The sequence below is a fragment of the Agrobacterium tumefaciens genome (genome assembly GCA_025559845.1).
Taxonomy (GTDB): domain Bacteria; phylum Pseudomonadota; class Alphaproteobacteria; order Rhizobiales; family Rhizobiaceae; genus Agrobacterium.
On record CP048469.1, the window covers coordinates 1,482,665 to 1,538,241 of the forward strand.

Annotated in this window: 61 protein-coding genes (1 of these 61 cut by a window edge); 34 read left to right on the top strand and 27 right to left on the bottom strand. The window is 59.0% G+C overall.

Going from position 1 to position 55,577, the window contains the following annotated elements; translation table 11 throughout:
• Positions 1-110: 110 nt before the first annotated feature.
• Positions 111-806, top strand: coding sequence for an alpha/beta hydrolase (locus tag FY156_07510; protein UXS01337.1), 696 nt, complete (start codon positions 111-113; stop codon positions 804-806).
• Between the two features lie 29 nt (positions 807-835).
• On the opposite strand, the gene FY156_07515 is transcribed toward FY156_07510, so the two are convergent.
• Positions 836-2,329: an MFS transporter gene (locus FY156_07515; GenBank protein ID UXS03069.1), complete on the bottom strand. Its 1,494-nt coding sequence runs from the start codon at positions 2,327-2,329 to the stop codon at positions 836-838.
• Positions 2,330-2,501: 172 nt separating this feature from the next.
• On the opposite strand from FY156_07515, the gene FY156_07520 reads away from it, so the two are divergent.
• A complete protein-coding gene (locus FY156_07520) occupies positions 2,502-3,392 on the top strand; it encodes a LysR family transcriptional regulator (protein ID UXS01338.1) in 891 nt (296 codons plus the stop codon).
• A gap of 20 nt (positions 3,393-3,412) precedes the next feature.
• Here FY156_07520 and FY156_07525 read toward each other — a convergent pair whose 3' ends face one another.
• The 5 genes from FY156_07525 to FY156_07545 form a co-directional block, all read right to left on the bottom strand.
• The gene (locus FY156_07525) at positions 3,413-3,598 is read right to left on the bottom strand and encodes a zinc-binding dehydrogenase (GenBank protein UXS01339.1); all 186 of its coding nucleotides are present in this window, start codon (positions 3,596-3,598) and stop codon (positions 3,413-3,415) included.
• Between the two features lie 27 nt (positions 3,599-3,625).
• Positions 3,626-3,901, bottom strand: a complete 276-nt coding sequence (locus FY156_07530; GenBank protein UXS01340.1) for a hypothetical protein — start codon at positions 3,899-3,901, stop codon at positions 3,626-3,628.
• Between the two features lie 49 nt (positions 3,902-3,950).
• Complete coding sequence (locus FY156_07535) at positions 3,951-5,111, bottom strand: amidohydrolase (protein ID UXS01341.1); 1,161 nt, start codon at positions 5,109-5,111, stop codon at positions 3,951-3,953.
• A gap of 19 nt (positions 5,112-5,130) precedes the next feature.
• Positions 5,131-5,775: an NAD-dependent dehydratase gene (locus FY156_07540; protein UXS03070.1), complete on the bottom strand. Its 645-nt coding sequence runs from the start codon at positions 5,773-5,775 to the stop codon at positions 5,131-5,133.
• Between the two features lie 129 nt (positions 5,776-5,904).
• Positions 5,905-6,888: an aldo/keto reductase gene (locus FY156_07545; protein UXS01342.1), complete on the bottom strand. Its 984-nt coding sequence runs from the start codon at positions 6,886-6,888 to the stop codon at positions 5,905-5,907.
• 70 nt (positions 6,889-6,958) lie between these two features.
• Between FY156_07545 and FY156_07550 the strand changes: the two genes are divergently transcribed.
• The gene (locus FY156_07550) at positions 6,959-7,354 is read left to right on the top strand and encodes a MerR family transcriptional regulator (protein UXS01343.1); all 396 of its coding nucleotides are present in this window, start codon (positions 6,959-6,961) and stop codon (positions 7,352-7,354) included.
• Here FY156_07550 and FY156_07555 read toward each other — a convergent pair.
• From FY156_07555 to FY156_07565, 3 genes are all read right to left on the bottom strand, one after another.
• Entirely contained in the window at positions 7,345-8,370 is a 1,026-nt protein-coding gene (locus tag FY156_07555) for an NAD-dependent epimerase/dehydratase family protein (GenBank protein ID UXS01344.1), read from the bottom strand. The two genes, FY156_07550 and FY156_07555, sit on opposite strands and share 10 nt — an antisense overlap.
• A gap of 25 nt (positions 8,371-8,395) precedes the next feature.
• Positions 8,396-8,980, bottom strand: a complete 585-nt coding sequence (locus FY156_07560) for a TetR/AcrR family transcriptional regulator (GenBank protein UXS03071.1) — start codon at positions 8,978-8,980, stop codon at positions 8,396-8,398.
• 123 nt (positions 8,981-9,103) lie between these two features.
• On the bottom strand, positions 9,104-9,808 hold the full coding sequence (locus FY156_07565) for an SDR family oxidoreductase (GenBank protein UXS01345.1): 705 nt from the start codon (positions 9,806-9,808) through the stop codon (positions 9,104-9,106).
• A gap of 118 nt (positions 9,809-9,926) precedes the next feature.
• Between FY156_07565 and FY156_07570 the strand changes: the two genes are divergently transcribed.
• Positions 9,927-10,832 (top strand): LysR family transcriptional regulator, encoded by a 906-nt coding sequence (locus FY156_07570; protein ID UXS01346.1) that lies wholly within the window; start codon positions 9,927-9,929, stop codon positions 10,830-10,832.
• Here FY156_07570 and FY156_07575 read toward each other — a convergent pair whose 3' ends face one another.
• The 3 genes from FY156_07575 to FY156_07585 are packed head-to-tail and all read right to left on the bottom strand — an operon-like array spanning position 10,833 to position 12,581.
• Positions 10,833-11,555, bottom strand: a complete 723-nt coding sequence (locus FY156_07575) for an amino acid racemase (GenBank protein ID UXS01347.1) — start codon at positions 11,553-11,555, stop codon at positions 10,833-10,835. It abuts the gene before it with no gap.
• A 29-nt stretch (positions 11,556-11,584) separates the two neighbouring features.
• Complete coding sequence (locus tag FY156_07580) at positions 11,585-11,809, bottom strand: 4-oxalocrotonate tautomerase family protein (protein ID UXS01348.1); 225 nt, start codon at positions 11,807-11,809, stop codon at positions 11,585-11,587.
• Positions 11,810-11,837: 28 nt separating this feature from the next.
• A complete protein-coding gene (locus FY156_07585) occupies positions 11,838-12,581 on the bottom strand; it encodes a glutamine amidotransferase (GenBank protein UXS01349.1) in 744 nt (247 codons plus the stop codon).
• A 131-nt stretch (positions 12,582-12,712) separates the two neighbouring features.
• Here FY156_07585 and FY156_07590 point away from each other — a divergent pair, with 131 nt between their 5' ends.
• The gene (locus FY156_07590) at positions 12,713-13,588 is read left to right on the top strand and encodes a LysR family transcriptional regulator (protein ID UXS01350.1); all 876 of its coding nucleotides are present in this window, start codon (positions 12,713-12,715) and stop codon (positions 13,586-13,588) included.
• Positions 13,589-13,679: 91 nt separating this feature from the next.
• Here the strand turns inward: FY156_07590 and FY156_07595 are convergent, their stop codons facing one another.
• Positions 13,680-14,069, bottom strand: coding sequence for a hypothetical protein (locus FY156_07595; GenBank protein UXS01351.1), 390 nt, complete (start codon positions 14,067-14,069; stop codon positions 13,680-13,682).
• A gap of 309 nt (positions 14,070-14,378) precedes the next feature.
• Complete coding sequence (locus tag FY156_07600) at positions 14,379-15,095, bottom strand: hypothetical protein (GenBank protein UXS01352.1); 717 nt, start codon at positions 15,093-15,095, stop codon at positions 14,379-14,381.
• A 61-nt stretch (positions 15,096-15,156) separates the two neighbouring features.
• Between FY156_07600 and FY156_07605 the strand changes: the two genes are divergently transcribed.
• From FY156_07605 to FY156_07620, 4 genes are all read left to right on the top strand, one after another.
• Complete coding sequence (locus FY156_07605) at positions 15,157-16,290, top strand: hypothetical protein (protein UXS01353.1); 1,134 nt, start codon at positions 15,157-15,159, stop codon at positions 16,288-16,290.
• Positions 16,280-16,420: a hypothetical protein gene (locus tag FY156_07610; GenBank protein UXS01354.1), complete on the top strand. Its 141-nt coding sequence runs from the start codon at positions 16,280-16,282 to the stop codon at positions 16,418-16,420. The genes FY156_07605 and FY156_07610 overlap by 11 nt, the downstream gene beginning before the upstream one ends.
• Positions 16,421-16,481: 61 nt before the next feature.
• Positions 16,482-16,685, top strand: a complete 204-nt coding sequence (locus FY156_07615) for a hypothetical protein (GenBank protein ID UXS01355.1) — start codon at positions 16,482-16,484, stop codon at positions 16,683-16,685.
• Complete coding sequence (locus tag FY156_07620; protein ID UXS01356.1) at positions 16,682-17,077, top strand: hypothetical protein; 396 nt, start codon at positions 16,682-16,684, stop codon at positions 17,075-17,077. The genes FY156_07615 and FY156_07620 overlap by 4 nt, the downstream gene beginning before the upstream one ends.
• A gap of 41 nt (positions 17,078-17,118) precedes the next feature.
• Here the strand turns inward: FY156_07620 and FY156_07625 are convergent, their stop codons facing one another.
• A complete protein-coding gene (locus FY156_07625) occupies positions 17,119-17,451 on the bottom strand; it encodes a helix-turn-helix transcriptional regulator (GenBank protein ID UXS01357.1) in 333 nt (110 codons plus the stop codon).
• A 150-nt stretch (positions 17,452-17,601) separates the two neighbouring features.
• On the opposite strand from FY156_07625, the gene gstA reads away from it, so the two are divergent.
• Positions 17,602-18,237 (top strand): glutathione transferase GstA, encoded by a 636-nt coding sequence (gene gstA, locus FY156_07630; protein ID UXS01358.1) that lies wholly within the window; start codon positions 17,602-17,604, stop codon positions 18,235-18,237.
• A gap of 44 nt (positions 18,238-18,281) precedes the next feature.
• Here the strand turns inward: gstA and FY156_07635 are convergent, their stop codons facing one another.
• A complete protein-coding gene (locus tag FY156_07635; GenBank protein ID UXS03072.1) occupies positions 18,282-19,172 on the bottom strand; it encodes a LysR family transcriptional regulator in 891 nt (296 codons plus the stop codon).
• 101 nt (positions 19,173-19,273) lie between these two features.
• Here FY156_07635 and FY156_07640 point away from each other — a divergent pair, with 101 nt between their 5' ends.
• On the top strand, positions 19,274-19,900 hold the full coding sequence (locus FY156_07640; protein UXS01359.1) for an NAD(P)-binding domain-containing protein: 627 nt from the start codon (positions 19,274-19,276) through the stop codon (positions 19,898-19,900).
• 88 nt (positions 19,901-19,988) lie between these two features.
• Here FY156_07640 and FY156_07645 read toward each other — a convergent pair whose 3' ends face one another.
• Entirely contained in the window at positions 19,989-20,867 is an 879-nt protein-coding gene (locus tag FY156_07645) for a LysR family transcriptional regulator (GenBank protein UXS03073.1), read from the bottom strand.
• A gap of 137 nt (positions 20,868-21,004) precedes the next feature.
• On the opposite strand from FY156_07645, the gene FY156_07650 reads away from it, so the two are divergent.
• The 6 genes from FY156_07650 to FY156_07675 all read left to right on the top strand — a co-directional run bounded on the left by FY156_07650 (position 21,005) and on the right by FY156_07675 (position 27,049).
• Positions 21,005-22,201 (top strand): MFS transporter, encoded by a 1,197-nt coding sequence (locus FY156_07650; protein ID UXS01360.1) that lies wholly within the window; start codon positions 21,005-21,007, stop codon positions 22,199-22,201.
• Entirely contained in the window at positions 22,198-22,668 is a 471-nt protein-coding gene (locus tag FY156_07655; GenBank protein ID UXS01361.1) for an MFS transporter, read from the top strand. The genes FY156_07650 and FY156_07655 overlap by 4 nt, the downstream gene beginning before the upstream one ends.
• 31 nt (positions 22,669-22,699) lie before the next feature.
• Entirely contained in the window at positions 22,700-23,779 is a 1,080-nt protein-coding gene (locus FY156_07660) for an alpha/beta hydrolase (GenBank protein UXS01362.1), read from the top strand.
• A 131-nt stretch (positions 23,780-23,910) separates the two neighbouring features.
• Complete coding sequence (locus tag FY156_07665; protein UXS01363.1) at positions 23,911-25,104, top strand: cupin domain-containing protein; 1,194 nt, start codon at positions 23,911-23,913, stop codon at positions 25,102-25,104.
• Between the two features lie 201 nt (positions 25,105-25,305).
• Positions 25,306-26,082 carry a polysaccharide deacetylase family protein gene (locus FY156_07670; GenBank protein UXS01364.1) on the top strand — a complete coding sequence of 259 codons (777 nt, stop codon included), beginning with the start codon at positions 25,306-25,308 and terminating at the stop codon, positions 26,080-26,082.
• Positions 26,083-26,290: 208 nt separating this feature from the next.
• Positions 26,291-27,049, top strand: a complete 759-nt coding sequence (locus FY156_07675) for a prephenate dehydrogenase (protein UXS01365.1) — start codon at positions 26,291-26,293, stop codon at positions 27,047-27,049.
• 13 nt (positions 27,050-27,062) lie between these two features.
• Here the strand turns inward: FY156_07675 and FY156_07680 are convergent, their stop codons facing one another.
• Positions 27,063-27,617: a GNAT family N-acetyltransferase gene (locus FY156_07680; protein ID UXS01366.1), complete on the bottom strand. Its 555-nt coding sequence runs from the start codon at positions 27,615-27,617 to the stop codon at positions 27,063-27,065.
• A 249-nt stretch (positions 27,618-27,866) separates the two neighbouring features.
• On the opposite strand from FY156_07680, the gene FY156_07685 reads away from it, so the two are divergent.
• The 3 genes from FY156_07685 (at position 27,867) to FY156_07695 (ending at position 31,744) form a co-directional block, all read left to right on the top strand.
• Positions 27,867-29,393 (top strand): GAF domain-containing protein, encoded by a 1,527-nt coding sequence (locus tag FY156_07685; protein UXS03074.1) that lies wholly within the window; start codon positions 27,867-27,869, stop codon positions 29,391-29,393.
• A 3-nt stretch (positions 29,394-29,396) separates the two neighbouring features.
• Positions 29,397-29,762: a response regulator gene (locus FY156_07690; GenBank protein ID UXS01367.1), complete on the top strand. Its 366-nt coding sequence runs from the start codon at positions 29,397-29,399 to the stop codon at positions 29,760-29,762.
• Between the two features lie 227 nt (positions 29,763-29,989).
• Positions 29,990-31,744, top strand: a complete 1,755-nt coding sequence (locus tag FY156_07695) for a penicillin-binding protein 2 (protein UXS01368.1) — start codon at positions 29,990-29,992, stop codon at positions 31,742-31,744.
• Here the strand turns inward: FY156_07695 and FY156_07700 are convergent.
• On the bottom strand, positions 31,738-32,355 hold the full coding sequence (locus tag FY156_07700; GenBank protein ID UXS01369.1) for a TetR/AcrR family transcriptional regulator: 618 nt from the start codon (positions 32,353-32,355) through the stop codon (positions 31,738-31,740). The two genes, FY156_07695 and FY156_07700, sit on opposite strands and share 7 nt — an antisense overlap.
• A gap of 261 nt (positions 32,356-32,616) precedes the next feature.
• Here FY156_07700 and FY156_07705 point away from each other — a divergent pair, with 261 nt between their 5' ends.
• From FY156_07705 to FY156_07715, 3 genes are all read left to right on the top strand, one after another.
• Positions 32,617-33,993, top strand: coding sequence for a hypothetical protein (locus tag FY156_07705; GenBank protein ID UXS01370.1), 1,377 nt, complete (start codon positions 32,617-32,619; stop codon positions 33,991-33,993).
• Positions 33,994-34,038: 45 nt separating this feature from the next.
• Positions 34,039-35,634 carry a hypothetical protein gene (locus FY156_07710; protein UXS01371.1) on the top strand — a complete coding sequence of 532 codons (1,596 nt, stop codon included), beginning with the start codon at positions 34,039-34,041 and terminating at the stop codon, positions 35,632-35,634.
• A gap of 93 nt (positions 35,635-35,727) precedes the next feature.
• Entirely contained in the window at positions 35,728-35,976 is a 249-nt protein-coding gene (locus FY156_07715; protein UXS01372.1) for a hypothetical protein, read from the top strand.
• A gap of 243 nt (positions 35,977-36,219) precedes the next feature.
• Here FY156_07715 and FY156_07720 read toward each other — a convergent pair whose 3' ends face one another.
• Positions 36,220-36,840, bottom strand: a complete 621-nt coding sequence (locus tag FY156_07720) for a helix-turn-helix transcriptional regulator (protein UXS01373.1) — start codon at positions 36,838-36,840, stop codon at positions 36,220-36,222.
• Between the two features lie 170 nt (positions 36,841-37,010).
• On the opposite strand from FY156_07720, the gene FY156_07725 reads away from it, so the two are divergent.
• The 7 genes from FY156_07725 (at position 37,011) to FY156_07755 (ending at position 43,666) form a co-directional block, all read left to right on the top strand.
• On the top strand, positions 37,011-37,427 hold the full coding sequence (locus tag FY156_07725; GenBank protein UXS01374.1) for a hypothetical protein: 417 nt from the start codon (positions 37,011-37,013) through the stop codon (positions 37,425-37,427).
• A 221-nt stretch (positions 37,428-37,648) separates the two neighbouring features.
• Positions 37,649-37,858 carry a hypothetical protein gene (locus FY156_07730; GenBank protein UXS01375.1) on the top strand — a complete coding sequence of 70 codons (210 nt, stop codon included), beginning with the start codon at positions 37,649-37,651 and terminating at the stop codon, positions 37,856-37,858.
• Between the two features lie 106 nt (positions 37,859-37,964).
• Positions 37,965-38,726, top strand: a complete 762-nt coding sequence (locus tag FY156_07735) for a helix-turn-helix domain-containing protein (GenBank protein ID UXS01376.1) — start codon at positions 37,965-37,967, stop codon at positions 38,724-38,726.
• Positions 38,727-38,882: 156 nt separating this feature from the next.
• A complete protein-coding gene (locus FY156_07740) occupies positions 38,883-41,369 on the top strand; it encodes a hypothetical protein (protein ID UXS01377.1) in 2,487 nt (828 codons plus the stop codon).
• 94 nt (positions 41,370-41,463) lie between these two features.
• Entirely contained in the window at positions 41,464-42,264 is an 801-nt protein-coding gene (locus FY156_07745; protein UXS01378.1) for a hypothetical protein, read from the top strand.
• Positions 42,265-42,421: 157 nt separating this feature from the next.
• Positions 42,422-43,111 carry a fumarylacetoacetate hydrolase family protein gene (locus FY156_07750; protein ID UXS01379.1) on the top strand — a complete coding sequence of 230 codons (690 nt, stop codon included), beginning with the start codon at positions 42,422-42,424 and terminating at the stop codon, positions 43,109-43,111.
• A gap of 21 nt (positions 43,112-43,132) precedes the next feature.
• Positions 43,133-43,666, top strand: a complete 534-nt coding sequence (locus tag FY156_07755; GenBank protein ID UXS01380.1) for a gamma carbonic anhydrase family protein — start codon at positions 43,133-43,135, stop codon at positions 43,664-43,666.
• Positions 43,667-43,693: 27 nt separating this feature from the next.
• Here the strand turns inward: FY156_07755 and FY156_07760 are convergent, their stop codons facing one another.
• Genes FY156_07760 through FY156_07770 form a run of 3 tightly spaced genes read right to left on the bottom strand, consistent with a single transcriptional unit; the run spans position 43,694 to position 45,862 of the window.
• Complete coding sequence (locus FY156_07760) at positions 43,694-44,098, bottom strand: transcriptional repressor (protein UXS01381.1); 405 nt, start codon at positions 44,096-44,098, stop codon at positions 43,694-43,696.
• Positions 44,095-44,913 (bottom strand): hypothetical protein, encoded by an 819-nt coding sequence (locus FY156_07765; protein ID UXS01382.1) that lies wholly within the window; start codon positions 44,911-44,913, stop codon positions 44,095-44,097. The genes FY156_07760 and FY156_07765 overlap by 4 nt, the downstream gene beginning before the upstream one ends.
• A complete protein-coding gene (locus tag FY156_07770; protein UXS01383.1) occupies positions 44,906-45,862 on the bottom strand; it encodes a metal ABC transporter ATP-binding protein in 957 nt (318 codons plus the stop codon). The genes FY156_07765 and FY156_07770 overlap by 8 nt, the downstream gene beginning before the upstream one ends.
• Positions 45,863-45,966: 104 nt before the next feature.
• Between FY156_07770 and znuA the strand changes: the two genes are divergently transcribed.
• Positions 45,967-46,992, top strand: coding sequence for a zinc ABC transporter substrate-binding protein ZnuA (gene znuA, locus FY156_07775; protein ID UXS01384.1), 1,026 nt, complete (start codon positions 45,967-45,969; stop codon positions 46,990-46,992).
• A gap of 29 nt (positions 46,993-47,021) precedes the next feature.
• On the opposite strand, the gene FY156_07780 is transcribed toward znuA, so the two are convergent.
• Positions 47,022-48,074, bottom strand: coding sequence for a LacI family DNA-binding transcriptional regulator (locus FY156_07780; GenBank protein UXS01385.1), 1,053 nt, complete (start codon positions 48,072-48,074; stop codon positions 47,022-47,024).
• Between the two features lie 505 nt (positions 48,075-48,579).
• Between FY156_07780 and FY156_07785 the strand changes: the two genes are divergently transcribed.
• The 3 genes from FY156_07785 to FY156_07795 all read left to right on the top strand — a co-directional run bounded on the left by FY156_07785 (position 48,580) and on the right by FY156_07795 (position 53,461).
• Positions 48,580-51,027: a glycoside hydrolase family 2 protein gene (locus FY156_07785; GenBank protein ID UXS01386.1), complete on the top strand. Its 2,448-nt coding sequence runs from the start codon at positions 48,580-48,582 to the stop codon at positions 51,025-51,027.
• 144 nt (positions 51,028-51,171) lie between these two features.
• Complete coding sequence (gene mgrA / locus FY156_07790; protein UXS01387.1) at positions 51,172-52,203, top strand: L-glyceraldehyde 3-phosphate reductase; 1,032 nt, start codon at positions 51,172-51,174, stop codon at positions 52,201-52,203.
• A 931-nt stretch (positions 52,204-53,134) separates the two neighbouring features.
• Complete coding sequence (locus FY156_07795; protein ID UXS01388.1) at positions 53,135-53,461, top strand: hypothetical protein; 327 nt, start codon at positions 53,135-53,137, stop codon at positions 53,459-53,461.
• A 67-nt stretch (positions 53,462-53,528) separates the two neighbouring features.
• Here FY156_07795 and gndA read toward each other — a convergent pair whose 3' ends face one another.
• The 3 genes from gndA to cadA form a co-directional block, all read right to left on the bottom strand.
• On the bottom strand, positions 53,529-54,959 hold the full coding sequence (gene gndA / locus FY156_07800; protein UXS01389.1) for an NADP-dependent phosphogluconate dehydrogenase: 1,431 nt from the start codon (positions 54,957-54,959) through the stop codon (positions 53,529-53,531).
• Between the two features lie 166 nt (positions 54,960-55,125).
• Entirely contained in the window at positions 55,126-55,284 is a 159-nt protein-coding gene (ccoS, locus tag FY156_07805; protein ID UXS01390.1) for a cbb3-type cytochrome oxidase assembly protein CcoS, read from the bottom strand.
• Positions 55,281-55,577: the 3' portion of a cadmium-translocating P-type ATPase gene (cadA, locus tag FY156_07810; protein UXS01391.1), read on the bottom strand. The gene runs 1,989 nt beyond the window's last position; 297 of the gene's 2,286 nt are visible here — the last part of the coding sequence; its start codon lies beyond the right edge, outside the window; it ends in the stop codon at positions 55,281-55,283. Before cadA ends, ccoS begins: the two co-directional genes overlap by 4 nt.

A 55,577-nucleotide genomic window follows, 5' to 3' on the forward strand; every position in this document is an offset into this window, starting at 1 on the left:
ATGGCGGGCAGCTCTCGATTCGTCAATCGAGCGCAATGGCACATGGTCATCGGATCGGCTCGGCGCTAACGTGGCGCAGATTGCAGATTCGATGTTCAAGGCGAAATTTCATGTCGATGCTTCTCGTTCCCGGCTTCATGCTCGATGCCGATCTCTGGCGCGATGTCCTGCCTGCCATCAGCGAATTCGGTCCTTTCGTGCATGCCGATCTGTCAAAGGACGGCTCGATCGAGGCGATGGCGCGACGCACCCTTGCCGACGCGCCGGAGCGCTTCATTCTCGTCGGTTTTTCCATGGGCGGATATGTGGCACGCGAAATCGTGCGGCAGGCGCCGGAGCGTGTAAGCGCCCTTGTTCTGATCGCCACATCGGCCAGGGGCGATACGGAGGTGCAGCGCCAGCGCAAGGCCTCCGTCGCAACGCAAAAGACCAATCTCGCCTTCAAGGGATTGAGCGCGCCTGCCGTTGCCTCATCACTCCACCCCGACAACGCCGGCCGCAGCGATCTCATCGAGCGCATCCAGGCGATGGGCCAAAGGCTGGGAGCCGAGGTATTTCGCCAGCAATCCCTGCTCGACCGCGTCGACGAACAGGAAACGCTTGTTAACATTCACTGTCCATGTCTCGTCGTGGCTGGCGAAAACGACAGGCTTCGCAGCCGCGCCGAGACCGAGGAGCTTTACCACGGTATCAGCGGATCAAGCTTCAAGGTGATAGACCAGACCGGACACATGATCCCGCTGGAGGCGCCGGACGCGCTGGCTGAGACCATCCGGCAATTTCTCGCCTCCGTTCCGGCAGGGTAAAGTCTCCCCGGCCCCCAGCATGCAATGGCTCAATCCGCCACGACGTCAGCGTCGATATCCTCCGGTTCGAGATCGGCGACCACAGCGGCCTTGGGAAGAAGCACGATGATGGTGATGGCGCAAAGCGCCGTCGCTGCCGCCAGCCACCAGCAAAGGGTGGAAAAGGCCGCCTGATAAGCCTGCTGCAGAAGATGGACATCGATATCAGGTGACAGCGCTGCAGCCGAGGCCAGATCGCCGACGGCAAGACGCTGCCCGGTATTGCCAAGCACGCTGCCCGATAGGTGTGTGAACTGGCCGAGCGACGCGGCGATCAATGCCGACAGGGCGGCGCTGACGATGGCAAGCGCGATCCCCTCGCCAGCCACACGCACCGTGCTGAAGATGCCGGTCGCCATGCCCGCCCGCTCCGCTGGCACGACGCTGATCGAAAGGCCGTCCATCAGCCCCCAGGGCAAACCCGCGCCGATACCGATCACCAGCATCGGCAGCACGATGAGGCTGCCATCCTGAGCCGTGAAACCCGAGAGCCAGACGAGACCGAGCGCGGCGACCATCAACCCGATGCCGGAGATCAGGCCCGGCGCGACATGCCGCGCCAGCACGGTTGCCAGAATGGGCACCACCAGCATCGGTGCAGACAGACCCAGCATGATGAAACCGGCCTCGATGGCGCCAAGCTGCGCGATGCCGATCAGCCGCAGCGGGATGATGACGAGAAGAACGACAAAGCAGGCGCAGGTGGCGACCGGCAGCAATTGTACACCGACAAAACGCGGATACCGGAAAAGCGAGAGATCGAGCATCGGCCTTTCCACGCGCATCTCCGTTACAATGAAGACGGCAAGCGACAAGAAAAATCCCGCAGCGAGCGCGATCAGGCCTGTGGTGCCGAGGGCCGACATTTCAATCATCGCCACGGTGAAGAGCGTCAGCATTACGGTGAAGCTTGCCGCTCCCAGCCAGTCGAGTTTCGCGGCGTCGGGATCACGCGTTTCGCGCATGCGCGGCGGACCGAGGATCAGGGCGACGAGACCGATGATACCGCTTGCCAGAAAGATCGCCCGCCAGCCGATGCTTTCAATCAGCAAACCCGTCAATAACGGTCCGAAGGCAAGACCGACGCCGAAGGTGGTGCCGAGCAGGCCGAAAGCACGCGTTCTGGCATGACCATCAAATTCCTGCGCAAGTGCTGCCGTTCCACCGGCCAGTGCCGCAGCGGCGCCCACGCCCTGACAGGCGCGCAGCAGATCGATCAGCCAGACCGAACCTGCCAGCCCAAGCGCCAATGAGAAACCGACGAACAGGGCAAGGCCGATCAGAAACACCCGCCGTCTGCCATAACGGTCGGCCAAAGCTCCGGCCGCCATCAAAAGGCTGCCGAAAGTCAGCATGAAGGCATTGGTGATCCAGGTGAGCGCCGCCGGTGATCCACCGAGATCCTGGCCGATGGCGGGCGTTGCCACGGCGCCCGCCGAAAAGCTTAAAGGCAGGGTCAACGCGGCAAGGCAAACGGCCGCCAGAACCGAATTGCGGCTGGCCGATGGGGTTTGAGGTGTGACGGTCATGAGAACTCCAGGCTTGGACATGCGGACGCGATCAACGCGCAAAGCCCATGTGCACCCGATGACAGGAATTCGATAATCAGCCTCTTCGTCCTTTCATTGCAGACCAGAATTCTATAATTTGCGAAGCATGGATAAACTCAGCGAGATAGAAGCCTTCGTTCGCGTTGCCGAAAGGCTGAACTTTGCCAAGGCGGGGCAGAGCCTTGGCCTGTCGCCCTCGGCCATCGGCAAAAGCGTGGCACGGCTGGAATCCTCGCTTGGCGTACGGCTCTTCAACCGCACGACGCGGCAGGTCACGTTGACAGACGAAGGCACGATGCTGTTTGAGCGCTACAGCGCCATTCTCACCGACCTGCGCGACACCCACGATGCCGTCAAGGATAACAAGGCCGCCCCAAGCGGCAGCCTGCGCGTGACGCTGCCGACCATCGGCTATCGTTTCCTCCTGCCTATCCTGCCGGAGTTTCGTCGGCTTTATCCTGACATCGATCTGGAATTCGATTTCAACGACCGGCGCGTCGACCTGATCGAAGGCGGTTTCGATGCCGCCATTCGCAGCGGCGCACTCGACGATTCCAGTCTGATGATGCGACGCCTCGGACCGTTTCGTTTCGTCGTCTGCGGCGCGCCTGACTATTTTGCCCGCATGGGCAGACCGCAGCAGCCCGGCCAGTTGCTGCACCATGACGCTTTGCGCTTTCGTTTCCCCTCATCCGGCAGGTTCCAGGACTGGCGGCTTGAAAATGGCGACAATGCGCTGGCCGGCATGCGTGTTGCGTTGACCTGCGGTAACATGGAAGCGATACGCGCCGCTGCAATCGATGGCCTCGGCCTTGGTTACATGCCGGAGTTTCTGGCAAAGGACGCCATTCGCGACGGCTTGCTGGAAAGTGTGCTGAATGAATATCTCGCAGCACCCGGCCACTTTTCGATCCTGTGGCCGGCAACGCGGTTCATGACCCCGCGCCTGCGCGCCTTCATCGATTTCGCCTCCGAAAACATGTTCAGGGACACCTGATCCGGAAGATAACCGGTGCTTCACGGCTCGACAAGCTGGACCACCACCTTGCCCTTGGCCCGGCCGGCTTCGAGATAGGCAAAGGCTTCGGAGACCGCATCGAAGGGAAAGACGCGATCGATAACCGGCTTGATCGTGCCGGCATCGATCAGGGCTGCGAGCGATCCGCAAGGAGTGGGCGGCCGGTGCCCCTTGGGAATAGGCACTTTCCGCGATAATCGCGATAACCGAGATCACCGCTTCGGAATGATCGTCACCCGGCATTCATCGTTGGTCTCCAGCCCGGCCTTGGTACATTGCGGTGCGGTCAGGTTGAAGAAGAAGACGTCCGAGCCCTTCCCCCAGGGCCTGATGTTGCGGGTGAACGGGCCTGTTTCATTGAGCAGGACATCCGCTGTAAAGGCACCGGTGCGACCGGCCACATGCTCGGGTTTCACCACGATGTAGCGCGGCAGAAACTCTTCCTTGCGCAAAATTCTCGTCGAGAACGTCACCCTGTCTTTGTCCATTACAGGCCCCTGTCGTCCAGACATCCCTGCACCCCCTTGGCCCCGGCCTCTAATCGAGCGGCATCCCGCGCTCGACCAAAGCCCGAAAATAGGCAATGCCATAGGGAATGGCGGCGTCGTTGAAATCGAAACCCGCATCGTGAACCGAAGGGCCGTCTCCGTTACCGATCAGCATGATGTTTCCGGGACGCGCTTCCAGCATGAAGGCAAAGTCTTCCGAGCCCATCAGCGGTTCCATGAAGCCATTGACCGCATTATCACCCACCAGTGACTGCGCTGCTTTTACCGCAAAAGCCGTTTCCAGCGGATGATTCACGGTGGGCGGATACATGCGTCTGTAAGTAACGGTTGCGCCAGCGCCGTAAGCGACCGCGACATGTTCGGCAATCTCCTTCACCCGTCTTTCGATGAGATCGCGGATCGCCGGGTCAAAGGTGCGCGTCGTGCCGCCCATCTCGGCCGATTGCGGAATGACATTTCCCGCCTTGCCGCCACCCATCCAGCCAACGGTCACAACGGCGCATTGGCGCGGATGGACGTTGCGGGACACGATGGTCTGCAACGCAAGCAGAATGTTTGCGCCAACGACAAGCGGATCGACACTGACATGCGGCGATGCGCCATGCGCGCCTTTGCCGTCGATCCTGATCCTGAAACCATCCGCAGATGCAGCAAGCGGCCCGCTGGCGGTCGAAAACTGGCCAATCGGCAGGCCGGGTTCGGTGTGCATGGCGTAAACTTCGCTGATGCCGAAACGGTCCATCAGCCCATCGTCGACCATCGCCTTGCCGCCGCCACCGCCTTCTTCCGCCGGCTGGAAGATCACCACTGCCCTACCGTTGAAGGCGCGGCTACGGGTAAGCTCGCGCGCCGCCCCCAGCAACATGGCTGTGTGGCCATCATGCCCGCAGGCATGCATCACACCGTCAACGGTCGAGGCCCATGCGGCGCCGGTTTCCTCCTGAATTGGCAAGGCATCCATATCGGCCCGCAAGCCGATGACCTTTCCGCTGCTCTTTTCCTGACCATGAATAACGCCGACCACACCCGTCTTGCCGATGCCTGTCACCACCTCGTCACAGCCAAATTCAGCGAGTTTTTCAGCGACAAACGCAGCCGTTCTGTGAACGTCGAACTGCAATTCGGGATGGGCGTGAAGATCCCGCCGCCACGCCACCACATCGGCAAAATCGCCGTCAGGTCCAACCATGCCGCCTCCCGCGATTATCTTACGCCAACTGGCTTGCCGGTACGATGTGAACGCCGCCCGCCGGGCGCAGCGCGGCATCGAGTATGGCACGCGCAATCTTGTCGGCCGGATTGATGCGCCACTTTTTCGGCAACAGCGGGCCGAGAGCTTTCAACACCACCGTCATGGCACGCTCACCGAACCGGAACTCGTCACGTTGCCCGCCGATCAGACCCGGCCGAACCAGAGTGAGCGATCGAAAGCCGATTGTCTTGAGGCCATCTTCCACCTCGCCTTTCACCCGGTTGTAGAAAATCGATGAACGGCGGTCCGCGCCGATAGCCGAATTGAGAACATAGGTCTGCGTGCCGTAGGCATGGGCAAGACGCGCCACCGCCAGCGGATAGTCATGATCCACCCGCCGGAACGCGTCCTGCGAACCCGCCGTCCTGATGGTCGTTCCCAGCGTGCAGATGACCGCATTTGCCCGCCACCAGTCGGCCGTCTCGGGCAACTGATCGAAATCCACCTGCGGCGAAATGAGTTTCGGGTGCGGCGGCAAAGGGCGGCGCGTGGGCGCGACAACGCGGGCAACAGCCGGATCTGCCAAAGCCAGCCTGAGAACATGACCTCCGACCATCCCCGAAGCCCCGACAAGCAGAAGCGTCGCACCCTCACCCGCCATATCCGCCATGCCGCCTCTCCCCGTCAACTGCCTTCAGATACGAGACAGGCTACCCGGTACGCGCTGCGGCGTCGATCCCTTGGCGGTGATCAGATGGAAGCGCGGCCATGAGACCGCGCATCCGAGGCATCAGACCGCGACACCCTGCACCGCAGCCGCCAATGGTTCCAGCCGATCCATTTCTTTATCGGTCAGGTGAATGGTGGCGGCGGCGACGTTTTCCACCAGCCGTTCGGGCTTGCGTGTGCCGGGAATGGGAACGGTTTTCGCTTTCAATCTGTCGGACTGGGCATAGAGCCAGGCGAGCGCCAGTTGCGCAGGCGTGACGCCCTTGGAAGAAGCGATGTCTTCGATACCGGCGACCAGCTTCATATTGGCTTCCAGGTTTTCAGCCGAGAAACGCGGGAAGTTCTGGCGCGCATCATCACCACTTAGTGACGCGGAAAACCCCTGCCCCGTCAGCAGGCCGCGCCCCAAGGGGGAATAAGGCACGATGGTCACCCCAAGCTCTGCCGCCGCCGGCACGATTTCCCGCTCGATATCGCGGGTGAAGATCGACCATTCCGATTGCAGGGCGGCGATGGGATGAATGGCATGGGCGACGCGCAGCTCAGCGGCGCTGACGGCCGACAGACCAAGCCACTTCACCTTGCCCGCCTTGACCAGATCGGCCATCGCGCCGATCGACTCTTCCAGTGGCACGGTCTCGATGCGCCGGTGCATGTAATAGAGGTCGATCACCTCCACACCCAGTCGCTTCAGGGAGCGATCCACCGCCGCCCTGATGAATTCAGGGCGGTTATCGATGCTCCAGTCATCAGGGTTATCGGGCGTGCGCGTGTAACCGAACTTGGTGGCGATGATGACTTTGTCGCGGTTGGCCGTAACGAAAGGCGCCAGAAACTCCTCATTGGTGCCGACACCATACATGTCTGCCGTGTCGAACATGGTTACGCCGAGGTCCAGCGCCCGTTCCAGCGTTGCACGCGACTGGGCCACATCGGTAGCGCCATAAAATTCGCTCATGCCCATGCAGCCCAGTCCCTGAACGCCGATCATCGGGCCATTTGGACCAAGCTGAAGCTGAGGCATGGGGGTATTTTCGCTTGTCATTTTTGGGTCTCCACTTTCTGACAAGCACCTCTTATAAGTATGGAGTATAGTCTATAGTCAAGGGTTTATGATGCTGATTTCGGAATTTTCCAGAGCCACCGATCTGCCGGTCGATACGATCCGTTTCTACATCGCCAAGGGACTGTTGAAACCGGAGCGCAGCGCCAAGGGCGGCTCCAATCCTTACCAGATGTTCCGCGCGGAAGACGTGACGGCGGCACGCATGATCCGCCTGCAGCAGACGCTGGGTTATTCTCTCGGTGAAATCCTGGCGCTGAACGAGGAATATCGCGCCGGCGAAAATTCGTCAGAACGCACGATCGAGGTGCTGCAATCGCAGATAGCCAGGCTGGAAGAGCGCAAGGCCGCGCTGGATGCGGCCCTGTCGTTTCTGCGTGGCAAGGTGGACTGGATCAAGGCCGGCAAGCCCGATGACGCGCCGCGCCTTGAAGACTATCAGTGTTGAGCGGCGCTGAGTTCCGCCAGCCCTTCTTCCCGTGAGATCACCGGCTCGTATCCAAGTTCCCGCCGCGCCTTGCCGATATCGAACGAGACCTCCACAGCCGAGGTTGCATAAGCCTGCCTTGTCAGCGGCGGAACAATCCTGCCGCCAGATATGCCCGCCAGAATATCGCCAATGGTCGCCACGGTGCGAACGACGGCACGCGGCACCACCTTTTCAGGAACCGCAAGCCCCTGTGTTTCCACCAGCGCTGAAACGATGCTGCGGAACGGCACGGGCGCGCCGTCCGAAATGAAATAGACCTGGCCACCGCGACCACGGCCAAGCGCCAGTTCCACGGCGGTGCAAAGATTGGCGATGTGGGTGGTCGAGGTCAGATAGGTTCCGCCGCTGATCCAGGCGAACTTGCCGGATTTTACCGCCTGCGTCAGCGCTGGAAGGGCAGTCGTATCGTCCCTGCCCCAGACAAAACGCGGGCGCAGCACCACGACAGAAAAGTCCGGCCCGTCAGCAGCGAGAGCGAGGCGCTCTGCCGCCGCCTTCGTACGGGAGTAACCGCCTGCCGGTCTTTGCGGCAATGGCATCGTCTCATCCACATTGACGAGCGGCTTGCCGGTGGCGAGCACGGATTCCGTGCTGAGATGAATAACCTTGCGAATGCCGGCGGCACGGGCCGCATCGAGAACCGCACGCGTGCCGTCCTCATTCACACGTCGCTGTTTTTCGCTGGCAGGCCCATGGTCGGTATCGGCGGCGGCGTGGATCAGCGCATCGCAGCCCGCCATGCCGGCAGACAAAGCGGGATCGAAAAGTTCGCCGATGACCGGTTTCGCTCCCAGCGATCGAACCAGTTCTGCCGCGCCTTCACTGCGCACCAGCGCGGAGATTTCCACACCGCGCGCAACAAAATGGCGGATCAGGTTACGGCCGACATAGCCGCTAGCGCCCGTTACAAAGATCCGTTGAAACGGAACGAGTTTATCCGTGGCCGCGTCCTGTGCGGCAATGCTGTCAATCATGTCATTCACCTGTGTCCTGGGAGGGTCAGCTCGTGGCGATTTCGGGAAGATCGCTCTCACCCGGTTGCGCTGTTACAAGCCAGTTGATCTCGCGAAGAAGCCTGTCGCGCTCTTCACGCGGGAAATGGTGGAAATCGAGATGTTCGAGGAATTTCAGCCCCTCCAGCGCCAGATAGGCAAGAAGCGCACCACGCGGCGATGGTGATGTGGCCTCAATGCGGGAAATGGTGCGGGCCTGATTATCCTGCATCTTGGTACGCAGCCCGGCATCCAGCGCAAGCGCGGCACTGAGGTTCAGCGCAACCGCCCTGAACTCCTCCGGCGGCGGGGCAGCAGCGGCAAGAATACGCCCACGGATGGCCTTGTCCTCGACTGCAGCGATCTGCGCTTCAATCCCGGCATGATGGTCATTGTCGCGTTCAAACGCGCGGTCCACCACGGCTTCGACCAGGGCCTGCTTGGACTTGTGGTCGTAAAGCACGCTCGCCTTGTTGATACCCGCCTCCCTGGCGACAGCATCAACCGTCAGATTCGCCGCCCCGTCCCGACCGACAACCCTTTCCGCCGCATCAAGAACCGCCTGCTGATCGATAACCCGCTTCCTGCCCATCATCTCATCCAATTTATTTCCAGCCAGATGGTTATAAATAATTGGCGATGACCATGTCAAGCGTAGGAAGGGATATGGCGCAGCCCCTGCCCGCCACGGAACAGGAGCCGCTTTTGCCTGATGTCAGACCGAACGGGTCAGACCGCCATCGACCTTGAGGTTCTGGCCGGTGATGTAGCCGGCGCCATCCGACACGAGGAATGAGATGGTAGCGGCGATTTCGTCGCTGGTGCCGTAACGCTTCATCGGCACCATGTCGCGGCGCTCTTCGGTGGCCGGCAGGCTGTCGATCCAGCCGGGCAGCACGTTGTTGATGCGGATATTGTCGGCCGCGTAGGTGTCGGCATAGATCTTGGTGTAGGACGCGAGACCGGAGCGGAACACCGCAGAGGTCGGGAACATTGCAGCCGGTTCAAACGCCCAGGCAGTCGAAATGTTGACGATGGCGCCGGATTTCTGCGCCTGCATGATCGGCGTGACCAGCCTGACCGGGCGAATGACGTTCATCAGATAGACGTCCAGACCGGTGTGCCATTGCTCATCGGTGATCTCGGTAATAGCGGCGCGCGGACCGTGACCGGCGCTGTTGACCAGCGCGTCGATACGTCCCCATTTGTCCACCGCAGCATCGACCAGACGCTTCAGATCATCATTGGACTGGTTCGAACCGGTAATGCCGATGCCGCCGAGGTCTGCGGCCAGCGCCTCGCCCTTGCCGGAGGAAGACAGGATCGCAACCTTGAAGCCATCGGCCGCCAGGCGCCTGGCTGCCGCTGCCCCCATGCCGCTTCCGCCCGCGGTGACAATTGCTACTTTTTCTACTGCCATATCCTCATCCTTTTCACATCGACGCGCACATTGATTATGCCTGAAACCATGATTATCATCTTACATGCCCGGTCAGCCAATCAGTTCTCCTGAATTTTGACTGTAGAAAATCTATCGTATGAGCGACACACTCGGAAAAATTCCCTCCCTCAATGGGCTGAAAGCCTTTGAGGCAGCCGCACGCCACCTGAACTTTCGCCTGGCGGCGGAAGAGCTTGGCGTGACACAGGGTGCGGTGGCACAACAGGTGCGCGGACTGGAGGCCGAACTGGGTCTGCAGCTCTTCGAGCGCCTGCCCAGAACGCTGGCGCTGACAGGCGAAGGCCGCGCCTATATTGCCGATGTCAGGCGTGCCTTCGAAATCATTGCCCGCGCAACCGGCGACCTGCGGCCGCAGCCCGTGCGGCTCGCCATCAGCACCACGCCGACCTTCGCATCCAAATGGCTTATTCCGAGATTGCCGGATTTGACCGCCCGCCACCCCGATCTCGATATCCATATCGTTGCGACCGATCGCATCTCGCATTTTCAGGCGGATGGCGTCGACCTTGCCGTGCGTTATGGTCGAGCGCCGTTCGGACCGGGCTTGTCCTGGCAATTGCTGTTCGAACAGGAAATTGTCGCCGCCTGCAGTCCCATGCTGCTGAGGGACCGAGAACCGCCGAAAACCATGGCAGAACTGGCGGGTTTTCCGCTTCTGCTGGACGCCCACAATTTCTGGCCGGAATATATCGAACAGCAATTCGGCGTGCCGGATGCACCACAGGAAGCGCCGGCCTTTCGCCGCATCAGCTTCAACCAGACCTCACACGCCATCGACGCGGCCATTGCCGGCCAGGGCATCGTACTCGCCACCCGCAACTTCATTGCCAGCGATCTGGCTGAACAGCGGCTCGTACAGATCGGCCAGCACACGCTGCGCGGCCCCTCCGATTTCTACCTCGTCTGGCCCCGCCACAGAAAATCGGCAGCTCTGGAGGCGATCAAAAGCTGGATGGTGTCAGCGACGACAGGGGCCGATTGATCAGCGAGCCGTTCCGTTACCGCCAGCTGATGTTTCAAGCGCCGCCGCGAGCAGCGCTTCCACATGAATTTCCATGGTGTCCAGCGTCGTTACCGGTAAGTCGGCATCGCTGAACAACAATGGCAGTTCCGTGCAGCCCAACACCAGCGTGTCGATAGCGTGATCGCGCTGCATGCGCCGAACGATGGCGAGAAAACCTTCACGCGTCTCGTGACGGACAATTCCCCGTTCGAGTTCGTCCGCGATCTTTGCCGCTATGTAGTCGATTTCCGGCACGGACGGTGCGATCACCTCAATGCCGCTTTCGCGAAACGGCGCCTTGAAGAAATCGGCTTCCATCGTGAACCGTGTCCCGAACAGGCCAAGACGACGAAGCTTTCTCCTGGCAGCCTCCTCGCGGGTCGCCTCGACGATGCTGATGAGCGGTACTCTCGACCGTGCCTGTAGCGCATCGAAAACGATGTGCGGTGTGTTGCCTGTGAGCGCAACGATTTCCGCCCCGGCCGCGATCAGCCTGTCGATGCCCGCCATCAGATAGGTCGTCAGCCCGTCATAATCCCGCGCCTGACAAAACCGGAAGACATCAAAGACATTCAGGCTTTCAATCGTCATGTTTGGAAAGAAATGCTCTCCAACCCGCGCATGCGCCGCATAGACCAGCCTGCGATAATAGAGCAGCGTCGATTCCGGCCCGATACCGCCGATAAGGCCCAGCTTTCTCATGCTTGTCCCTCTTGAGCGCCGTGCTGGTGTTAAGCCGACTTTTGCGATTTGCTTTTCTGCCGGCGAACGGTCGTGCTTTCGCCACCGACACCCCAATTGTCCAGGGAGACCTCATCGATGATGACCACGGTTGTTTCCGGGTTCTTGTTCAGGACGCGGGCCAAAAGCTGCGTAACCTCACGGATGAGTTCCGCTTTCTGCTCAGCGGTTGGTGCCTCCGAGCCGCCGGTAACCTTGATGTTGACGTAGGGCATATGATCTCCTCCATGTTGTTACGTGAAACTAGGCAGTGGTCTCGAGCTGCTGACGGCTCAGCGCCTGCACCGCAAAGCGGCGAAGCAGTCCAACCGGCTCTGGTGCATCAGTAACCCCCGCAAGCAGGCTGTCCGGGTCTCGTCCCTCATTGCGCAATGCATCGGCGCGCAGGTGAATGATTGCTGCACCGATCTCCGGCGTGAACTCGGGGTGAAACTGTGTGGATATGGCATTGCGTCCATAACGGACGATCTGATGAGGATCGTGACTGGACGCGGCAAGTGCCTTGGCGCCAGGTGGAAGCCTTATGATGGTCTGCATGTGGGTCAGATGCGCAGGAAATAGCGGCGGCATGGCCTGAAGCAGTGGATCATGCTCTGCACCCTCCAGAAGGCGGATCGTCTGCGTTCCGATCTCGCGCCCATCTGGATGATAGTCAACGTGACCGCCCAGAGCATGCGCCATGAGCTGGTGACCGTAACAAACGCCGAACAGCGGCAGGTCGATTGCCATCGCCTGACCGATCCATTGCGCTGTCGCTTCGCTCCACGGCAAACGTTCCGTCACCATGTCCCACGAACCGGTGATGATTGCGCCGCAAATGCTTTCCGGCGCGGGCAACACCTCTCCATCGAAAACACGGACCACTTGCAGCGTTTCAGCCAACGGCCCCAGCGCATGCCGGAACCACTGCGGCAGATCGCCATGCCGGGTGCGAATGGCTTCAGGCGGCGTACCGACCTGTATGAGCAGCAAGGGAGAAAAATCCAAGGTGGTCCTCGCGATAATGGGTTGGAGTTGGCAAGGCGCTGCGAGCAGCAACAGCTCCGATCCGTCCGCGACATTTCTAGCTTGCCTTCCCCATCTTGAAAAATGAATAATAGAGATAGGGAGTTCTTGAATTGAGAAACATAGACATAGACTCGCTTGAAATCTTCAAGGCTGTCGTGGACTGCGGCGGCATAACGAAAGCAGCGATGCGGCTGAACAGGGTCCAGTCGAACATCACAACACGGGTCAAAAACCTCGAAGAGCGGTTACAGGTCTCGCTGTTTCACCGCGAAGGCGGCAAGCTGGTTCTCACCGCCGAGGGACAACTGCTTCTGACCTATGCAGAAAGGTTGTTGCGCCTGTCCAACGAGGCGGAAGCGGCGCTGCGCTCGCGTGCTCCAAGCGGAACACTGAGAATTGGCACACTGGAAAGCACGGCAGCCGCCCGCCTGCCGCCCCTGCTGGCATCTTACCATCAACGTTATCCGGACGTTCGCCTGGAACTGGTGACAGGCGACACAACCTCGATGATCGAGCGTGTCCGCAACTACGATGTGGAAGCCGCCTTTGTGTCGGAGCCATTTCAGGCCGACGATCTGGACACCTGCCCGGCCTTTACGGAGGAACTGGTGCTGATCGGCGCCAAAGAGGTGGCGTCTATTGAGGCCGCACGGCAACTGGCAAAACGCACCGTCATTGCCTTTGCCACCGGCTGCTCCTATCGGCGCATTTTCGAGGACTGGCTCTCCAGCTCAAACATCATGCCGGAAAGGGTTCTCGAACTCGGTTCCTACCATGCGATCACCGCCTGCGTGGCGGCCGGTTCAGGCATCGGCATCATGCCGCGTTCCGTGCTTCGCGCCGTCCACACCGAGGCTGAGGTACAGGCCATTCCCCTTCCGCCACGGTTTGGAAAGACCCGCACACACCTCATAACCCGCCGCGGCTATTCCTCAGTGGCACTGGAGGCACTGCGTGCCGAACTGAAGCGCAGCCAGGATAAATAACATGGGTGCCATAGGCGACCCGATTGTGGCATCCGGCCTGCCGGTGTCCAGACGCCGCAGAATTGCCGCCACGCGGACACCCCTCACCACATCAGTTCAAATTGGCTGAGGAGTCTGCGCCGGCAACACTCTGCTCAGGCGAAGCTGCTTTGGGCCGGAAGAACAGAAAAAAGATGATGCTGAGAGGGGAGCCCACGCTGATCGGAAATCCCGTCTCCAGAAAATAGGCGAGTGAGCCGAGCGGGTTACTCGTCACCGTCGCAAGTGTGGATGGCAAATAGTTGAAAAGCGCCAGAACGAAAACCGTGACCGTGCCGACCAACAAACCCAGAACCGGCCCCATCAGGCATATTAGCAGCGTCGTGGCGATGCTGCGCTTGAACCATCTGGAGATTTTCAGCATGCAGCCAAATGTGACAAAGGCAACAAGGAGAATGAGCAGGAAAAAGTTTCCCCCGATCATCATGTCAAATTCATTCATCGCATAATCCTTATCCTAAAAATTTCTAGTTATTCATCTGTAGCGTTCGTCGAAGCTCAACCGCCTTACGGCTTCGTCGAGAACCTGCAATTGTCCGCAGACCATTCGGAAACATCGTTCTGTCGCCCAGAGAGAGAACCGATCAACCTCAAAAAACAGGTCACAACGTATCGACGCAATCATTGCCCAACGCACCCGCAACAGGAAGCAAGAACGACACATTACAATACAATTTAAAGATGAAAATCCACGCACAATGAAAAAAATTCGGAATGCGGTAGACCCTCGCTCGTTTCGAACGCGAATGCCTCAGTTTCCCTCGGGCATTCTCCATGACTTGCATTGATCGACGCAATACTCGGGAAACACAATCTTTTTGTCGGCCAGGTTCAATTCGAACATGATGACTGCAATATTGACCTCGCGCAGCGGATTTCTCTGAGCCGTCAAAACAAGTGCACCGGGAGGCAAGGCCTCCAAATACTCATCAGCATTCCGATAGTGAGCGCCCTCTTCCAAACGGCGTGGAACGAATTGAAGTTCTAAAAGTGCCTCTACGTTTTTCGGATCGATGAGCGGCAAGGCTTTCAAAACCGCGTTCTTGACCCCCAGCTCATGCATATCCTTGAAAAGATCGACATCGACAAATAACGTTTTGATCCGAATGGTTGTCGTGTTTCCCGACCCGGAAAGCTGAAAACGCCTGTAGAGCGGCAGGAAATTCTCGGCACCTGCCATGCCGAACGTACCCGAAAACGCCCTTTCACCCAAGAACTTCAGTACGAATGCCTCTGTATCGCCCTTCGGCCCTGGATCGTGGTGGCACAACCGTGTTCGAGGCGCACCGCCGCATTCAGTCCAGCCGGGCTGCGCTTTCACCCGGTCGTAACTGTCTCCCGCCCTGACGCCCTGCCAGAATTCCGGCGGCGCGTAATTTCCGGGCGGTGCTGCATGAGCGGGCATGACCAGCCCACACAACAACAAGCCCACCCAGCCGACAAGACGGCTTACGGCTTCTGCGCGCATCATTCACCCCCACAACCATTGCCCCCGTAACCATGCCTCAATCAAACAGGAGAGGCATGCCTTGGACACTCAACCCGACCGCGAAACTCAAGGAAAAGAGAACCACCGTCGGGATGCTGTCTCACCCGATATCGATATGCAATCTGGGGATGAAAAACCAGACGTTTTTTCGAAAACAGCCGGGCTTGGCCAGGCATATTCAGAGGCGACCGGCCACCCTGCCCCACCGCATTCCATCATCATGGGGAACGAGGCTGAGTTTCAGAGAACGATTGACAAAATCCGTCGGGCAAAACTGCTCAAAGAACACCCACGCCTCGCCGCCTGGCTGGCGGAAAACCGGACCAATGGCGACATCGCCGAACGTGACCTCGAAAATCTCGCAACATTTGACCGGATCGCCAAAGATGCAACGGAGCGTGAGAAAGACCGGCGCAACAGCGTGTTTTACCAGCCGGCTGCAGCGAGCAAAACGGACGACGAACGCGCGACAGGCCAGCCCAACAGCCTGATGTACCAAACGGCTGGTCCGACTTCCCTTCAATCCGGGTCACCCTTCACTCCGGTCACGACGCCGGTAGCCGGAAGCAATACGGACGGTGACGTTGGACGCACTACAAACCCCGCCGTCTCTGCTACTCCCCCAGACCCGGCACCGTCGGATTCAATTACGCCGATGGCCACGGCCCCCGAGACCGCAAGCGAGGCTGGTAAGAGGGCTGACACTGCGGCAATCCAACCTGTGGGACCTTCAGTCTCAGAGCAAAAAGTCGATCTGATTCTAAGGATCGCTGACTCAGGAAGCCTCGACGAAGCCGGAGTTCACCAGCTTCGTACGGACATTCAGGCTCAGAGCGACATCAACTCCTACTTTGCATTAGGGCTTGCGACTGAGCAACTCGCCGGAATGCCGCGCGAGAAGGTCCTCTTTCAGATAAAGCCGTACTTGACGCCTGAAGACAGGCGACACTTTGCGAGCGAAGACTTGGAACTCGTAAAGCGTCATGATGTGCAACTCATGACGGTTGAGGATCTGGAGTGGTCTGGACAAAGCATCGTAGAAACTGGGAAGGGGATCACCCGCGGTTTAGTTAAGGTCGGAGGCAGCCTTGTGGAACTCGCCAGCTCAGTTTTGGAGGCTTGTCACGCTGGAAGCCCAGCAACCCCATATCAACGCCGCACTGATGCGCATTGAAGGCAGTGTCGGCAAGATCGCCGACAGGATACGCAATGCGCTTTGGGCCCTGTTGCTGCTCGTTCTGGGGCCAATGATCGCCCTGTTGTTCAAGGCCTTTGCCGCCGGCGCGCTCTCCACCCATCTCTAGATTTGCGCGAACAACCTTTCCCCAACAATCCTGCCTCCGTCATCAAAGGAGGGCACCACACATGACGCTCGTCTTCATTCGCATTCTGTTGCGGTATATCGCGGCGGTCCTTGTTACCCAGGGGTTTATCGCGCCTGAACTCGGAGACCTGATGTCCGCAGATCCCGATATTGCCATGGCGCTGCAGATCCTCATCGGTGCGCTCATCGCCGCCCTGGCGGAAGGCTGGTATATGCTTGCCCATAGATACGGTTGGGCAAGATGACGTGGCTCACCAATCTCCTGCTTGGCGGACTGGTCGAAAAATTCACCGCGCCATTGCTTGCCGCCTATCAGGCGAAACTGGCTGCAGAAACGGACAGGGATCGTCTCGCCGCCGACCAAACGATCAAGCGCCTTGAGGCAGCCCGCGATATTGCCATAGCCGAAACCGCCGATCGCTGGAGCGCCACCCGCGTCGGACGCTGGCTGATCGTCGTTCCCTTTGGCCTCTGGTGGGCGGCAATCTACCTGGTGCAGATCGTCAACCCGTGGTTTGGGCTAAATCTCGTTGTTGTGGATGTACCCAAGCACATCAACGAGATGGCGCTGATCCTGATACCGGCAATCGTCATCGGGGACGCCGGAGCGCTGCTGGCTCGCCGCATCCGCCGGTAGCGAACGCCACTTTAATTCGCGCAACGGCCAAAGAGCCGCACTCATCCACTTTGAACGTCGTCGCGCGCCTTCAGCCAAAGGCCGAATTCCTTTACCACCGCAACGAGCTTCTCCAGACGCTGACCATCGCTGGTCAGCGAATACTCCACCTTGACGGGAATGGTGGGATAGACGGTGCGCATCACCAGTCCCGCCTCTTCCAGGGCACGAAGATCAAGCGTCAACATCCGCTGCGAAATACTCGGCACAAGCCTGCGCAATTCATTGAACCGCTTCGGACCATCCACCAGATAGGAAGCAATCAGCAATCGCCATCGCCCGCCCAGCAAACGCATTGTTTCCTCAACCGAACAGCCGGTCACGCTATCCTTCATAACGGGCGCCTTTCGCGAAGACAGGTATAATTTATGTACCTAGATGACAATATTTTGCGTTCTTACGTTTTTATACCGCCTCCATTAAGTGGGTTTCCTGCCGCGAGCAATACGACACGGGTTCGCGCAGAGACACATTCGGAGACAGCAATGAAACTCTATTATATGCCGGCGGCATGCTCGCTCGCATCGCATATCGTCGCCAACGAACTTGAACTGGCGGTCGAGTTTATCAAGGTCAACGTCAGCGATCGAAAAGACGAAACAGGTGAGGATTTTTACCGGATCAACCCCAATGGTTACATTCCGGCCCTGCAGTTGAATGATGGCCGCGTACTGTTCGAAGGCGCCGCCATTCTGCAGTATCTGGCCGATCTGAAACCGGAACGCTGCCTGGCGCCAGCCAACGGAACATTCGAGCGCTACAAGCTGCAGGAAATGCTGGGCTTCCTGGCGACGGAAATCCACAAGGGGTTCATCCCGCTGCTCTACGCGGACCTCGCCGGTCGTTATCTGGAGACGGCACGGCCGAAACTGCTAAAACGCTTCGCCTGGATTGATGAGCAACTGGTTAAAGCCCCCTATCTGATGGGAGACCGCTTCACCGTTGCCGATGCCTATCTGTTCGCGCTGACCGGCTGGGGTCAGGCATCCTGGCTGAAATCCTACTATAACGCCGATATTCGTTTCGATGCCTTCCTCAACCTGCAGGCATGGTACATACGCATGCGGCAAAGAGAGGCAGTGAAACAGTCACTCCAGGAAGAAGGTCTGGCCTTTCATTGACCTCTCACCTCCCGGCGACATCATGCGGCATGGCGCCGGGAATTTCATTCGCCGAACTCCTCCAAGACCGCCTGCACGAAGCTTTGCACCTTCACGGTCGGTCGGCGCCCCGCCGGATAGATCACATGCATCGGCCGAACCGGTCCTTCATAATCCGGCAATACCCGCACAAGCCGACCGGCGGCGATTTCGGCGTCTAATACGCTCTCAGGCCCCAGGGTAACACCGAAACCCTCTTTAGCGGCATGCAACAGTGCTTTCCAGTCGTTGCTGCGGATGCGTCCCGTCGCCTGCACCTCTTCGGTCCTGCCGTTGCGGCTGAACTGCCATCGGCAGGGAACGGAGGGGGACCAGTAGGCATAGGCCAGGCAATCATGTTTTGCGAGTTCGGCTGGCGTCCTGGGCACGCCGCGTCGCGCCAGATAATCCGGAGACGCGCAGGCAATCAGCCGATATGGCGCAAGAGGATGGGCAACAAGGGCCGCATCATTGACCTCGCCGACACGCACCATCACCTCGAACCCCTCTTCCAGCGGGTCGACAAAACGGTCGTTCAGCGTCAGGTCGATCTGCATATCCGGGTAGCGGCTGAGATAGCGGGTGACAAATGGCGCGAGGCTGAAGGCGCCAAAGGTCATGGGTGCGTTGACGCGCAGCACGCCTTTCGGACGCGAGCGCATCTCCTTCGCCACGGATTCCGCCGCCTCGACCTCCGAAAGCAGTTGCTTGCAGCGATCATAATAGGCGCGGCCCACATCCGTCAGGCTCTGGCGCCGCGTTGTCCGGTGCAGCAGCGCAGTGCCCAGCCGGTCTTCCAGAAACACGACGTGCTTGGCGACCATCTGCGGCGAGATGCCCATGGCCTCGGCGGCACCGGCAAAAGAACCCAGATCCGCGGATTTGACGAAAACCGCCATGCTGGTAAGCCTGTCCACGATTAACCCCTGACAGTGTTGAATGTCGTTCAATATGGAGAATTTATCCGGTTTTGGCATCAAATTAAACCTCCGTCATCCCATCAACACGGAGATACGACATGAACATCGGAATTATCGGCGCAGGTTTTGTCGGCCGCGCCATCGGCAAGCTTGCCGTCGCTGCGGGCCATAAGGTCATGCTCAGCAATTCACGCGGACCGCAAACCCTGTTCAGCCTCAGATACGGCGTTGGCTGCGAGGTCGGCACGGTGGAAGAAGCCGCCGCCTTTGGCGATATCGTGGTCGTTGCCATTCCGCTTGCCGCCTATCGTTCCATTCCGGTGGCGCCTCTAGCGGGCAAGGTGGTGATCGACACCAACAACTACTACCGGGAACGCGATGGTGGCATAGCCGAACTGGATGCCGGCACGACCACGACAAGCGAACTTCTGGCAAAACACCTTCCGCAATCGCGTATCGTCAAAGCCTTCAACGCCGTTACCATGAATGATCTCGAAACGGATGGCCGCCCCGCAGGCTCGACTGAGCGCCGCGCCTTGCCTCTTGCCGGTGACAGCAAGGAAGACAAGGCCATAGCCATCAGGCTCTATGATGAATTCGGCTTTGACGCGGTGGATGTCGGCCCTCTGTCTGAAGGCTGGCGTTTCGAGCGTGACCGGCCAGTCTATTGCGTACCGATGAACACCGACCGCCTCAGACAGACGCTGGCAGAAACCCAACGCTGAAGACGAGAGAACAGCGATCGTGTAAAATCGAAGGGGCATCCCACCCCTTCCTTTCAGTCAACCGGAATATCGCGACGTAAATCCAGCGTCATCCGTGATAGCGCAGCGCCTCAAGCACAACCTTCATCGCCGGCGACATCTGCCGTCTGCTGGCATAATAGAGATGATAGCCCGTAAACGGTTCACACCAGTCGTCGAGTACGCCCTGCAATCTGCCGGAGGCAATGTGCTCCTCGACGAGATCCTCGGGTATATAGGCAATTCCATATCCTTTCATGGCGGCGTCGATCTGCGCGATCGATGAGTTGAAACTCAGTTGCCCATCCACCCTGACCCGAAGCTCGCGGCCGTCCTTTTCAAATTCCCAGGCATAAAATCCGCCCCAGGTAGCCTGGCGCGTGTTGATGCAGACATGCCCGACCAGATCCTGCGGCACCCGTGGAATGCCGTGGCTGGCAAAATAGTCGGGTGAACCCACCGCCCGCAAACGCCAGTCCGGACCGATACGCACGGCAATCATGTCCTTGTCGACGCTCTCACCGAGCCGCACACCCGCATCGAAACGTTCCTCGACAATATTGCGCATGCCGTTGTCGCTATAGAGTTCGACGCGGATGTCGGGATAACCCGAAAGCACCCGGCTCAATTTTGGCCAGACGGTCATCTGCAAGGCGTGATCGGAGAGCGTCAGACGCACGGTGCCCGAGGGCTTTTCACGAAAGGCAACGAGGTCGGCGAGATCAGCCTCAATTCCCTCAAAACGCGGCGAAAGCGACTGGAACAGGCGCTCACCAGCCTCGGTCGTCGCAACGCTGCGCGTGGTCCTCGTCAGCAGACGCACGCCAAGCCGTGCCTCCAACTGTTTGATCGTATAGCTGAGCGTCGATTGCGACGTACCAAGTGTCGCTGCCGCCTTCGTGAAGCTCTGCGCCTTCGCAACCTCGAGAAACCACAGCAGATCCTTCATGTCCTCACGCTGCATGGCTGCTCCTATTAATATTGGATTTCGATAAGTCCATGCGGATTAGCACGGATTGTCCGCAAAGTAGAGCGACAATATCCTGGCGCCACAGAGAGAAACCCGGTTTCGACAGGCGGCGCCATATGACACTCACCTACAACGAAAACGTTCAAGCGAAGGAGACGGTGCCTGCTGCCTGGAGCGCGGTGCTATCCATGACACTGTGCGTTTTCGTTCTGATCGCCTCGGAATTCATGCCGGTCAGCCTGCTCACGCCCATTGCCACTGATCTCGGTGTTTCCGAAGGAAATACCGGTCAGGCCATATCGGTTTCCGGCATCTTTGCCGTGCTGACCAGTCTGTGCATTGCCTCCGTCATCCGCAGGCTGGACCGCCGAACCGTCGTTCTCGGCCTGACGGCGCTGCTGATGGTATCGGGCGCCATTGTCACCTTCGCCCCCTCCTACTCCGTTCTGATGCTGGGACGCGCCCTGCTGGGCGTATCGATCGGCGGTTTCTGGTCGATGTCGACATCCATCGTCATGCGGCTTGTCCCCAATGAAGAGATACCGAAAGCGCTCGCTCTGCTGAATGCCGGCAATGCCATCGCGGCAACCGTCTCAGCCCCGCTTGGCAGTCTTCTCGGTGCCTATATCGGCTGGCGTGGCGCCTTCTTTCTGGTTGTACCGGTGGATCTGCTTGCGCTTGTCTGGCAATGGGTCAGCCTGCCATCCCTTCCCCCTCGTCGGGAACGCGCATCGCTCAACGTATTCAGGCTTCTGGCGCGGTTGCCGGTGGCAATGGGCATGGCGGCGATCCTGACGCTGTTCATGGGGCAGTTTGCGCTTTTCACCTATCTCCGCCCGTTTCTGGAACAGGTCACACGGGTCCACATCGAAACGCTGTCGGTGTTCCTGCTTGTCATGGGTCTGGCGGGAGCGGTCGGAACCTGGGTCGTCGGAAGACTGCTGCAACACCGCCTGTTCGGCATTCTGGTCACCATCCCGCTGCTGATGGCCGTTGTCGCCCTGTTCATGATCGCCTTCGGGGGTATGAAAATCCCGGTCTTCGTCGCCTTGATCGGCTGGGGCTTCCTCGGCACGGCAGCACCGGTCGGTTGGGGCACGTGGCTGAGCCGCACGCTTCCCGATGATGCCGAGGCCGGCGGCGGGCTTCAGGTCGCCGTCATTCAGCTCGCCATCACGGCGGGGGCATCGGCCGGCGGGCTGGTCTTCGATGCGTTGGGCTGGCAGTCGACATTCTCGATGAGCGCGCTTCTCCTGTTCTGCTCCTCGCTTCTTTCCGTCGCCGCATGGCGGGCAGCACGGGACCGGCCATGAAGAGATCAAATGCGCCGGAACCGCAGCGGAGAACACTTCTGGCAACGGCGCTGACAGCCTTCGTCCTGCCTGCACACGTCTTCGGAAAAAGCGCCCCCAACAATCAGGACATGACCGACATGAAGATCAGGCTGACATTCGCCGGCAGAAGCATGAGCGCATCGCTCTACGACAATGCATCCGCCCGCGACTTTTTCACGATGCTTCCGCTCGACCTGACAATCGATGACTTCAGCTCCAACGAGAAGATCGCCTATCTGCCGCGCAAGCTCACGACGGAAGGCCACGGTCAATTCGACAATGAGAGCCCATACGACCTCTGCTACTACATGCCCTGGGGCAATCTGGCGATGTTTTACGCCGATTACAAACACCCCGGCCTGATCCGGCTTGGGCGTTTTGATGAAGGCCAGGATGCCCTTCATCTCGCCGGGAAATTTCCACTTCGCATCGAACCCCTCCCATGACCGAAACCTCAAACACGCAGGAGATGTCTCCATGACCAGACACGTCGAAACAATTGAAACCCTCAACACCAGCAGACGAAATCTGATGAAGACAACCGGCCTGACGGTCGCCGCATTGAGCATGGTAACCGTGGGTGGTCAGTCGGCGGCGGTGGCGCAGGACGCCACATGGGACAAGGTCTTTGCCAAGAGCGACCGTGTCGACCATCAGAAGGTTTCGTTCAGGAACCGCTACGGCATCACGCTCGCCGGTGACCTCTATTTGCCGAAAGACCGCGGCAGCGCACCGCTCGCAGGTCTCGTCATCAGTGGTCCGTTCGGCGCGGTCAAGGAACAGTCGTCCGGGCTCTATGCCCAGACAATGGCCGAGCGTGGCTTTGCGGCACTGGCCTTCGATCCGTCCTATACGGGCGAAAGCGGTGGTGAACCCCGCAACGTTGCCTCACCCGATATCAACACCGAGGATTTCAGTGCTGCGGTCGATTATCTTGGACTGCAGTCTTTCGTTGACCGCGAGCGTCTCGGTGTCATCGGCATCTGCGGCTGGGGCGGCATGGCGCTGAATGCGGTGGCCGTGGACAAGCGCGTCAAGGCCGTGGTGGCCAGCACGATGTACGACATGACCCGCGTCATGTCGAAAGGCTACAATGACAGCGTTACCCTTGAGCAGCGCACTCAGGCGCTTGAACAGATGAGCCGGCAGCGCTGGCAGGATGCGCAAAATGGCACGCCCGCCTACCAGCCACCCTATAACGAGCTGAAGGGTGGCGAGGCTCAGTTTCTCGTCGACTACCACGATTATTACATGACGCCGCGCGGCTACCATGCCCGAGCCGTCAACTCCGGAAACGCCTGGAGCCAGACGACGCCGCTGTCATTCATGAACATGCCGATCCTGACCTATATCGCCGAGATTTCACCGCGCCCGGTTCTCTTCGTCCACGGCGAAAAGGCGCATTCCCGCTATTTCAGCGAAACGGCCTTTGCCGCAGCGGCAGAACCGAAAGAGTTGCTGATCGTTCCCGGCGCCAATCACACCGATCTTTATGACCGGATGGACAAGATCCCGTTCGACCGGATCGCCGATTTCTTCGGCCAGCATCTGGCTTGAGACGGACAAAACAAATCACCGCTGAAACTCTGCGTCGCCGATGAACGGCGACGTCAATCCACACGTCACAGGCCCCGTTCGGCAGACGTTTCCTGCCGACCGCGCCTGTCTGCACGACAAAGGATACCGACATGAAAAACATTGCTGCAAGTTTCGCCATCTCCGCCCTCGCCGCCACTGGCGCCGAAGCACAGGAAGAACGCCGGCGGATTGCCCCACCGGCCGTCTATGACGTCGCACCCGGTCTCGGGCATTTCACCGACAACGTTCTCTTCGGTGAGGTCTGGGAACGGGCCGACCTCTCGCCGCGCGACCGCAGCCTGGTCACCGTTTCAGCACTGGTTTCGACAGGCAAGACCGCGCAGATTGCCGCCCATGTTGGCCGCGCGCTGGACAATGGCGTGAAGCCGGAAGAAATCGGCGAGATCATCACCCATCTCGGATTTTATTCCGGTTGGCCGAACGCCATCTCCGCAGTCACGGAAACCAAGAAGGTGTTCGATGAGCGCAGCATCGCGCCGGTGGAAAACAGCACCGGTCCGCGCATCGCACTGGAAGCCGCCGCAGAGGCAGCCCGCGCAAACACCGTCAACACCGCTGTGGCGCCGACAGCCGCAACGCTCGCAGACCTCACCAACCGCGTCCTCTTCGGCGATCTCTGGCAACGGCCCGATCTCTCCGCCCGCGACCGCAGTCTCATCACGGTTGCCGCGCTGATTGCACTCGGTCAGCCCGAACAATTGCCGTTCCACGCCAACCGGGCCATGGATAATGGCCTGTCACAGGCCGAAGCCTCGGAAGTGTTGAGCCATGTGGCTTTCTACGCCGGCTGGCCTCGCGCCATGTCGGCTGTGCCAGTGCTGAAGCAGGTGCTGGAAGGCAGGAACGCTACCCCGGCAAACGCTGAGAATGCCGATATCGAGATCACCCGCGCAGGAACCGGCATGATTGCGGCACCGGAGCAGTATTTCACCGGCAAGGTGGAAATCTCGAGCTTCTATCAGGCCGCGCAGCCGGCGCGTGTCGGCGGCGCAACCGTTTCCTTCACAGCGGGCGCACGCACCGCATGGCACACGCACCCTCTCGGTCAGACACTTTACATCCTGAGCGGCCGGGGCTGGGTGCAGAAGGAAGGTGAAGACGTCCAGGAAGTCACCACCGGTGACATTGTCTGGATACCGCCACTTGTCCGGCATTGGCACGGTGCCTCGGCAGGCGAAGCCATGAGCCATTTCGCCGTGGCGGAAGCACTGAACGGAAGCTCGGTAACCTGGATGGAGAAGGTGACGGACAGCGACTATGCATCCGGTGCGGCAACGGAGTGAACGTGCCCGCGGCGGTCGGACAAGGCATTGTCTGACCGCAGCACACGGCAGCATTCGCAGAACCGGAAAAGAGAAGGGGTAGCTCCCTGCCCTTTCTTCTCGACACGACCAATCCGTATCGTAGAAGTTTGTCGATGACATTGCGTCTCGCCGTCTGATTGTGGCACTCTCCACGCCATGGCGGCCTGGGAGATCGTGCGGATGCGGTTTGGTGACAGATTTCGAGCCCTTGTTGCTGCCGTGGCCTTTGCCGCGTTTTGCGCTCCATCGGCCAAGGCCGCCGAGCGAACCATCTATCTGACCTTCGATGACGGCCCGCTTCCCGGCACGGAAAATGTTCTGCAGGTGCTGTTCGAAGAAAACGTGCCGGCAACGATGTTCATGGTCGGCCTTCACGTTGAAACGCAAGACGGCGGCCGCGCTGTTCTGAAGGAAGCAAAATCGCTGGATGCCGTCGTCGTCGGCAATCACAGCTACAGCCACGCCCATAACCGTTACAGACAGTTCTATTCGAACAGCGATGGCGTCATTGCCGATTTCGAGAAGGCCAACGGCGTTCTCGGTCTGGCAAAGCCCACGCCTGCGAGATTACCGGGACGAAACGTGTTTCGGTTGCAGAACATCCATTCCGAAGACCTTTCGCTCGATGTGCGCGAATGGGGACAGGAATGGCTGGACTTCGAGCTGGTCAGCGAGGCCGGTTTCCGCCTGTTTGGCTGGGATCATGAATGGGTCCACTACAACGACGGCAAGCCTGTTCAATCCGCGAAGACACTGGTGAACGAGATCGACGCGCTCTTCGCGCATAACCGCTTCGTCACGCGCGGAAAGATGATCCTGCTGATGCACGACCAGATGTTTCAGGACAAGTTCGACGGAGAAAACAATCTTCGCACGGTGATCCGCGAATTGAAGAAACGCGGCTACAAGTTCGAAGATCTGACGACCTACGAACCGCAGGTCGTCGCAAGCGACTGAAAGGCCGGCATCACCACCCCCACAAAGCTTCGTTGACTTGCAGAATGCGGCTTGCTATTCGGCTCTCATGATGACCGTTACGACCTTTGCCGGCCTGTATTATGCGATGCTGAAATAGCGGCGGGTTCATCATATTGTTCAACCGCTGCCTGGCCAGCGGTTTGATTTAGACGGACGCCTCTGGCCGTGTGGCCTTTTCGAGGATGTCATGTCTGACGTTTCCCAAGAACTGCCCCTGATATCGCTGGGGATCATTGGCTTCGGTGCCTTCGGTCAACTGATTGCCGAACACCTTGGCCCGCATTTCGATATCCGCGTCTTTGACATCGCGCCGGATATCGCCCGCGCCGAAAGGCTCGGCGTATCGGTTGTTTCGCTTGAGGCAGCGGCGCAATGCGCCATCGTGGTGCTGGCCATGCCGGTCAGCAGAATGCGCGATGTGCTGATCGAAATTGCCCCGCATCTGAAGCCCGCAACGCTCGTGCTCGATGTCGGCAGTGTCAAGACCGGGCCCGCCGCCATGATGAAGGAACTGCTTCCCGACACCGTGGAGATTGTCGCGACGCATCCGCTGTTTGGACCGCAGAGTGCGAGAGGCGGCATTCGCGGGCTGCGGATCGCTGTCTGCCTGGTGCGTGGGCCTCACCTGCGCGTTGCCGCCTTCTTCCGCAGGCTTGGCCTTGATGTCATCATCACCACACCTGACGATCATGACCGCGATGCCGCGCAGGTTCAGGGGCTGACCCACCTTGTTGCCAACCTGCTTCTGCAGATGGACCTGAGACAGACACGCCTAACGACAAAAAGCTTCGATGCGCTGATGTCCGCTGTGGACATGGTTCGCCACGATGCACCGGAAGTGTTTCAGGCGATCCTCGGCGCAAATCCCTATGCCGGTGACATGATCAGGCAGTTCAAATCGGTCACCTCTGCTCTGGACATGCCATCGGCCCTGTCGCGACCGTGATGCGTACGCAATGCTACCGGCTGGTCGGGGTCGGACGGAAATCGACGGGAACCGTCCAGACCAGACCGTGCCACGGCTTTGACAGGTGCGTGATGGTGAAATCACGCGCTGCGTCGCGAACAAGGCCAAGCTTTCGCATCACGCTCTGCGAGCGCAGATTGGCTGCGCCGGTATAGGAGACAATGCCGGTCAGGCCGAGATCGGTGACGGCATGTGTCAGCGCCGCACCCGCACTTTCCGCCGCATACCCATTGCCCCATGCCGCGCGGTTGAACCGCCAGCCGACTTCGAAATGCGGACCGAGGGGATGCTCCCTCGCCATGCGCGGCATCACGCCACAATATCCGAGGAAATCGCCTTTACTGTCTTCGACCGCCCAGCGGGCAACGCCATGTTCAGCCAGTGCGGCCAGATAGCGGTCGAACTTGGCCTCGCTTTCCGCGTGATCGGCAGGCCCACCAAGGTCCTCCATCACCTCCCGGTCGGCATGCATCATCGCGAATGCGTGACGATGGCGATCTTCCAAACGGCATAATTGAAGGCGTTTCGTCACGATCATGTCTGCCATTCCCAGTTTATTCCTGCCTGAACCATCGCCCCTAACCAAGTTTCAAGACAGAGACATGAACAGGTCAGCCCGATATCAAGCAAAACAGCATTTCCTGGCAGTCAAAGACACGTTCTGTTGAGTACATCTTATGCCCGTCGCCAAGCCAAAACTGGCGGAGCACGGCCAATGCTGCGACCTCTTTAAATTCGCCACCAGAAGTGCCATTGTCCCATTTTCGCGACGTCCGACAATAGGCTTACAGTGTCGATTCCAGAATATGTTCAGAACAAAACGCGACTTGCTGCTCTCGACGACTTCGCCGTTCTCGACTCCCCGCCAGAACAGGGCTTTGACGACATCGTATCGCTTGCCTGTCTGATCTGCGAAACACCGGTTGCCCTAGTCAGTCTGGTTAGCGGCACACGGCAATGGTTCAAGGCCAAGGTCGGCTTCGAACCCTGCGAGACGGATCTGGACAGTTCAGTCTGCGCTTATGCCCTGGTCGAGAACGACTTGCTGGTCATTCCCGATCTCACGCAAGACCCGCGCACGAATAAAAACCCGCTAGTCACCGGTTCGCCGCATATTCGTTTCTACGCCGGCGCGCCGCTTCGCGACGAAGCGGGCAACGCGCTTGGCAGCCTTTGTGTCATCGACAACAAGCCGCGCCCGGAAGGGCTGAATGAGCAACAGGCCGAAGGTCTGCGCAATCTTGCCCGCCAGGTCATGACGCAACTGGAACTGAAACGTGCGATCAATGCCCGCAACGAGGCAATCACGCGGCAAAACGATCTCGATATTCAGAAGCGACTGACTGAAAACCAGTACAGAACGCTCTTCGACGCCATCGAGGACGGCTTCTGCATCGTCGAAATGAAATTCGATGGCGAACGGGCCGTGGATTATCGTTTTATCGAAATCAATCCCGCTTTTGCAGACCAGACGGGACTGGTGGACGCCCATGGCAAATGGATGCGCGATCTGGCACCCAACCACGAGGAACACTGGTTCGAGATTTACGGCCGCGTTGCGCTCACGGGTGAAACTGCACGCTTCGAACATTTCGCCAACGAACTTGAGGAACGCTGGTTCGACGTGCACGCCTTTCGCGTTGGCGATCCTTCGGAACTGCGCGTCGGCATTCTTTTTACCGACAACAGTGAGCGCAAGGCCGTAGCGCAGCTCAAGGCCAATGCCGACGAAGCCCAGAAGGTTCTCAACCACGAACTCAGCCATCGCATGAAAAATACCTTTGCGATGATACAGGCGATCGCAGCACAGACGCTTCGGCCCATTCCAGATCGTGAACCTGTCGATGCCTTCATGCAGAGACTGCACGCGCTGTCGACTGCCCACGACGTTCTCCTGCAACAGAATTGGGCCGAAGCCAAAATCGGCGATGTGGTTTCTGCCGTCCTCGGCGCGCTGGTCGATCCAAGCCGTTTTCGCCTTGATGGGCCAAGCGTCGACCTTGGAGCCCGCGCCACACTCTCCATCTCGCTGCTGTTGCACGAACTTGCCACCAATGCCCTGAAATATGGTGCTCTTTCCGTTGTGGAAGGCAGCGTATGCGTTCGCTGGGGTGTAGAGCGGCAGGAAGACGGCGCAGACGAGCTCGTTCTGTCATGGGACGAAGAAAACGGCCCTCCCGCCGTGGAACCGACCAGAAAGGGTTTTGGCTCGAAACTGATAAAAATGGGCCTCGTGGGAACCGGACAGGTTCGGCTGAGTTACGCTCCATCAGGCTTCAGTGCCGAATTCAAGGCACCGCTTGTTCAGGTACAGGCGGCGTAAGGTATGCCAATGTCAGCGCCCAAGATACTCGTCGTCGAGGACGAACCGCTGTTGCGAATGGCGGCCGTCGACATGATCGAGGCCGAGGGTTTCGAAGCGATCGAGGCTGCCGACGCGACGGAAGCGATTGCTATTCTCGAAACGCGACCGGATATCACCATCGTCTTTACCGATATCGACATGCCGCGTGGCATGGACGGCATGAAACTGGCGGCCCTTATCCGTGACCGCTGGCCGCCAATTCACCTGATTATCACCTCCGGTCACATGACCCCGGCACGGACAAGCCTGCCGGAAAACAGTGTCTTCTTTTCAAAGCCCTACAGGGAAAGAGACGTGATCGCCCAGATGCGGCGAATGGCGGCCTAGCGCTCCCAACCAGAAGTCCCCTTAGTCGATGATGGTTTCGGCCGATGCCTGGGAGGCAACGGACAGGCTCGTTGCGGCCTGCGACAAACAGCCATCTCGATCTAATGCAATTAAATTCGCATTAACGAGTGACTCGCATTATTAATGCTAATTGATTCGCATTAATAATGCCGGTGGTACCGAGTGATCGGATTTTGACTGCCCCGGAACACGGTCTCTGGAACTCAATGTCCCTGTCATCTCGCATCCTCTCCGCCCGCAGCCGATTTCATTTTGCCCAGCACAAACGCGGCGGCAGTTTTCGCCTTCCCGGCGCGGCGGTTTCAAGACGTAAGGAAACGCGCAAACGTCTTCTGGTGCTCATCAGCAGTTTCATCGCCATGTATGGCGTCATTGGGGCGCGGCTGGCGCAGTACGGTTTTGCGTCGTCGCAGACCACGGTGTCCATCGGCGGCCGGGGCACCTCCATGGCCTCCCGCCCCGACATTGTCGACCGCAACGGCGAACTGCTGGCGACCGACCTGAACATGGTATCGCTTTACGCCGAACCGCGACGGATCGTCGATGCCGACGAAGCCGTGGAAAAGCTTGCCTCAGTGCTGCCGGATATCGACTGGAGCGACATCCATAGACGGCTGCAATCGAAAACTGCTTTCCAGTGGCTGAAGCGCCAGCTCACGCCACGCCAGCAGGCCGACATTCTGGCGCTCGGCATTCCCGGCATCGGATTTCGCCCGGAAAAGCGCCGTTTTTACCCTGGCGGGCGCACGGCTGCGCACATTCTCGGCCACGTCAACGTGGACAATCAGGGGCTGGCAGGCATGGAGCGTTACATCGACCGCCAGGGATGGGCAGATCTGCGCGCGCTTGGAATGACATCAGACACCCCGCTAGCGCCGGTCAGGCTCTCCATAGACCTGCGCGTCCAGAACATCGTTCATGAGGTCGTGACCCGCTCGATGAGCGCCTATCAGGCGCAGGCCGCAGGCGCCATCGTTCTCGACGTCAACACGGGCGAAGTGCTGGCGATGGCATCCGTTCCCGATTACGACCCGAACGAACCCTCGCGCACCCTGGCGGATGGCACAATCGACAAGGAATACGAAAACGGCTGGCTGAACCGCATGAGCAATGCGACCTACGAGATGGGATCGACCTTCAAGAGCTTCACGCTGGCGATGGGACTGGATATGGGCAAGATCACCCTCAATTCCGTGCTCGATGCGACGAAACCACTGCGCATTGCCGGTTTCACCATTCATGATGACCATGGCCAGGGCAGACCTTTGACCGTGCCGGAAGTGTTTCAGTATTCATCGAACATCGGCACGGCAGCCATCGCCGCGATGGTCGACATGGACGATCACCGCGCATTTCTGACCCGCCTCGGCCTCCTGTCGAAAATGGACACGGAACTGCCCGAGGTTGCCACACCAAGCCAGCCGCGTGTCTGGAGAAAGGTCAATCAGGCGACAATTTCCTTCGGCCACGGCGTTGCGACAACGCCGATGCAGACAGCCATTGCCGGAGCGGCGCTGATCAACGGCGGCAAGCTCATTTCACCGACCTTCCTTGTTCGCCCACCGGCGGATATCGCCTCGAAGACGACTCAGGTGATCTCGCCGAAAACCAGCGCCGACATGCGTTTCCTGTTTCACTGGAACGGCGTGAAAGGCTCTGGCCGCAGCGCTCAGGTGCCGGGCTTCAATGTTGGAGGCAAGACCGGAACCGCCGACAAGGTCATCAACGGGCGTTATGCCGCCCACCTGAACTTCAACGCCTTTCTGGCCGGTTTCCCGATGGACAAGCCGCAATATGTCGTTCTGACCACGATTGACGCGCCGCTGACTGGCGAGAAAGGCGGCCGTCTCGCCGCTTATACCGCAGCTCCCATGGCCAAGGAGATCATCACCAGATCGGCAGCGCTTCTGGGCGTCAAACCTTCGTTCGGCGACGGCGACACCGCACTACTCAATTACTGAGGATCGTTCTCATAGAGGACGTAATCGCGGATCGACGGCTGGTTGGTGAAAGGATGCGTCATGGCCTGCGATGACAGGGCATTGCTGACCAGTTCGACCTGATAGGCCTTCGAGATCTGCTGGCCGGTAAAGAAGATTCGGTAGATGATCGGCGCCACGATCATGTCCATCAGGCGATCTGGGTCAGGCATCACCTCGCCGCGTCCCGCGCATCGATCGCAAAGGCAGACGAGGTTTTGAAAGGCATAACCGGCCGCCGTCTGCGCCACGCGCACATTGGTCAGCCGCTCCCGCAGGAGAACATGCCCCGGGCCGGAAGAAATATCGTCGACCAGTTGCTCCAGCCACAGCTCCAGATCGCTGCGGAAAGCCCCGGTGTCGCGCGGCACGCTATCCGGCAGGAAACGTTCGCTCGCCACGTCCTCAAGCAGCTTGGGCAGACTTTCCCATCTGCGATAGATCGTCGATGGCGGAACTTCGGCGCGCTCGGCGACAAGCGGTATCGTCAGCTCACGCTCCGGATTTTCAGCCATCAAGGCTCTCACAGCCTGATGGACAGCAATCTGTATACGTTCGCTGCGCCCGCCGGGCCGGATGAGTGTGCGCGCCATGTTCCAATTCCAGTGTCTGAACCGAAGTACCATAGGGTGCCGGAGCCGGAAACCCCTGCGCTGCAAAACCGCCGGGAGCTTCGGCCCGTGCTTTTCCTCCGCCACGTCACGGGCCAGAATGCCGGTCTTTCGGAACAGCATCGATATTGGCTACACCCTCCACAATCAGAAAATACACGTAAAACACGTATCAAGTTGTATATTTACAAGTCTTGGTGCTTGGCCTTAGATCGGATTCTCATCATCGCGCTGGGGAGCCAGATGAAATTTTCGATTCTTTTTGCAGCCTTTTTTTTCTCGTCCATCTCTGCGGCTCTGGCGGACTGTCCCGCCCCCGTCGACAGCAGCTTCGCGGCTGCAGCCCAGGCGAAGTTCGACTGTTCCAGTTCTCTGCCGCTGAAGGGGCATGAGACGGATCGGAAATTTCAGGTCCATTACGACTTCCCCAAGACCCTGCCAGATAATACCAAGCTGCCGTGGCTGAGCATCGATCCGCAGAAGGAACCGGCCGCCTATATGAAGGCGATCCTTGGTTATGTGACCAAGGTGAATGCCCGCCCGGATATCGACTGGCGCATCGAGGACAACAAGGAAGAGCAATGGTGCGATGCGCCGTGGTTCTTCATGTTGCGTGAACCGCTGCGCGGCATGACGACCGAGCGCTGGTCGCGTCCCAAAGAACTGCACGCACTACAGAAAGGCTGGGAGCGCAATTTCGCCGTCGGCATCTATAACGATGTCGCCTGTTACGGTTTCGGCCAGATCTGGGGCGATCCGGCCTTCCCGAAGACACGCGGTTTTGCCTTCGCGGAAGGTGCCGTTGCCGCCAAGATGCTGTTCACTACGGCCACGCCGCAGGACGTGCCCTATCTGGCAAATTCGAAGGAGTGGGAGGTTGCCGGCAAGAAGGACGGCGGTACCATGACGATGCGTCTTCTGCAACTCGACCTTTCGGTGAAAGACAAGCGCTCGCCGAACGGCTGGTTTTTCGGCACCTTCGTCTACAACGCCCTGCAACCCGGTGCGACGCCCTATGACCGGCTGGTGCCGGTGGGTCTGATCTGGGGCAGCGACCCAGCCCTGACTGCCAACGCCTATATGACCAAGGGTGCAACACCGACCGAAAGCTGGGTTAACCCGTTGATTGCGGAGCAATTTTACGCCCTTCCCCGCCAGCATCTCGGCCTTTTCGGCCGCGCCAACGGCCCGGTCGACAACCCCAAATCCGCCTGCATTACCTGCCATCAGGGCTCGCTGGATTGGGGTACGGCCGTTTTGCCAAAAAGCTGGCAGGCGAGCGAAGCGGCAAAACTGATGCCGGGCGCACCTTACGACCCTTATGATGATGCGGCTGTCACGGCCTATTTCCGCAATATCGGCACGAATTCGGCGGTGGCCGACACACAGGCCCTGGACTACGTGCTGCAGGTTTCAAAGGGCATTGCCGCGTTCCGCAACTGGGTTGCAACCGACTTTCCGGACCAGGCGGCAGCCACCACCGACGTACCACCCTACCCGTTCAAACCCCAGCCACCCGGCGCTTTTGTGCCGACAGACGAAATTTCGCCTGACCTGGCAGGGCCTGAAGGATGGGAAGAAAATGAACATGACACAACCGGTAAGCTTTTCCTTCGTTGAAGAAAGCTGATAGACAGGAATCTCATCTGTTTTCAGGCGCGACTTATGCTGTCCTTAAACGTCTTTGGCCGCTTTCAGATCGTTGATCAGTTTGGCACCGACTACAGCCCGAAAGGGCTGAAGGCGCGCGGCGTTTTCGCACTCCTGGCCATGTCGCAGGGCTATTCCCGCAACCGCGTCTGGTTGCAGGACAAGTTGTGGAGCGACCGCGATTCCAAGAAGGGATCGGACAGCCTGCGCCAGACGCTGGTGGAAATCCGCCGCACGCTCGGTCCCTACGAGGCCGCCCTCAAGACCGACCGTGAAAAGATCGCGCTCGACCCCGCGCAGTTTACCGTCACCTACAACCGGCCGGTCAGCGGTGAAGACTGGAACGACGAGCACAGCGCCTTTGCCGATCTCGATATTGCCGATGGCGAATTCGAGGACTGGATCAGAAATCTGCGCATGTCCTTTGCGGCGGAAACGACACCGCAAAATATACAACCTGTCAGGGCCGTGCACACGCCAACGCCGCCCAAACCGGCGATCTTTTTCCAGTGCCAGTCCGACAATCAGCCGGTGAGCGAACTGGTCATCACGCGGCTGATGACGCTGGCAACGACGTCGCTGCTCGACCGCGACGATTTCCAGATCTTCCCACAGACAACGCTGTTCGAAACCGGTGGCCGTGCCCCCGTCTCCGGCCTTTCCATTTCTGTGCGCGCCGTGACGATGGGCCTTGTCACCCACGTGGCCTTCGCCATCAATCATGCAGAAACGGGCCAGCTCTACTGGTCACGCACCGTTCCCATTCTCCTCGCCTCGGAAGAAGCCTTCGTTCAGGAGTGCGGCACGCTGGTGCAGGCCGTTCTTTCGACGTTCCGTGAGCGGAAGGACCAGCTTTCGATTTCCAACTCGGCCGCCATGCTGGCCGGTCATGCCCGCGATCTGATTTTCCGCTTCGACCGCACCAGCCTCAAGGATGCCGACACGCATCTGCGTTACGCCTATGATCGCGAACCGCGCCCGCAATATCTGGCCTGGCGCGCATTCCTGCGCAACATGGCGCAGTTCCAGCACCGCACCAGCGCCTTTCTGGAGGACAGCATCAGCTCGTCAGAACTGGTGCAGGAAGCACTGCGTCAGGAAGGCGGCAGCGCCAGCATTCTGGGCATCGGCGCTCACCTCGAATATCTGGGTGGCGGTTCGAGCCGTGGATCACTCAGAATGGCCGAACGCGCCGTCAGCCTCGATCCGCTCAACGCCGTCAACATCGCCATCCTCTCCAACACCGAACTGGTGCTCGACAAGCTGGAAGACAGCCGCCGCTCGGCCACGACGGCCCTGTCACTGACCGGCGGCGGTGAACATCGCGCTCTGGTGGAATTTTTCTGCTGCATGTCGGCCTCGGCACTCGGCGATTATCCGACCGCCATCGGCCATGCCGAGGTGGCGTTGATGCTGCGCCCGGCTTTCCGTGCGCCGCTTCGTTATCTCGTGGCGCTTTACAAGCAGATGGGCATGATTCCCGAGATGGAAAACGCCATTTTGCAACTGCGCCAGCTCGAGCCCGACTTCACGCCACAGCGCTTCCTTGACGACGATTACCCCGTCACGACCATGCGACGCATCCGACTTATCGAAACTATCGCAAGTTAAGTGCTTCAATTCACACGCAGCTCACGGTCGATTCACGCTGGAATCACGATAGCGGTCTAGTTGTACCTAATTGCAAAAAATCAGGGGCCGATCATGAGTGATACCAAAATTGTTTCAGATCATCTGAATGCCGCTTTGCTTGCCACCAAATCCGACAGGCCGTTTCTGGCCTATCTGATCCAGATGGCGCTGATTGAAGCCAAAACCGTACCCGAACAGGTGCACCAGAAGAACGAAGTCAACGAACTGAAAGACTACCTGTTCCCCTATGGCAGCACCGAGGAATTCCTGTCCAAGCCGCTGCAGTTCCGTGCACGCAGCCGCGTCGCTGGCTTCCTTTGAGACCATCACTACCCGCGGATCATGAGATTTTGTCCTGACTGCTCACGCAGTCAGGCCGCATTGCGTTTCGCTGCGGATTTTCCTTCGCAGGCCATGGCACTGCCCGCACTGGCACAATCCCACCGACCATAGCGACACTATGAATTCCGGGCCGCGCCAGCATTGTGCCGCCAGCATCACGCGCCTGTTCAGCGCTGAGGGCGAAAGCCCGTCATTCCCTCATGCCGAAACGAACGACGTGATTTACGGGATCACCGCAATGATGGGCGATGCCGCCAGAAGAACGACCTCTTCCGACTTGCCGGCCGGTGAGACAAGACTTGCCTCTCCCGTTTTGCGGGCCCGCTCCACCTTTGCCAGAACCTGCCTGCCATCCCTCAGACGGCAGATCGACAGCGCGCCGATTGCGGACGCATCGACCATGTCAGTCTGGCTGAACAACAGCACCGCATCGTCCCAGATCGCCAGCGCACCTGATGACGCGCGGATCTGCGCCGCGACGACCTGCCTGTTGTAATGACCGCCAACGGCAAGCTGCGCCTTCTCAACGACGGAGGCCGGCAAAGGTTTGGGCTCCGGCAACATCTCGATCACGCCACTTTCGTCGATCGTCGCAGCCAGAACGATGCGCGCCTGCGGCCCATCCGCCTCGGTCGTGATACCGGCATGTTTCATCACATCCGCCAGCGAAACACCCAGAAAACCGGCAATCTGCGTGGCCTCGTCCATCCGCATCCTGCGATGGCCGGAAAATGTACGGGAAACGGCGGAGGGATCGGAATCCATGTGTCGGGCCAGTGCACGAAGCGATTTGCCCGTATCTTTCAACCGGGCATGAAACCAGTCACCATCAATAGCCGCCATAAAAATCCCCTGGCACATCCGTATTGTTGTATATTTGTTGCAAAATTCACAACGATATGCAAGCGCCGCGCAAAATTGAATGAATTAGCAGCACGAGGTCTCGGGTTGAGTTGGTGCGAATTTTCCAACAATATTGAGACTCAGAGTTGGAAATATGAGGATCGCCCGCAATGCCGGTAAAGTACCTTCTATTTTCGATGGCCATTTTGTTTTTCGCATGTCTGGCCATCAAGACCGGGCTTGCAAATGATGAGACCGAGACGCTGCGCGTCCGGCTTGCGGTGATATTCGATAACGCCGACCCGGTTGCGGGAGACATGACGTGCAGCCCTAACAAGACCTGTCTTCTGCTGACGCACGAAAAGCCCGAACTTAAGCTGGAAATGACGGCCAGCCGGAAGCAAGGTCATCCGGTTGAATTGCATGTAATCTGCGAAGGCAAGTGTTCATTTGCCAACGAACGGTCACAGACCATACTCGGAAATGCTCGCAAATTTGAAGTCTTCAAAGGCGAGGCTGGCGTCGAAATCCCGCTGGTTCATAAACCGCGCGAGAGAATTGCCACCGTGTTGCTGGCCTTTGAGTAGCTCCGGTCATCGCAGCATCGGGGACACATTCGCCAGATAGCAGTCCTTCGACCTCTGTATCGGCAGTGCGCACCCGCGCTGCAGCCGTCCGCACGCATTTTCTTTGATCTCATGTTGCGCACTGTTGACGTTGCGATTATCACAACATATTGTTGACACACACAACGAATGGTTCGACCGTCCCTGTAATGATGAACCTGAACATGCGCCGGAGGGCTGACATGCGCGACAAGCCGCTTTCCATGCTGGAGCAGTCGGAACTGATCGAAGAGCTGATTGCTCGCTGCACGATGCGCAACGGCGCGTTTTCGCAGGAAACCGTTCTCGTCATCAACGGGCATACCGTGGATGACCTGGCGCATCTGGCAAGCCGGCTTCGGCGCATGTCGCATCATCAGACCAGGATCGAGAAAATGGTGATGGGCAAATGAGACATGCCCATTTCCACTCCGCGCCCCGGTCACAAGCAATCGCGCCTTACGCTGCCATTGGCTGAGCGAAGGCGTCCCCGCAGCAACAGATTATGGAAGGCAAGCCATGACCATCAGAGCACAACACCCCTCGCATGCCGCCCTCTCAGCACCGGAAACCACGATCCCGAACTGCAACTTTCCGTTTTTCGGCGACCAGTTGAGCCGGGAGCAGGCCCGCGACCTGTTTTTCTATGACAACGGCCGCCTGCTGTGGCGCGAAGGCTTACGCCGCCGGCGCCCCGATGCAGGGTCGGAATATTATCGCAAGAGCACCAGACAGGACCCGATCTGGGTCATTCTGCTCGGCGCGCGTGGTGAGCAGCGTTTCTACATGCGTCGCTATCTGGTCTGGAACTGGCATTTCGGTGAAACGGATCAGATTCTCGTCCCGCGTGATGGCGACCACCTGAATGACCGGATCGGCAATATCGGTTTTGCCGGGCGCCTGGCGAAACCGGAAATAAAGTCGACAGTGCCTGAAAGACCGCTGTTTGAAAGCCGCTACGGCGTCAACTGCCCGTGCTGCGACGCGCCGGTGCAAACCATGTCGGCCGATATTGCCACGCAGGTCTATGGCATTACCGAACAGCAATCGCGTATCCTGCGGGCCATCTGGAGCGGCAAGGGAAAACCCGTCCAGATGGAGCGCGTCTTCACCGAAATGTATCACGACGACCCCGAAGGCGGCCCCACGCAGGTCAAGATGTATGCGGCCTTCAAGGTGGCCCTGTCGCATCTGCGCAGCAAACTGAAAGGCTCCGGAATTTCGATTGTGACGGTTGGCTACCGTCAGGGCTACCGGCTGATCCTGCAGGACAAGGTGTGATTACCGACCGGGATCAACGGGCAACAGACCTTGCCGTCAGCAAGGAGAACGTGGAGGGAAATCCCGTCGCAAGCCCCTGAGAGTTTCAAAGACGACGCTCGTTTTGCGTCACCAATGTTGCGTTAATCACAACAATCAAGCAAGAGCAGCAACGTAATGTCCTCTGATGTCGAACGGTTACGCCGTGATGTTTCCTTATCCGCGACGGCAGAGAGCTACGGTTTCAGGCTGGAGCGCAACGGTCACGAGTTCCAGACCTGCTGCCCGTTCCATGCCGAAAACACGCCCTCCTTCACCATTTTCATGGGCCAGGATGGCGTGCAGCGTTTCCACTGCTTCGGCTGCGGCGAAAAGGGGGATGTCCTCGATTTCGTCCAGAAGATCAAAGGCGTCGCCCTACCCGAAGCGGTTCGTATCCTCGGCGGTGCGGATACCACCCGTGCCAATGCCAGGCTGCAAAAGCGCGATGCACCCGACCGCTATGACGGCATCACCCCGATAGACCCGCCGTTGCAGGCGCTGCATGCCGGACGCCGCGTGCAGCTTTATAACCCCAAGAGAAAGGGCCAGCGCAGCGAATGGGGCACCTTCGCGCCCGCAATGGTATTTCCCTATCGCCGCACCGATGGCTCCCTGCTGGGTTACGTGCTGCGCCATGATCTGCCCGGAGGCGCCAAGGAAACGCCGATGGTGATGTTTGTGCGGTTGCCGGATGGCAGGCAGACATGGTGCCGTTTCCCCTTCCCCAAGCCCCGGCCGCTCTACGGCCTGCATGAACTCGGCGATGCCCGTGAGGTCTATGTCGTCGAAGGTGAAAAATGCCGCGACAGGCTGCACAGGGCGACCGGCCTCACCGTCGTCTCATGGGCAGGCGGCACCCAGGGCGTCAAACACACCGACTGGTCGCCACTGGCCGGTCGCAAAGTCACCATCTGGCCGGATTTCGATGCGCCGGGCATGGCAACAGCCACGGAAATTACAACCGCTCTGACCGGGCTTGGCGTAGAAGCGCGCCATGTCGGACTGACCGAGATTGACGCAGCCTCCGAGATCGAAAGCTACGGTTTCGAAAACTGGCAGACAGGCGATTTTCCGAAAAAGGGTTGGGACTGTGCCGATGCGGTGGAGGCGGGCTGGGACCGCGATCAGCTCATCCGCTTCCTCAACACCACCATGCGGCCCATGACCCCGCTTGCCTCCCAACCTCAGGAAAAATCACCCTCCAGAACGGTGCCTCTCGGTGCTGATGGTATCGAGGCCATGCCCGACATGTTTCCAGGCCAGATGTATGGATCGGAAGTCTGGCTGGCGCGGGAATTTCACCACGAGATGAAGAAGGCCTGTGGCGGCCAGATCGTGCGCGCCGAGGGAAAATTCTGGGCTTTTGGCCCAACCGCCTGGCGGCCGATTTCCGACCAGAAGATCAGGCTTGCCATGCACGCGCTGGACGCCATCGGCATTGGCGCGAAAGAAACGCCGCTCAAGCTCGGCAAACGCATGATTGATGGCATCATCAACGAGCTGGGAACACGCGTCTCGGACGACGACTTCTTCAAAAGCCCTGTCGTTGGCATGAATGTGAAGAACTGCACCATCACCATCGACGACAAGGGAAAGGTGGATTGCCGTGCCCATGATCCGCAGGATCGCTTTCGCTTCACCATCAACGCCGAATATCACCTGCACACCGATAGCCATCCACCCGAGGGTTCTTTGCTGCACAGACTGCTTTACGGTGCCTTTCGCCATGATGCCGATGCCGCCGACAAGATCCACCTGATCTCCGAAATGCTGGGGGCAGCCGCCTTCGGCCTGGCGACGCGTGTAAAGCAGCCGAAGGCCTTCATCCTGCTCGGCGAAACCGCCAATAACGGCAAATCGACCATTGCCGCGCTGTTTCGCGCACTTTTGCCTGAAGGCGCCGTATCCTCGATCTCCCCGGCTTTCTTCAACGATGAAAAGCGCATCATCAACCTCGCAGGCAAGGCCGCCAACGTCGCAGACGAGCTGAGCGCTGCGGCTATTGCCGGAGAAGAATTCAAGGCGGCAGTGACCGGAAACCCGATTGAAGGCCGCAGTCTCTACAAGGATGTGGTCAGTTTTTCGCCACGCGCCCTGCACTGCTTCACCACCAACACCCTGCCGCGCTTCAACGGCGGTATCGATCGCGGTCTGCGGCGACGGCTTGTGGTCATGCAGTTCAACCGGTCGATCCCTGACAGTGAGGTCATCACCGATATTGCCGAACGCATTCAGGCAGAAGAGCTTGATCTGCTGCTCGGCTTTGCCGTTGCCGGTGCAATCCGCCTGAAAAAGAAGGGCAGCTACACCATTCCGGAAAGCTCGAAGGAAGCACTCAATGCCTGGCTGCTGCTCGACCCGCTCAATGAGTGGTTCGACATCCGCGTCGTGCCCGTCACGCACGAACCGCGTGGCGGCTGGCTGCGCACCAGCAAGCTTTTCGAAAACTTCAGGAACTGGGCCGTGGAACAGGGTTACAAGGAAAGCTTCCTGCCCCCGGTCAACACCTTCTCCCAGCGGCTGAAATCCATGCCGAATGTGCAGTTGAAACGTCTGAGTTCAGGCATGGTCGCGCAAGGCGTCACCATTGAAGACGTCACCCAATATGGTGATGTGTTCTGAAGCTTCACCCCGCCGGGATCGCGCCCCCGTGCCATGCGGATAACCATTGGCGAGGGAAACTTGCCGCCTCATCATCCATTGAGGACATCGCGACATGGCAAAACAGAATTTCGAGGCATGCCTCGCCTTCACGCTTGCGGCCGAGGGCGGGCTTTCGAAGGACCGCAGGGACCCCGGCAACTGGACGGGCGGCAAGGTCGGCCTTGGTGAGTTCAAGGGCACGAAACACGGCATTTCCGCCGCAGCCTTTCCCACGCTGGATATCGCCAATCTGACCGTCAAGGATGTCGCCCCGATCTACAGGACACGGTACTGGGATGCGGTGCGTGGTGACGAACTGCCGCCAGGCTTCGATCTCGCCACCTGGGATTACGGCGTCAATTCCGGGCCGGCACGCGCCATCCGCGAGGCGCAGGCGGTGATCGGCGCCCCCGTCGACGGCAAGGCCGGTCCCGTCACCCTGCGCAAGGCCTCCTCGGCAGGCGTCAAGGAAATTCAGGCGCTCTGCGCCCGTCGCCTCAGCTTCATGCGCGGCCTGAAAATCTGGAGCATCAACAAAAATGGCTGGACGGCCCGTGTCGCAAAGGTCGAGGCAAAGGGTGTCGCCATGTATCTCGCCGCAACGGGATCGGCATCCTCAGCCAGAAAGGCGCTTGCCGAAGAAAGCCAGAAGGCAGCCCACAGTGCAGAGAAGAACGGCAATCAGGCGGCCCTCGTCGGCACGGGTGGCACGGTGTCCGTCTCGACGGGTATTTCTTCCTGGACGGGCTTTTGTCTCGGAATGCTGGTCGTGCTGGCAGCAATGTCCGTCATTTTCGCACTCTACAGGAAGAACAGGCAGCGCGCCGAAGCCTATCGCGCCGAAGTGACCGCGCTTGCCGACGCGGGCGCCTGACAGGGGTTGAGAGGTTGCCAAACGCAGGCCCGCAGGACTGCGGGCTTTTTTCGTTTCCGGAAGCGCAAGAGGACCGCCAGCGCGGTTTTTGAACTGGTAATTGCCCCGGAATTGCGGGAAAAGACTGGCACCTGAAGTCGATGCAAGGAAGCTTTTCATGGCCGCAACTGTCATTCCCACACCGCAACCGGTTCTTCTCCCCGTCGAAGGCACCAGCGAGACGTTTCCGGTACGGCGCGTTTATTGTGTTGGCCGCAATTACGCCGACCACGCCATTGAAATGGGACATGATCCGTCGCGCGAGCCGCCCTTCTACTTCCAGAAAAATCCGGACAACCTGCTGCCATCAGGTCGCGATTTCCCCTACCCGTCGCTGTCGTCCAACGTGCATTACGAAGTCGAATGCGTGGTCGTTCTGAAAAGCGGCGGTTCGGATATTCCGGCCAGTGAAGCACTGGATCACGTCTGGGGTTATGCCGTCGGCATCGACATGACGCGCCGCGACCTGCAGGACGGCCTGAAGAAGATGGGCCGTTCCTGGGAAGGCGCCAAGGCATTCGAATTTTCCGCGCCGGTCTCGCCCGTCGTGCCCGCGTCGAAAATCGGCCATCCCTCCACCGGCGCCATCTGGCTTGATGTCAACGGCACGCGCAAGCAGACCGGCGATCTCTCGCAGATGATCTGGAAAGTACCGGAAGTGATTGCCGAACTGTCCAAGCTGTTCACGCTTGCCGCCGGCGACGTCATCATGACCGGCACACCCGCAGGCGTTGGCCCCATCGTACGCGGCGATCTGATCGAATGCGGCGTCGACGGTGTCGGCACGCTGTCCGTCAAGGTCGCGTAACGCAAACCGGGAGGAGAACCGATGCCGCTTTACCGTCTGGAAGACAGAACGCCCCAAACCCCTGCCCCTGACCGTTACTGGGTTGCCCCCGATGCGAATGTCATCGGGTCGGTCACGCTTGGAGAGGATGTCGGCATCTGGTTTGGTGCAACGCTGCGCGGCGATAATGAGCCGATCAGCGTTGGCCGCGGCACGAACATTCAGGAAGGCGTGATGGTGCACAGCGATCCCGGCTATGCCGCGACGATCGGTGAGATGTGCACCATCGGCCACCATGCCATCGTTCACGGCTGCACCATTGGCGACAACTCGCTGGTCGGCATGGGCGCAACCATCCTGAACGGCGCGAAGATCGGCAGTAATTGCCTGATCGGCGCCAATGCGCTGATTACCGAAGGCAAGGAGTTTCCCGACAATTCTCTCATCGTCGGGTCGCCGGCACGGGTGATCCGCACGCTGGACGACGATGCGGTCGCAGCGCTGCGCCGTTCGGCCGAGAAATACATCGAAAACTGGAAACGGTTTTCGAACGACCTGCAACTCGTGCAGGAATAGAACCGGTCCAGTCAGACCGGTTGCAAATCAGGATGCACAGGCAGCGCAGAGGCCACGAATTTCAATTGTGGTCTTTTCCGCCTTGAACTTGTGGTCTTTGACCCAGCGTTCCAGACGATGATCGATGTCGTGATCGTGAAACTCGGTCACCTGCCCGCACGCCTCGCAGATGGCAAAGGCGACAGTGCCGTGGTGATGCGTGCAGCACTCCGCCTGGGTATGGGTGCAGGCAACGAAGGCATTCAGGCTTTCCAGCCGATGCACCAGCCCGAACTCGATGAGTTTTTCCAGCGCACGATACACCTGCAGCGGAGCTCGGAAGCCGTCATCGCGCAGCTTGTCGAGGATCATGTAGGCGCTGAGCGGGCCTTGCGAGTTCGACAGCGCGTTCATCACCAGAGACTGGTTCTTGGTCAGATTTTGCGCATTCATGACTTGCCTCCCTCATCGGCCGCACGGGAAGCCCCCGGTAACGGCAGCAGGCTTACAACGAACAGAACGACTGCGGCAACCACGATCGACGGTCCGGACGGCGTATCGTAGGTCAAAGACCCCATCAGCCCACCGAAAACCGCGATGGCTCCGATCAGCGATGCGATCACAGCCATGACCTCAGGTGTGGACGAAAAGCGTCTGGCCGTCGCAGCCGGAATGATCAGCAGCGACGTAATCAGCATGATGCCGACGACCTTCATGGCGATGGCAATGACGAGCGCCATCAGCAGCGTAAACAGGAGCTTGGCAAGTTCCGGGTTCAACCCCTCCGCCTCTGCCAGTTCGGCATTGACGGTGGATGCCAGAAGCGGCCGCCACAGCTTGACCATGACGCCAATCACAACAAGACCGCCGCCCCAGATCAGCGCAATGTCCGTGGTCGTGACAGCCAGGATATCGCCGAACAGGAAGGAAATGAGGTCGATCCGCACCCAGGTCATGAAGGCGACGATCACCAGACCGATGGCCAGCGCCGAATGCGAGAGAATGCCGAGAAGCGCATCCGCAGACAGAGCTTGCCGGCGCTGCAGGAACAGCAGCAGCACAGATACCAGCGAGGCGACCAGAAACACGCTGACCGTCAGATTGATCTGGAAGAGAAGCGACAGCGCCACGCCCAGCAGCGCCGAGTGCGCCATCGTATCGCCGAAATAAGCCATGCGCCGCCACACGACGAAACAGCCAAGCGGCCCGACGGTCAGTGCAACGCCGATACCGGCGATCATGGCGCGAATGAAGAAATCGTCAAACATGCCGCTCTCCGTGTTTTGTATCGGAGGTCACAGCATCCGCCGAATGATCGTGTCCGCAGCCGCAGCCATCATGGTCGTGATCGTGGTCGTGATCATGGTCATGGTGATCGTGATGATGGACATGCGTTGAATGGTCGTGGTCATGATGGTGGCCGTCATCGGGATGGCAATGGTCCGTGACCGAGCCATCAGCGTGCAGGACACGGCCGTCGGGCAGATGGGTATGATCGTGATGATGGCTGTAGACGGCCAGTGCCTTGGCAGCCGTTCCACCGAAAAGCTGCATATATTCGGCGCTCTGGCTGACCGCCTGCGGCGTACCACGGCAGCAGACATGGCCGTTCAGGCAGATCACCGTATCGGTTTCCGCCATCACCACATGCAGGTCATGCGAGATTAACAAAACTCCGCAATTTGTTGAATTTCTGATATTTTTAATCAGTTCGTAGAGTGCGATCTCGCCGGAGAAGTCGACCCCCTGCACCGGTTCATCCAGAACCAGAAGATCCGGCTTGCGCGCAATGGCCCGCGCCAGAAGCGCACGCTGAAACTCGCCGCCGGACAGGTGCTGAACCTCGGCATTGGCAAGATGGGCAATGCCCGTGGCATTCAGGGCCGCATCGATTTCCCGGGCCGGGAGCGGCCCGGTCAACGTCATCAGACGCCGCACCGACAGCGGCATTGTCCAGTCGACGGAAAGCTTCTGCGGCACATATCCCACCCGCAACCCATCGATGCGCGAGACAGCGCCCTCGCTCGGCTTCAACACGCCGATCGCCATTTTGGCGCTGGTCGATTTGCCAGATCCGTTCGGACCGATCAGGGTGACGATCTCGCCCTTGCTGACGGAAAAATCTACGCCGCGCACCAGCCAGCGACCGCCGCGCTGAATACCGGCATTGGAAAGAGACACGAGTGTATCACCACCCTTGGGGGCAGAATGAAGCATGGGATTATCCGATTGGCGATGTTGCGTACCGCTATCGCATACGTTATAGCGTTACGCAATAAATGTAATAACATAACCGTCTTCTTCAAGTGGAGTGACTTTTCATGAGACCAATCCTGATCGCGCTGGCGGCGTCCGCCTCGATAGCAGCCATGGCGTCGACCGCGATGGCCGCCGCCCCCAATGTCGTGGTCTCGATCAAGCCTGTCCACTCCCTCGTCGCCGCCATCATGAAAGGCGTGGGCGAACCGCAACTGATCGTCGATGGCGCGGCCTCCCCGCACATCTACAGCCTGAAACCGTCCAACGCCCGTACGCTGGAAAAAGCCGACATGGTGTTCTGGGTCGGCCCCGGCCTCGAAGCCTATCTGGAAAAGCCGCTGCAGGCGCTGGCCAGCAAGGCAAAGGTCGTGGAACTGGAAGATGCCGAGGGTCTGGAAAAACTGCCATTCCGCGAAGGCGGTCCTTTTGAAGCCCACGATCACGGCGACCATGAAGGACACGATCATGAGGCCGAAGAAGCCCACGAACACAAGCATGATGGCGAAGAGCATGCCGACGACCACAAGGATGGCCATGATCACGATCATGGGCATGGGCATGACCATGCACATGGCGAATACGACATGCACCTCTGGCTCGACCCGGCAAATGCGAAGGCGATGGCACGCTCGATCGAGGCAGCTCTTATCAAGGCCGACGCGGACAATGCCGCCACCTATCAGGAAAACGCCCGCAAGCTGCTGACCGATATCGACGCTCTCGATGCAGAGCTGGCGGAAACCGTAAAGCCGATCAAGGACAAGCCCTTCATCGTCTTCCACGATGCCTACCAGTATTTCGAACACCGCTATGGCGTGAAGACGGCAGGCTCCATCACCGTCAGCCCCGAGACCATGCCGGGTGCGGACCGCGTCAAACAGGTGCAGCAGAAAATCCGCGAACTCGGCGCCACCTGCGTGTTTGCCGAACCGCAATTCGAGCCGAAGCTCGTCTCAGTCGTCATGGAAGGTACAGATGCCAGGTCCGGCACGCTGGACCCCGAAGCAGCAACCCAGACACCCGGCCCCGATCTCTATTTCGAGATGATGCGTGGCATCGCCAAGTCGCTAAAGGACTGCCTGTCCTGACAGGTCTCTGCTGACCGCACAGATGGCGCTCAGGGCTTGGGCGCCATCGACGACCATACAGGCTTGCTGACACTCTGCAGCGTCTCCGCCGGCTCGCCATTGATGCGGGCCAAAAGCGCCGCCGCAAGCTCCCTGCCCGCCAGCTTGATGTCCTCGTTCACAGTGTGAACCTGCGGCTTGATCCAGTTCAGGAATTCGGCCGACTGCTTGGACACGACGTCGATATCCTCACCGATCTTCACACCGGCCGCCTCGAACCCGGCCATCAGCGCAATGGTGCTGCTGCCGCTGATCGACACGATACCGTCGGGCCGGTCCTTCCCGGACATCAACTGTTCGCCAAAATCGCGCAGCTTGTCGAGCGGGGTTTCAATGGTGACGGAATCCAGCGGAAACTCCGATACGCCGAAATGCCGGATGGCCCGGTTGAAACCTTTTCTGGCGTGGTCGTGGAAGGAAAACCGTGACGGCGGCACGATGATGGCGATCTTCTTGCGCCCGCACTGCACCAGCCGCTCCACAGCCTCGTAGGCATAGGCCTCGTTGTCGAAGTCGTGATAGGCGTGTTCGATGCCCATGTCGCTGCGACCATGCGTGACAAACGGCATGTTGCGCTCGGTCATGAAGCGAACGCGCGGATCATCCGGCTGGATCTTGGAAATGATGACACCATCGGCCGACCCGGTGTCGAGAATGTAGCGGATCGGCACCATCGAATCCTTGGCATGCGTGTGCGGTGTCACGACAAGATGATATTGGGTCGCGGCCAGAACCTCGGTGATACCGAACACCATCTGGCTGGTAAAACCCATCAGCTCTTCATCGACGCTCAGCACCAGTGCAATGACATTGGTCTTGCCGGTGCGCAGACGAACGCCGGCGCGGTTCGGCTGGTAACCGATCTGCCTGGCAATCAGCCGCACACGTTCCTTGGTATCGGCGCCAATGTCGGGAGCATCCTTCAATGCGCGTGAAACGGTGGTGATGCCGAGGCCTGTCATAAACGCGATGGTCTTCAACGTTGGGCGCTCACCCGCACCTATCGAAACGTTGTCACTGTCGGTTTTCCCAGTATCGTTCATGTCATTTCGCCATGCTTTATCAGTAATGATCATAGATAGCTTTTGCCATCTTGCAAAGGCGCCAGGCAGTCTCCGTCATCAACTATGCTGCCTTTCCTCCCGACACCTACTGTAACGATATAGGAGACAAAAATCGACAGCCGAACGAAGAAGAAAATTCTCTAATTCTTGGCGTCAATACAGCACCCCGGCGCCTTCTTGCCTCATTAAAGACTTTAGAAATATCATACAACCTATTGATTTATAATTTTCATGATCAAAACAGGTGGATGACATGTCCCGATCTGGAACATCAACATCGACAATAACGGCGATCGTCGTCTGAGGGCATGACGGCGCGGAAATTTTACGGTAACGTTGCCGCTGGGAGGACTGTTGGAAGAGTGCCGGAACCGGTTTTGCCGGGCGGCGTTTCCACGATATCGTCTCCCGAAATTCAGATGCCAGCTTGCATGACGATGCCGTGCGACATTGCCAATGCCCGCACGAAAAAGAGGGTCCAAAAATGGTTTCTTCTTCCTCGCCCGACACGCTTATCGATCTTTCCGGGCACTGGTCCCTGTCGTCTGCGGAAGGAGATCATCGCACCGAAATCCCGATCCCCGGCGACGTTCATACGGCGCTGAAAAATGCCGGCATCATCCCCGACCCCTATCACGGCCGCAACGAGAATGACGTGCAATGGGTCGCGCACCGCGACTGGCTGATCGAGCGCACCTTCGTGGTCGAAGACGTCGACGCAAGCTGGTATCTCGATATCGATTATCTCGACACCGTCGCCATCGTCTACATCAACGACGCGCCGGTGCTGACCAGCGACAATTGCTTCCGGCGGTATCGCCCCGATGTTTCGAATGCGCTGCGTCCCGGTGAAAACACCATCCGCATCCGCTTTCACTCCAACATTACCGCCGGTGCGGAACGGCAGGCACGGCAACCCTTTTACATTCCCTACCACGAAGGCAACTCGCCGATTGCCAACGGCAACATGCTGAGAAAGCCGCAATGCCACTTCGGCTGGGACTGGAACATCGCCATCGCCCCGCTTGGCCTTTACGGCACGATTGCCCTGAAGCGGCTGGACACAGCCCGCATCGAACATGTCGTCACCTCGCAGCACCATGTCGAAGGTGGCGTCGAACTGCATGTGGCCGTGACGCTTTTTGCCGAACATGCCGCAAGCGTTACCCTGCACCTGTCGCTGGATGATGAAAGACTGCGTCTCGATTGCGGTGTCGGCGCTGGCGAGACGACGATCCAGCACGTCTTCTTCGTCGAGAACCCCAGGCTCTGGTGGCCGGCGGGCAGCGGTGAACAGGCGCTCTACTCGCTGACTGTCGATTTGCCGGATGAGACCGTGACGCGCCAGATCGGTCTGCGAACCGTCGAGCTTCTGACGGACAAGGATGAAGCGGGTAGCCGTTTTGCGTTCCGCATCAACGGGCGCGAGATCTTCTGCCGTGGCGCCAACTGGATTCCGGCCGATGCCCTGCACTCCCTGACGAGCCGCGAAAAGACCGAAGATCTCCTCTGCTCCGCTGCGGAAGCCAACATGAACATGATCCGGGTCTGGGGCGGCGGCTTCTATGAACAGGACTGGTTCTACGATCTCTGCGACCGGCTTGGCCTGATGGTCTGGCAGGACTTCATGTTCGCCTGCAACCTTTATCCCTGCAGCGAGGATTTTCTGGAAAATGTGGAGCACGAGGTCACCTACCAGGTGCAGCGGCTGTCCTCCCATCCCTCGCTCGTGCTGTGGTGCGGTGACAACGAACTCGTCGGCGCGCTGACGTGGTTCGACGAATCCCGCAATAACCGCGACCGTTATCTGGTTGCTTATGACCGCCTGAACCGCACCATCGAACGCGCCCTCAAAAAGGCGGCGCCCGAAGCGCTCTGGTGGCCCTCCAGCCCCGCCTCCGGTTATCTCGATTATGGCGACGCGTGGCATGCGGATGGATCGGGTGACATGCACTACTGGTCGGTCTGGCACGAGAACAAGTCGTTCGACAATTACCGCTCCATCAAGCCACGCTTCTGCTCGGAATTCGGCTTCCAGTCCTACACCTCCATGCCCGTCATCCGCACCTATGCGGAGGAAAAGGACATGAACATCTCCTCCCCGGTGATTGAGCTTCACCAGAAGAACGCCGGTGGCAACGAGCGCATCGCCGGCACGATGTTCCGCTACTTCCGCTTCCCGAAAGACTTTGCAAGTTTCGTTTATCTGAGCCAGGTGCAGCAGGCGGTGGCAATCCGTACGGCGGTCGACTACTGGCGCTCGCTGAAACCGCATTGCATGGGAACGCTCTACTGGCAGCTCAACGACACATGGCCGGTCGCGTCATGGTCGAGCCTGGATTACGGCGGTAGCTGGAAGGCCCTGCACTACGCCGCCCGCCGTTTCTTCCAGCCGGTCACGGTGGTGGCGATCCCGTCAGAGGATGGCAGCAGGCTCAGCTTTTCGATGGTCAACGACAATGGCGAAGACGTCGAGATCGACATCAACATCCTGGCATTGACGATGGATGGAAACCGCATCCCGCTGAAATCCGCCAATGGCACATGCGGGCCGGATGCTGCGGCCGTTCTGACCGAAATCGATCTTGCCAGCCTGCCGGATGGCGCGTTGCTGTCGTGGAACTTCATCGCCTCCAACGGCATGACGGGTGAAGGCCACCATGTCCGTGACACCTACAAGGCGCTGGAAATGCAGCCTTCCGGGCTCACATTCATCACCAGGGCACTGCCGAACGGAGAGTTCGAGATCGACGTGACGGCAAAGGGGCTTGCACTCTTCGTTATGCTCGAGGCCGATCTGCCCGGTCGTTACTCCGACAACCTGTTCGATCTGGCAGCGGGCGAAACACGCCGCGTACTGTTCACGCCGAAAGACGAAAACAGACACGGCAGGCAGCCGCATTTCACCATTCTCGACCTTCAATCCTGCTAGGTCGTCGACACCGTATTGAAGGTGACAGGCAAACACTCTAACCATTTCAATGACGAACAATCCCGCTCCACGGCGGGCTTGTCTCATCCAGTTCAAAGGTTGCCGGTGTCTTCGGCAACTCTCATCAGCAAGTGGAGGAAAGACATGGCTTGGCAACCGGCCGAAAACCGTTATGCGTCCATGAAGTACAATCATTGCGGCCGTTCGGGCCTCAAGCTTCCGGCGATCTCGCTGGGGCTCTGGCACAATTTCGGCAATGACACCCCGCACCAGACCAAACAGGCAATCTGCCGCCGTGCGTTCGACCTCGGCATCACCCACTTCGATCTCGCCAACAACTACGGCCCGCCACCCGGCAGCGCCGAAATCGCCTTCGGTGAAATTCTGAAGACCGATTTTGCCGGCTACCGCGATGAGCTCGTCATCTCCTCCAAGGCCGGATACAACATGTGGCCGGGTCCTTATGGCGAATGGGGCAGCCGCAAATACCTCATCTCATCCTGTGATCAGAGCCTGAAGCGCATGGGCCTCGACTATGTCGATATCTTCTATTCGCATCGCTTCGACCCGAACACGCCGCTTGAAGAAACCTGCGGCGCGCTCGATCAGATCGTCCGCTCCGGCAAGGCGCTCTATGTCGGCATTTCCTCCTACAACTCCAAGCGTACCCGCGAGGCTGCGGCGATCCTCAAGGATCTCGGCACGCCCTGCATCATCCACCAGCCGAGCTATTCGATGATCAACCGCTGGATCGAGGAAGACGGCCTGGTCGATACGCTCGAGGAACTGGGCGTCGGCTCCATCGTCTTTTCGCCGCTGGCACAGGGCATGCTGACGACGAAATATCTGGGTGGTGTGCCGGATGGCAGCCGCGCGACACAGGGCAAGTCGCTCAATCCCGCTTTCCTGAACGATCAGAACGTCGAAAACATCCGCGCTCTTAACCGTATCGCCGAAAAGCGCGGCCAGACACTGGCGCAGATGGCAATTGCCTGGGTTCTGCGCGGTGGCCGCATCACGTCGGCGCTGATCGGCGCCAGCCGGGTCGAGCAGGTCGAGGATTGCGTGAAGGCTCTCGACAATCCCGACTTCACCGCCGAGGAACTGGCTGACATCGATCGTTACGCACGCGATGCTGACATCAATCTGTGGGCGAAATCCGCAGAACGCAAATAACGAAAAGAGACGGCCGTCCGGTTTTTCCGGGCGGCCCGATCACCCGATGAAGCAGGGAAAGTCGCTTCCGGCCATCTTCGAATGGCCCCGAAGCCCCCGCGCGCTCACATGGGTTACCCAAGCTTGGGTCAAGGCTCCTTTATTAGCCGCAGAACACGCGAATGACGGTCGACTTCGGATTAGTCACAGATTCTGTGGCAGTGCCGCTATGAACAAAGTTCAATCTTGAAGGTGTGTCGTTAGCAACGTGCTCTTGTCGCCCGTAATGCCGCGAGTCTCCGGGAATATTCAGACCAACAGTCGCGGATGAAGGCCCTCCAACATATTTCTGATAGCGCGACGCACCACAAGCGTCAGAAGACGATCCGGAAGTCTTAAGCGTTGTCGGCGCAGTTGTGCAGCCACTAAGGGTGATCAATATGAGCGACGCTGACGTAATCAATCTTGACTTCATGCTTATCTCTTCTACTCGCCTTGGTCGTGGTCAGATATTTATTTCTCACTAAAGTGGCATGTATCTAATTGCAAACGTTTCAGAATTTGAACGTTTTTCGAGGTGAATAAAACCATAATTGGCACAACGGATCGACGATGAACGCCATCGCAGCGCGCGGTCGGCTCAGGCTTCTGTGGTGTGTTTCGTGCACAGGAACCTGCCGTCAGCGTCGACGCGATGGTACTTGCACTTGCGCAGGAAAGGCGGATTTTTTTTGGGGGGGGTAATTAACAGCAGCATTCGCACATGACGGCATAGTGGACAAAAACGACGGCCTGGCGGCCCGATCACTTTGGCAGCAAGAAAAATCTCAAAACAGAAGATTAACTCCCTCCCCTAACCGTTAACAACCATTACATAAATGTAATTTTAAATTCAGTTTCCGTTCATTCGTTTATTCGTAAATTCCTCTCATCGAAACAAGAGGAAACACTCATGAAAAAGTTCATCACCGTTCTTCTGGCCGCAACCGTTCTCGCTGCTCCGATGGCACAGGCACAGAGCCGTCACGACGACCGTCACCGCAGCGTTCGCATCGAACGCGAAGTCACCACCAAGAAGGTCATCGTCAAAAAGCATCGCTGGGATCGCGGTCAGCGCCTCTCCGCTGGTGAACGTCGCAACTACATCGACCGCCGCGACTACCGCCGTTACCGCCTGTCCGAACCGCGCCGTGACCAGCGCTGGGTTCGCGTCGACAACCAGTTCCTGCTCATCAACGCCGTCAGCGGCCTGATCGTTGGCCTGGCTGCAGCACGCTAAGGCAAGCACCGGCATCAAAAGAAAAGGCCCGCTTTCGCGGGCCTTTTTTATTGGTCATTTTCTGCAATCAGAAAATGTCAGCACCGCTGCCCCACGGGCCATGCGGCTTGTCCACACCGTCGGTGCGCTCAAAGCCGTGTGCGCCGAAGAAGTCGCGCTGTGCCTGGATGAGGTTCGCGCTGCCCCGGCCACGACGGTAAGCGTCGAAGTAACCGAGAGCCGACGCCAGAGCAGGAACCGGCAGACCGGACAGAACGGCGTAGGAAACGACGCGACGCAGCGGCGCATCGGTGTCCTTCACCATGGTCGAGAAGGCCGGAGTCACGATGAGGTTGGCCACATGCGGGTCCTTCGTGAAGGCCGAGGTGATCTCATCGAGGAACTGCGAGCGGATGATGCAACCAGCGCGCCAGATGCGGGCGATCGTCGGCATCGGCAGGTTCCAGTTGAACTCGTTCGAGGCTGCCGACATGATGGCGAAGCCCTGCGCGTAAGCACCGATCTTGGCGGCCAGAAGCGCGCTTTCCAGATCGGCGATGAAGGCTTTCTTGTCAGCCGGGGAATCGACGAGGCCCGGCAGACCGAAGATCTTTTCGGCAGCTTCGCGCTCATCCTTCTGCGAAGACAGGATACGGGCTGCAACGGCCGCTTCGATGGCGGTGGCAGCAACGCCCATGTTCTGTGCTTCGATGACCGACCACTTGCCGGTGCCCTTCTGGCCGGCCTTGTCGAGGATCAGGTCGACCATCGGCTTGCCAGTGATCGGGTCTGCGGCGCGCAGAACCTTTTCGGTGATCTCGATCAGGTAGGAGTTGAGGCGACCCTTGTTCCACTCGCCGAACACGTCAGCGATTTCAACGGCGCTCATCTTCAGGCCGTCGCGCAGGATGCCGTAGATTTCGGCGATCATCTGCATGTCGGCATATTCGATGCCGTTGTGAATGGTCTTGACGAAGTGACCGGCGCCATCGTTGCCGAGCCATGCAACGCACGGGTCTTCGTTGTACTTGGCGGAGATGGAGGTCAGAACCTTCTCGACGCGCTTCCAGCTGTCTTCCGTGCCACCGACCATGATCGACGGTCCGTGACGGGCACCTTCTTCACCACCGGAAACACCCATGCCGATGAAGGTCAGGCCGCTGTCCTTGAGGTTGTCGAAACGGCGGATGGTATCGCGGAAGTTCGCATTGCCGGCGTCGATCATGATGTCGCCGTTGGCCAGGTGCGGCTTGAGAATTTCCATCTGCTGATCGACCGGATCGCCGGCCTTGATCATGATGATGATCGGGCGTGGAGGACGAATGGCGGCGACGAATTCCTCAATGGTTTCGCAGGGGATCAACTGACCCTGCAATTCGCCAGCCTCGGCGTAGAATTTTCTCGTAGCTTCCGGGGTCCGGTTGAAAACGGCAATCTTGTTGCCCTTTTCCGCGATGTTCAATGCCAGGTTCGAGCCCATGACACCGAGACCGATCAAACCGATTTCTGCCTGTTCCACGGATGTGCCTCCATCTTGCTTTTTGAGTGGTCGTGTTGTGGCACTGTAATGAACAAACAGCAAGGCTGAGGCTGGCTTAAACGATTAAATTTTGATGACGCAAGTCAGCTTTGCATATTTGCTTGAGGTCCATAAGCTGGAGTTATGGCGGATCGGCGACCTCCTCTCAGGACGGTTTTGGCCTGTCGTCACCGTCATCGAGCACGCGCCACGCCGCCCCATCCATATCGTCATACTGGCCCGCTTTCAGCGACCAGAGAAAGGCGAAAAGACCGAGACCGCCGAGAAACAACGCCACCGGTATCAGGTAGATCAGCATGTTCATGCCGCCTGCACTCCCTGCCCCAGACGCACGGCCGGCATGTCGATTTCGGTTCCGGCCCTGTCGGCGCCAGCAAGACGCAGGGCATTGGCGACGACGATCAAGGACGACGTCGACATGGCAATCGCCGCGATCATCGGTGTGGCATAACCGGCAATGGCAACGGGCACGGCGATCACGTTGTAGCCAATCGCCAGGGCAAAGTTCTGGCGGATCAGTTGCCCTGCCCGCCGCGCCGTATCGATGGCGAACGGCACGGCCTCCAGGCTTTCATGCATGAAGACGAAATCAGCCGC

What these genes read in the sequence shown, in the direction of transcription:
- FY156_07570 (UXS01346.1), top strand. Translation starts at nt 9,927, where the DNA reads ATGAGCGACACACTCGGAAAAATTCCCTCCCTCAATGGGCTGAAAGCC.
- FY156_07730 (UXS01375.1), top strand. Translation starts at nt 37,649, where the DNA reads ATGCGCGACAAGCCGCTTTCCATGCTGGAGCAGTCGGAACTGATCGAA.
- FY156_07650 (UXS01360.1), top strand. Translation starts at nt 21,005, where the DNA reads ATGACACTCACCTACAACGAAAACGTTCAAGCGAAGGAGACGGTGCCT.
- FY156_07595 (UXS01351.1), bottom strand. Translation starts at nt 14,069, where the DNA reads ATGAATGAATTTGACATGATGATCGGGGGAAACTTTTTCCTGCTCATT.
- FY156_07520 (UXS01338.1), top strand. Translation starts at nt 2,502, where the DNA reads ATGGATAAACTCAGCGAGATAGAAGCCTTCGTTCGCGTTGCCGAAAGG.
- mgrA (UXS01387.1), top strand. Translation starts at nt 51,172, where the DNA reads ATGGCTTGGCAACCGGCCGAAAACCGTTATGCGTCCATGAAGTACAAT.
- FY156_07655 (UXS01361.1), top strand. Translation starts at nt 22,198, where the DNA reads ATGAAGAGATCAAATGCGCCGGAACCGCAGCGGAGAACACTTCTGGCA.
- FY156_07735 (UXS01376.1), top strand. Translation starts at nt 37,965, where the DNA reads ATGACCATCAGAGCACAACACCCCTCGCATGCCGCCCTCTCAGCACCG.
- FY156_07600 (UXS01352.1), bottom strand. Translation starts at nt 15,095, where the DNA reads ATGCGCGCAGAAGCCGTAAGCCGTCTTGTCGGCTGGGTGGGCTTGTTG.
- FY156_07645 (UXS03073.1), bottom strand. Translation starts at nt 20,867, where the DNA reads ATGAAGGATCTGCTGTGGTTTCTCGAGGTTGCGAAGGCGCAGAGCTTC.
- znuA (UXS01384.1), top strand. Translation starts at nt 45,967, where the DNA reads ATGAGACCAATCCTGATCGCGCTGGCGGCGTCCGCCTCGATAGCAGCC.
- FY156_07770 (UXS01383.1), bottom strand. Translation starts at nt 45,862, where the DNA reads ATGCTTCATTCTGCCCCCAAGGGTGGTGATACACTCGTGTCTCTTTCC.
- FY156_07540 (UXS03070.1), bottom strand. Translation starts at nt 5,775, where the DNA reads ATGGCGGGTGAGGGTGCGACGCTTCTGCTTGTCGGGGCTTCGGGGATG.
- FY156_07670 (UXS01364.1), top strand. Translation starts at nt 25,306, where the DNA reads ATGCGGTTTGGTGACAGATTTCGAGCCCTTGTTGCTGCCGTGGCCTTT.
- FY156_07795 (UXS01388.1), top strand. Translation starts at nt 53,135, where the DNA reads ATGAAAAAGTTCATCACCGTTCTTCTGGCCGCAACCGTTCTCGCTGCT.
- FY156_07785 (UXS01386.1), top strand. Translation starts at nt 48,580, where the DNA reads ATGGTTTCTTCTTCCTCGCCCGACACGCTTATCGATCTTTCCGGGCAC.
- FY156_07510 (UXS01337.1), top strand. Translation starts at nt 111, where the DNA reads ATGTCGATGCTTCTCGTTCCCGGCTTCATGCTCGATGCCGATCTCTGG.
- FY156_07580 (UXS01348.1), bottom strand. Translation starts at nt 11,809, where the DNA reads ATGCCCTACGTCAACATCAAGGTTACCGGCGGCTCGGAGGCACCAACC.
- FY156_07535 (UXS01341.1), bottom strand. Translation starts at nt 5,111, where the DNA reads ATGGTTGGACCTGACGGCGATTTTGCCGATGTGGTGGCGTGGCGGCGG.
- FY156_07750 (UXS01379.1), top strand. Translation starts at nt 42,422, where the DNA reads ATGGCCGCAACTGTCATTCCCACACCGCAACCGGTTCTTCTCCCCGTC.
- FY156_07555 (UXS01344.1), bottom strand. Translation starts at nt 8,370, where the DNA reads ATGATTGACAGCATTGCCGCACAGGACGCGGCCACGGATAAACTCGTT.
- FY156_07660 (UXS01362.1), top strand. Translation starts at nt 22,700, where the DNA reads ATGACCAGACACGTCGAAACAATTGAAACCCTCAACACCAGCAGACGA.
- FY156_07765 (UXS01382.1), bottom strand. Translation starts at nt 44,913, where the DNA reads ATGTTTGACGATTTCTTCATTCGCGCCATGATCGCCGGTATCGGCGTT.
- FY156_07700 (UXS01369.1), bottom strand. Translation starts at nt 32,355, where the DNA reads ATGGCGCGCACACTCATCCGGCCCGGCGGGCGCAGCGAACGTATACAG.
- FY156_07550 (UXS01343.1), top strand. Translation starts at nt 6,959, where the DNA reads ATGCTGATTTCGGAATTTTCCAGAGCCACCGATCTGCCGGTCGATACG.
- FY156_07720 (UXS01373.1), bottom strand. Translation starts at nt 36,840, where the DNA reads ATGGCGGCTATTGATGGTGACTGGTTTCATGCCCGGTTGAAAGATACG.
- FY156_07545 (UXS01342.1), bottom strand. Translation starts at nt 6,888, where the DNA reads ATGACAAGCGAAAATACCCCCATGCCTCAGCTTCAGCTTGGTCCAAAT.
- FY156_07610 (UXS01354.1), top strand. Translation starts at nt 16,280, where the DNA reads ATGCGCATTGAAGGCAGTGTCGGCAAGATCGCCGACAGGATACGCAAT.
- FY156_07710 (UXS01371.1), top strand. Translation starts at nt 34,039, where the DNA reads ATGCTGTCCTTAAACGTCTTTGGCCGCTTTCAGATCGTTGATCAGTTT.
- FY156_07560 (UXS03071.1), bottom strand. Translation starts at nt 8,980, where the DNA reads ATGGGCAGGAAGCGGGTTATCGATCAGCAGGCGGTTCTTGATGCGGCG.
- FY156_07665 (UXS01363.1), top strand. Translation starts at nt 23,911, where the DNA reads ATGAAAAACATTGCTGCAAGTTTCGCCATCTCCGCCCTCGCCGCCACT.
- FY156_07705 (UXS01370.1), top strand. Translation starts at nt 32,617, where the DNA reads ATGAAATTTTCGATTCTTTTTGCAGCCTTTTTTTTCTCGTCCATCTCT.
- FY156_07745 (UXS01378.1), top strand. Translation starts at nt 41,464, where the DNA reads ATGGCAAAACAGAATTTCGAGGCATGCCTCGCCTTCACGCTTGCGGCC.
- ccoS (UXS01390.1), bottom strand. Translation starts at nt 55,284, where the DNA reads ATGAACATGCTGATCTACCTGATACCGGTGGCGTTGTTTCTCGGCGGT.
- FY156_07625 (UXS01357.1), bottom strand. Translation starts at nt 17,451, where the DNA reads ATGAAGGATAGCGTGACCGGCTGTTCGGTTGAGGAAACAATGCGTTTG.
- FY156_07575 (UXS01347.1), bottom strand. Translation starts at nt 11,555, where the DNA reads ATGAGAAAGCTGGGCCTTATCGGCGGTATCGGGCCGGAATCGACGCTG.
- FY156_07725 (UXS01374.1), top strand. Translation starts at nt 37,011, where the DNA reads ATGCCGGTAAAGTACCTTCTATTTTCGATGGCCATTTTGTTTTTCGCA.
- FY156_07690 (UXS01367.1), top strand. Translation starts at nt 29,397, where the DNA reads ATGCCAATGTCAGCGCCCAAGATACTCGTCGTCGAGGACGAACCGCTG.
- FY156_07715 (UXS01372.1), top strand. Translation starts at nt 35,728, where the DNA reads ATGAGTGATACCAAAATTGTTTCAGATCATCTGAATGCCGCTTTGCTT.
- FY156_07675 (UXS01365.1), top strand. Translation starts at nt 26,291, where the DNA reads ATGTCTGACGTTTCCCAAGAACTGCCCCTGATATCGCTGGGGATCATT.
- FY156_07530 (UXS01340.1), bottom strand. Translation starts at nt 3,901, where the DNA reads ATGGACAAAGACAGGGTGACGTTCTCGACGAGAATTTTGCGCAAGGAA.
- gstA (UXS01358.1), top strand. Translation starts at nt 17,602, where the DNA reads ATGAAACTCTATTATATGCCGGCGGCATGCTCGCTCGCATCGCATATC.
- FY156_07615 (UXS01355.1), top strand. Translation starts at nt 16,482, where the DNA reads ATGACGCTCGTCTTCATTCGCATTCTGTTGCGGTATATCGCGGCGGTC.
- FY156_07740 (UXS01377.1), top strand. Translation starts at nt 38,883, where the DNA reads ATGTCCTCTGATGTCGAACGGTTACGCCGTGATGTTTCCTTATCCGCG.
- FY156_07620 (UXS01356.1), top strand. Translation starts at nt 16,682, where the DNA reads ATGACGTGGCTCACCAATCTCCTGCTTGGCGGACTGGTCGAAAAATTC.
- FY156_07755 (UXS01380.1), top strand. Translation starts at nt 43,133, where the DNA reads ATGCCGCTTTACCGTCTGGAAGACAGAACGCCCCAAACCCCTGCCCCT.
- FY156_07640 (UXS01359.1), top strand. Translation starts at nt 19,274, where the DNA reads ATGAACATCGGAATTATCGGCGCAGGTTTTGTCGGCCGCGCCATCGGC.
- FY156_07565 (UXS01345.1), bottom strand. Translation starts at nt 9,808, where the DNA reads ATGGCAGTAGAAAAAGTAGCAATTGTCACCGCGGGCGGAAGCGGCATG.
- FY156_07680 (UXS01366.1), bottom strand. Translation starts at nt 27,617, where the DNA reads ATGGCAGACATGATCGTGACGAAACGCCTTCAATTATGCCGTTTGGAA.
- FY156_07760 (UXS01381.1), bottom strand. Translation starts at nt 44,098, where the DNA reads ATGAATGCGCAAAATCTGACCAAGAACCAGTCTCTGGTGATGAACGCG.
- FY156_07695 (UXS01368.1), top strand. Translation starts at nt 29,990, where the DNA reads ATGTCCCTGTCATCTCGCATCCTCTCCGCCCGCAGCCGATTTCATTTT.
- FY156_07780 (UXS01385.1), bottom strand. Translation starts at nt 48,074, where the DNA reads ATGAACGATACTGGGAAAACCGACAGTGACAACGTTTCGATAGGTGCG.